Annotated in this window: 51 protein-coding genes and 3 tRNA genes (1 of these 54 only partly in view); 22 read left to right on the forward strand and 32 right to left on the reverse strand. The window is 66.1% G+C overall.

From position 1 onward, the window contains the following. A partial coding sequence (acs, locus tag CTA01S_RS09295) for an acetate--CoA ligase (protein WP_062194858.1) occupies positions 1–1,931 on the reverse strand: 1,931 nt, incomplete at its 3' end. A gap of 217 nt (positions 1,932–2,148) precedes the next feature. Here acs and CTA01S_RS09300 point away from each other — a divergent pair. Together CTA01S_RS09300 and CTA01S_RS09305 are read left to right on the forward strand one after the other, a co-directional pair. After that, a complete protein-coding gene (locus CTA01S_RS09300) occupies positions 2,149–2,754 on the forward strand; it encodes a YqhA family protein (protein WP_019560394.1) in 606 nt (201 codons plus the stop codon). Between the two features lie 7 nt (positions 2,755–2,761). Continuing rightward, entirely contained in the window at positions 2,762–3,283 is a 522-nt protein-coding gene (locus tag CTA01S_RS09305) for a DUF2062 domain-containing protein (RefSeq protein WP_019560395.1), read from the forward strand. Here CTA01S_RS09305 and CTA01S_RS09310 read toward each other — a convergent pair. From CTA01S_RS09310 to CTA01S_RS09335, 6 genes are read right to left on the reverse strand one after another with little or no spacing between them, the layout of a single operon-like run. Beyond that, positions 3,268–3,609 (reverse strand): Na+/H+ antiporter subunit G, encoded by a 342-nt coding sequence (locus CTA01S_RS09310; protein ID WP_019560396.1) that lies wholly within the window; start codon positions 3,607–3,609, stop codon positions 3,268–3,270. The two genes, CTA01S_RS09305 and CTA01S_RS09310, sit on opposite strands and share 16 nt — an antisense overlap. 8 nt (positions 3,610–3,617) lie before the next feature. Beyond that, positions 3,618–3,902, reverse strand: a complete 285-nt coding sequence (locus CTA01S_RS09315) for a K+/H+ antiporter subunit F (RefSeq protein WP_019560397.1) — start codon at positions 3,900–3,902, stop codon at positions 3,618–3,620. Then, positions 3,899–4,420 (reverse strand): Na+/H+ antiporter subunit E, encoded by a 522-nt coding sequence (locus tag CTA01S_RS09320; protein ID WP_019560398.1) that lies wholly within the window; start codon positions 4,418–4,420, stop codon positions 3,899–3,901. Before CTA01S_RS09320 ends, CTA01S_RS09315 begins: the two co-directional genes overlap by 4 nt. Beyond that, positions 4,417–6,024, reverse strand: coding sequence for a monovalent cation/H+ antiporter subunit D (locus CTA01S_RS09325; protein ID WP_084362383.1), 1,608 nt, complete (start codon positions 6,022–6,024; stop codon positions 4,417–4,419). The genes CTA01S_RS09320 and CTA01S_RS09325 overlap by 4 nt, the downstream gene beginning before the upstream one ends. Further along, complete coding sequence (locus CTA01S_RS09330) at positions 6,021–6,359, reverse strand: Na+/H+ antiporter subunit C (protein ID WP_198150852.1); 339 nt, start codon at positions 6,357–6,359, stop codon at positions 6,021–6,023. The genes CTA01S_RS09325 and CTA01S_RS09330 overlap by 4 nt, the downstream gene beginning before the upstream one ends. 2 nt (positions 6,360–6,361) lie before the next feature. Continuing rightward, positions 6,362–9,199, reverse strand: coding sequence for a monovalent cation/H+ antiporter subunit A (locus CTA01S_RS09335; RefSeq protein ID WP_062195069.1), 2,838 nt, complete (start codon positions 9,197–9,199; stop codon positions 6,362–6,364). Positions 9,200–9,463: 264 nt separating this feature from the next. On the opposite strand from CTA01S_RS09335, the gene CTA01S_RS09340 reads away from it, so the two are divergent. Together CTA01S_RS09340 and CTA01S_RS09345 are read left to right on the forward strand one after the other, a co-directional pair. Continuing rightward, on the forward strand, positions 9,464–10,990 hold the full coding sequence (locus CTA01S_RS09340; RefSeq protein WP_062194862.1) for a fumarate hydratase: 1,527 nt from the start codon (positions 9,464–9,466) through the stop codon (positions 10,988–10,990). A 150-nt stretch (positions 10,991–11,140) separates the two neighbouring features. Then, positions 11,141–12,628 carry a potassium/proton antiporter gene (locus CTA01S_RS09345; protein ID WP_019560403.1) on the forward strand — a complete coding sequence of 496 codons (1,488 nt, stop codon included), beginning with the start codon at positions 11,141–11,143 and terminating at the stop codon, positions 12,626–12,628. A gap of 7 nt (positions 12,629–12,635) precedes the next feature. Here the strand turns inward: CTA01S_RS09345 and CTA01S_RS09350 are convergent, their stop codons facing one another. Continuing rightward, entirely contained in the window at positions 12,636–13,937 is a 1,302-nt protein-coding gene (locus tag CTA01S_RS09350; protein WP_019560404.1) for a mechanosensitive ion channel family protein, read from the reverse strand. Positions 13,938–13,999: 62 nt separating this feature from the next. Next, entirely contained in the window at positions 14,000–14,935 is a 936-nt protein-coding gene (locus CTA01S_RS09355; RefSeq protein ID WP_019560405.1) for a histone deacetylase family protein, read from the reverse strand. 50 nt (positions 14,936–14,985) lie between these two features. Here CTA01S_RS09355 and CTA01S_RS09360 point away from each other — a divergent pair, with 50 nt between their 5' ends. Genes CTA01S_RS09360 through mltB form a run of 4 tightly spaced genes read left to right on the forward strand, consistent with a single transcriptional unit; the run spans position 14,986 to position 20,114 of the window. Then, positions 14,986–15,924, forward strand: a complete 939-nt coding sequence (locus CTA01S_RS09360; RefSeq protein ID WP_019560406.1) for an AAA family ATPase — start codon at positions 14,986–14,988, stop codon at positions 15,922–15,924. Positions 15,925–15,929: 5 nt separating this feature from the next. Further along, positions 15,930–16,910: a DUF58 domain-containing protein gene (locus tag CTA01S_RS09365; RefSeq protein ID WP_062194866.1), complete on the forward strand. Its 981-nt coding sequence runs from the start codon at positions 15,930–15,932 to the stop codon at positions 16,908–16,910. 8 nt (positions 16,911–16,918) lie between these two features. After that, positions 16,919–18,994: a transglutaminase TgpA family protein gene (locus CTA01S_RS09370; RefSeq protein WP_062195077.1), complete on the forward strand. Its 2,076-nt coding sequence runs from the start codon at positions 16,919–16,921 to the stop codon at positions 18,992–18,994. Continuing rightward, positions 18,969–20,114, forward strand: coding sequence for a lytic murein transglycosylase B (mltB, locus tag CTA01S_RS09375; protein WP_084362384.1), 1,146 nt, complete (start codon positions 18,969–18,971; stop codon positions 20,112–20,114). The genes CTA01S_RS09370 and mltB overlap by 26 nt, the downstream gene beginning before the upstream one ends. Here mltB and CTA01S_RS09380 read toward each other — a convergent pair. The 4 genes from CTA01S_RS09380 to CTA01S_RS09395 all read right to left on the reverse strand — a co-directional run bounded on the left by CTA01S_RS09380 (position 20,092) and on the right by CTA01S_RS09395 (position 25,361). Continuing rightward, complete coding sequence (locus tag CTA01S_RS09380) at positions 20,092–20,304, reverse strand: hypothetical protein (protein WP_062194872.1); 213 nt, start codon at positions 20,302–20,304, stop codon at positions 20,092–20,094. The two genes, mltB and CTA01S_RS09380, sit on opposite strands and share 23 nt — an antisense overlap. Positions 20,305–20,473: 169 nt before the next feature. After that, positions 20,474–21,430, reverse strand: coding sequence for an alpha-E domain-containing protein (locus CTA01S_RS09385; RefSeq protein ID WP_019560411.1), 957 nt, complete (start codon positions 21,428–21,430; stop codon positions 20,474–20,476). A gap of 2 nt (positions 21,431–21,432) precedes the next feature. After that, complete coding sequence (locus tag CTA01S_RS09390) at positions 21,433–22,869, reverse strand: circularly permuted type 2 ATP-grasp protein (RefSeq protein WP_062194875.1); 1,437 nt, start codon at positions 22,867–22,869, stop codon at positions 21,433–21,435. Continuing rightward, positions 22,869–25,361, reverse strand: a complete 2,493-nt coding sequence (locus CTA01S_RS09395; protein ID WP_232301036.1) for a DNA internalization-related competence protein ComEC/Rec2 — start codon at positions 25,359–25,361, stop codon at positions 22,869–22,871. Before CTA01S_RS09395 ends, CTA01S_RS09390 begins: the two co-directional genes overlap by 1 nt. Positions 25,362–25,458: 97 nt before the next feature. Between CTA01S_RS09395 and CTA01S_RS09400 the strand changes: the two genes are divergently transcribed. Genes CTA01S_RS09400 through CTA01S_RS09410 form a run of 3 tightly spaced genes read left to right on the forward strand, consistent with a single transcriptional unit; the run spans position 25,459 to position 27,597 of the window. After that, on the forward strand, positions 25,459–25,914 hold the full coding sequence (locus CTA01S_RS09400) for a RidA family protein (RefSeq protein WP_062194877.1): 456 nt from the start codon (positions 25,459–25,461) through the stop codon (positions 25,912–25,914). Between the two features lie 10 nt (positions 25,915–25,924). Beyond that, positions 25,925–26,401 carry a disulfide bond formation protein B gene (locus CTA01S_RS09405; protein ID WP_062194879.1) on the forward strand — a complete coding sequence of 159 codons (477 nt, stop codon included), beginning with the start codon at positions 25,925–25,927 and terminating at the stop codon, positions 26,399–26,401. A 23-nt stretch (positions 26,402–26,424) separates the two neighbouring features. After that, complete coding sequence (locus CTA01S_RS09410) at positions 26,425–27,597, forward strand: zinc-binding metallopeptidase family protein (protein WP_062194880.1); 1,173 nt, start codon at positions 26,425–26,427, stop codon at positions 27,595–27,597. Here the strand turns inward: CTA01S_RS09410 and parC are convergent. From parC to CTA01S_RS09425, 3 genes are read right to left on the reverse strand one after another with little or no spacing between them, the layout of a single operon-like run. After that, a complete protein-coding gene (gene parC / locus CTA01S_RS09415; RefSeq protein ID WP_062195081.1) occupies positions 27,586–29,898 on the reverse strand; it encodes a DNA topoisomerase IV subunit A in 2,313 nt (770 codons plus the stop codon). The two genes, CTA01S_RS09410 and parC, sit on opposite strands and share 12 nt — an antisense overlap. Positions 29,899–29,918: 20 nt before the next feature. Then, positions 29,919–30,446 (reverse strand): GNAT family N-acetyltransferase, encoded by a 528-nt coding sequence (locus CTA01S_RS09420; protein ID WP_062194881.1) that lies wholly within the window; start codon positions 30,444–30,446, stop codon positions 29,919–29,921. Between the two features lie 15 nt (positions 30,447–30,461). Beyond that, entirely contained in the window at positions 30,462–32,435 is a 1,974-nt protein-coding gene (locus CTA01S_RS09425) for a DNA topoisomerase IV subunit B (protein ID WP_062194884.1), read from the reverse strand. A 108-nt stretch (positions 32,436–32,543) separates the two neighbouring features. On the opposite strand from CTA01S_RS09425, the gene CTA01S_RS09430 reads away from it, so the two are divergent. The 6 genes from CTA01S_RS09430 (at position 32,544) to bamC (ending at position 37,417) form a co-directional block, all read left to right on the forward strand. Further along, on the forward strand, positions 32,544–33,761 hold the full coding sequence (locus CTA01S_RS09430) for an MFS transporter (RefSeq protein WP_062194886.1): 1,218 nt from the start codon (positions 32,544–32,546) through the stop codon (positions 33,759–33,761). A 7-nt stretch (positions 33,762–33,768) separates the two neighbouring features. Beyond that, entirely contained in the window at positions 33,769–33,912 is a 144-nt protein-coding gene (locus CTA01S_RS16725; protein WP_019560421.1) for a hypothetical protein, read from the forward strand. A gap of 7 nt (positions 33,913–33,919) precedes the next feature. Beyond that, positions 33,920–34,726 (forward strand): SDR family oxidoreductase, encoded by an 807-nt coding sequence (locus CTA01S_RS09435; protein WP_062194888.1) that lies wholly within the window; start codon positions 33,920–33,922, stop codon positions 34,724–34,726. Further along, entirely contained in the window at positions 34,723–35,277 is a 555-nt protein-coding gene (locus tag CTA01S_RS09440; protein WP_062194890.1) for a class I SAM-dependent methyltransferase, read from the forward strand. The genes CTA01S_RS09435 and CTA01S_RS09440 overlap by 4 nt, the downstream gene beginning before the upstream one ends. A 59-nt stretch (positions 35,278–35,336) precedes the next feature. Further along, a complete protein-coding gene (gene dapA / locus CTA01S_RS09445; protein WP_019560424.1) occupies positions 35,337–36,227 on the forward strand; it encodes a 4-hydroxy-tetrahydrodipicolinate synthase in 891 nt (296 codons plus the stop codon). A 68-nt stretch (positions 36,228–36,295) separates the two neighbouring features. Further along, positions 36,296–37,417 (forward strand): NlpB/DapX family lipoprotein, encoded by a 1,122-nt coding sequence (gene bamC / locus CTA01S_RS09450; RefSeq protein WP_062194894.1) that lies wholly within the window; start codon positions 36,296–36,298, stop codon positions 37,415–37,417. A 156-nt stretch (positions 37,418–37,573) separates the two neighbouring features. Here the strand turns inward: bamC and CTA01S_RS09455 are convergent, their stop codons facing one another. The 3 genes from CTA01S_RS09455 to CTA01S_RS09465 form a co-directional block, all read right to left on the reverse strand. Further along, positions 37,574–37,792 carry a hypothetical protein gene (locus CTA01S_RS09455; RefSeq protein WP_062194898.1) on the reverse strand — a complete coding sequence of 73 codons (219 nt, stop codon included), beginning with the start codon at positions 37,790–37,792 and terminating at the stop codon, positions 37,574–37,576. Between the two features lie 150 nt (positions 37,793–37,942). Then, complete coding sequence (locus tag CTA01S_RS09460) at positions 37,943–38,443, reverse strand: hypothetical protein (protein WP_157451340.1); 501 nt, start codon at positions 38,441–38,443, stop codon at positions 37,943–37,945. A gap of 27 nt (positions 38,444–38,470) precedes the next feature. Further along, complete coding sequence (locus CTA01S_RS09465; RefSeq protein ID WP_062195084.1) at positions 38,471–39,604, reverse strand: JmjC domain-containing protein; 1,134 nt, start codon at positions 39,602–39,604, stop codon at positions 38,471–38,473. Between the two features lie 25 nt (positions 39,605–39,629). Between CTA01S_RS09465 and CTA01S_RS09470 the strand changes: the two genes are divergently transcribed. Continuing rightward, a complete protein-coding gene (locus CTA01S_RS09470; protein WP_026329970.1) occupies positions 39,630–40,151 on the forward strand; it encodes an FKBP-type peptidyl-prolyl cis-trans isomerase in 522 nt (173 codons plus the stop codon). Positions 40,152–40,193: 42 nt separating this feature from the next. Here CTA01S_RS09470 and dut read toward each other — a convergent pair whose 3' ends face one another. From dut to CTA01S_RS09490, 4 genes are all read right to left on the reverse strand, one after another. Further along, positions 40,194–40,643, reverse strand: a complete 450-nt coding sequence (gene dut, locus CTA01S_RS09475) for a dUTP diphosphatase (RefSeq protein WP_062194905.1) — start codon at positions 40,641–40,643, stop codon at positions 40,194–40,196. Beyond that, positions 40,640–41,890 (reverse strand): bifunctional phosphopantothenoylcysteine decarboxylase/phosphopantothenate--cysteine ligase CoaBC, encoded by a 1,251-nt coding sequence (gene coaBC, locus CTA01S_RS09480; RefSeq protein WP_232301037.1) that lies wholly within the window; start codon positions 41,888–41,890, stop codon positions 40,640–40,642. Before coaBC ends, dut begins: the two co-directional genes overlap by 4 nt. Further along, positions 41,880–42,974: a transglutaminase-like domain-containing protein gene (locus CTA01S_RS09485; RefSeq protein ID WP_156824515.1), complete on the reverse strand. Its 1,095-nt coding sequence runs from the start codon at positions 42,972–42,974 to the stop codon at positions 41,880–41,882. Before CTA01S_RS09485 ends, coaBC begins: the two co-directional genes overlap by 11 nt. Positions 42,975–43,043: 69 nt before the next feature. Next, on the reverse strand, positions 43,044–43,607 hold the full coding sequence (locus CTA01S_RS09490; protein ID WP_062194909.1) for a TlpA disulfide reductase family protein: 564 nt from the start codon (positions 43,605–43,607) through the stop codon (positions 43,044–43,046). 153 nt (positions 43,608–43,760) lie between these two features. Here CTA01S_RS09490 and CTA01S_RS09495 point away from each other — a divergent pair, with 153 nt between their 5' ends. From CTA01S_RS09495 to CTA01S_RS09505, 3 genes are read left to right on the forward strand one after another with little or no spacing between them, the layout of a single operon-like run. Then, the gene (locus CTA01S_RS09495) at positions 43,761–44,321 is read left to right on the forward strand and encodes a GbsR/MarR family transcriptional regulator (RefSeq protein ID WP_198150846.1); all 561 of its coding nucleotides are present in this window, start codon (positions 43,761–43,763) and stop codon (positions 44,319–44,321) included. A gap of 27 nt (positions 44,322–44,348) precedes the next feature. After that, positions 44,349–45,707 carry a cytochrome ubiquinol oxidase subunit I gene (locus CTA01S_RS09500; RefSeq protein WP_062194912.1) on the forward strand — a complete coding sequence of 453 codons (1,359 nt, stop codon included), beginning with the start codon at positions 44,349–44,351 and terminating at the stop codon, positions 45,705–45,707. Further along, positions 45,707–46,702: a cytochrome d ubiquinol oxidase subunit II gene (locus tag CTA01S_RS09505; RefSeq protein ID WP_019559677.1), complete on the forward strand. Its 996-nt coding sequence runs from the start codon at positions 45,707–45,709 to the stop codon at positions 46,700–46,702. Before CTA01S_RS09500 ends, CTA01S_RS09505 begins: the two co-directional genes overlap by 1 nt. Before the next feature lie 9 nt (positions 46,703–46,711). Here the strand turns inward: CTA01S_RS09505 and CTA01S_RS09510 are convergent, their stop codons facing one another. Both CTA01S_RS09510 and alaS read right to left on the reverse strand, forming a co-directional pair. Beyond that, a complete protein-coding gene (locus CTA01S_RS09510; RefSeq protein ID WP_157451341.1) occupies positions 46,712–47,323 on the reverse strand; it encodes an NMCC_0638 family (lipo)protein in 612 nt (203 codons plus the stop codon). A gap of 26 nt (positions 47,324–47,349) precedes the next feature. Next, positions 47,350–49,977, reverse strand: a complete 2,628-nt coding sequence (gene alaS / locus CTA01S_RS09515) for an alanine--tRNA ligase (protein ID WP_062194918.1) — start codon at positions 49,975–49,977, stop codon at positions 47,350–47,352. Between the two features lie 230 nt (positions 49,978–50,207). Here alaS and CTA01S_RS09520 point away from each other — a divergent pair, with 230 nt between their 5' ends. After that, complete coding sequence (locus CTA01S_RS09520; RefSeq protein ID WP_019559674.1) at positions 50,208–51,686, forward strand: NAD-dependent succinate-semialdehyde dehydrogenase; 1,479 nt, start codon at positions 50,208–50,210, stop codon at positions 51,684–51,686. A 62-nt stretch (positions 51,687–51,748) separates the two neighbouring features. On the opposite strand, the gene CTA01S_RS09525 is transcribed toward CTA01S_RS09520, so the two are convergent. From CTA01S_RS09525 to CTA01S_RS09555, 7 genes are all read right to left on the reverse strand, one after another. Further along, a tRNA-Gly gene (locus CTA01S_RS09525) sits at positions 51,749–51,822 on the reverse strand. Between the two features lie 82 nt (positions 51,823–51,904). Continuing rightward, positions 51,905–51,980: transfer RNA gene (locus CTA01S_RS09530), tRNA-His, on the reverse strand. A gap of 64 nt (positions 51,981–52,044) precedes the next feature. Beyond that, a complete protein-coding gene (locus CTA01S_RS09535) occupies positions 52,045–53,919 on the reverse strand; it encodes a SurA N-terminal domain-containing protein (RefSeq protein WP_062194920.1) in 1,875 nt (624 codons plus the stop codon). A gap of 184 nt (positions 53,920–54,103) precedes the next feature. Next, positions 54,104–54,179: transfer RNA gene (locus tag CTA01S_RS09540), tRNA-Val, on the reverse strand. A gap of 29 nt (positions 54,180–54,208) precedes the next feature. Next, entirely contained in the window at positions 54,209–54,481 is a 273-nt protein-coding gene (locus CTA01S_RS09545; RefSeq protein ID WP_019559672.1) for an HU family DNA-binding protein, read from the reverse strand. Between the two features lie 239 nt (positions 54,482–54,720). Then, positions 54,721–55,833, reverse strand: coding sequence for a tartrate dehydrogenase (locus tag CTA01S_RS09550; RefSeq protein WP_062194923.1), 1,113 nt, complete (start codon positions 55,831–55,833; stop codon positions 54,721–54,723). Then, positions 55,830–56,313 carry the 3' portion of an alpha/beta fold hydrolase gene (locus CTA01S_RS09555; protein ID WP_062194926.1) on the reverse strand. 401 nt of this gene lie beyond the right edge of the window, so 484 of the gene's 885 nt are visible here — the last part of the coding sequence; the start codon falls outside the window, past its right edge — the gene reads right to left on this strand; it ends in the stop codon at positions 55,830–55,832. Before CTA01S_RS09555 ends, CTA01S_RS09550 begins: the two co-directional genes overlap by 4 nt.

Below are 56,313 nucleotides of genomic sequence, written 5' to 3' on the forward strand. Positions count from 1 at the left end.
TTCTCCAAGGTGCTGGTGTCTTGGGTGATGGGTTCACCGCGCGCGATGGAGCGCAACAGGCGACGCATGATCTTGCCCGAACGGGTCTTGGGCAGGTTGTCGCCGAAACGAATGTCCTTGGGCTTGGCGATGGGGCCGATTTCCTTGGCCACCCAGTTGCGCAGCTCATTGGCGATCTTCTTGGCTTCCTCGCCAGTCGGGCGCGGACGCTTGAGCACCACGAAGGCACAGATGGCCTCGCCCGTGGTTTCGTCCGGACGGCCCACCACCGCGGCCTCGGCCACCAGTTCGGTGCAACTGACCAAGGCCGATTCGATTTCCATCGTCCCCATGCGGTGCCCCGAAACATTGAGCACGTCGTCGATGCGGCCGGTGATGGTGAAGTAACCGGTTTGAGGATCTCGGCTGGCGCCGTCGCCCGCCAAGTAGTAGCCCTTGAGCTCAGGCGGGTAGTAGCTCTTCTTGAAGCGTTCCGGATCGCCCCAGATGGTGCGGATCATGCTGGGCCATGGCTTTTTGATGACCAGGATGCCACCTTGGCCATGGGGCACGTCCTGGCCGGTCTCGTCCACGATGGCCGCATCGATGCCCGGGAAGGGCAGCGTGCACGAGCCCGGCACCAGCGGCGTCGCTCCGGGCAGCGGAGTGATCATGTGGCCGCCGGTTTCGGTCTGCCACCAGGTGTCCACGATCGGGCAGCGCCCGCCGCCCACGTTGGCGTGGTACCACTCCCAGGCCGCGGGATTGATGGGTTCGCCCACCGACCCGAGGATGCGCAGACTGGACAGATCGTAGCGCTTGGGGTGCACCGCCTCGTTGCTTTCAGCCGCTTTGATGAGCGAGCGGATGGCCGTGGGCGCGGTATAGAAGATCGTGACCTTGTGGTCCTGGATCATGCGCCAGAATCGGCCGGCATCCGGGAAGGTGGGCACGCCCTCGAAGACCAGTTCAGTGCCGCCGAGCGCCAAGGGGCCGTAAGCGATATAGGTGTGTCCAGTGACCCACCCGATGTCGGCCGTGCACCAGAAGATGTCCTTGTCCTTGAGGTCGAAGGTCCACTTGGTGGTCAGTGCGGCATGCAGCAAGTAGCCGCCGGTGCTGTGCTGCACGCCCTTGGGCTTGCCGGTCGAGCCCGAGGTGTAGAGCAGGAACAGCGGGTGCTCGGCCTCGACCCATTCAGGCTCGCATGTCGTCGGCTGGTTCTGGGTGACCTCGTGCAGCCACAGGTCGCGCGCGGCGTCAAAGGCGACTTGGCCACCGGTGCGACGGTAGACGATGACCTTGCGCACCGTCTCGCACCCTCCCATGCCCAAGGCCTCGTCGACGATGGCCTTCAGCGGCAGCTGCTTGCCTCCGCGCACTTGCTCGTCGGCGGTCAGCACCATCACCGCACCAGCATCCTGGATGCGGTCGCGCAGCGACTGGGCTGAGAAGCCGCCAAAAACCACCGAGTGCGTGGCACCAATGCGCGCGCAAGCTTGCATGGCCACGACGCCCTCGACCGACATGGGCATGTAGATCACCACCCGGTCGCCCTTCTTCACGCCCTGGGCCTTCAACGCATTGGCCAGGCGGCAGGTGCGCTCCAACAGCTCGCGGTAAGTGACCCGGGTGATCTTGCCGTCATCGGTCTCGAAGATGATGGCCACCTTGTCACCCAGGCCACGCTCGACGTTGCGGTCCAGACAGTTGTACGATGCATTGAGCGTGCCGTCTTCGAACCATTTGAAGAACGGCGGGTTGCTGTCGTTCAACACCTTCGTGAACGGCTGCTTCCAGCTCACCATCTCGCGCGCCAGGCGGGCCCAATAGCCAGGATAGTCGGCCTGGGCCTCGGCACAGAGCTTTTCGTAGGCCGCCATGCCGGAGACATGCGCGCCGGCAACGATCTGGGGAGGCGGGGGGTAGAGCTTGCTGTGCGAGTCGGACATGGGTGCGTCTCCTGTGGATGGTCGGTCAATCCGCTGGGTGCCAAACCTTAGGGCGAAGCTCTTACGAAAGGCTGACTCCCCGCCCCTCCGGTTTTACCCTGGCATGCAAAGAGCACAAAGCCCTGGAATACTGCCGCCCGCTTGAGCTCGCGGGCTCGGTTGCAAGTGTCGGCTCGCTCTAGAATTTGCGACATTCCGTAGTATCCCTAGGCCATCGATGAGTGCCATCCCAGATCCCCGCACCACACGGCTGCGTCCGCTGCCCAATCTGATCTTTGCCAGCCGCTGGCTGCAACTGCCCCTGTATCTGGGACTGATCGTCGCCCAGGGCGTGTACGTTTTTCACTTCTGGGTGGAACTGGTCCATCTGCTGGAGGCAGCCTTCGGCAGCCAGGCCGCGCTGGACAAGCTGGTCACCAGCATCGGTTACAAGGCCGACGCTGAGGTCACCGCGCTGAACGAGACCATCATCATGCTCGTGGTGCTGGCGCTGATCGACGTGGTGATGATCTCCAACCTGCTGATCATGGTGATCGTGGGTGGTTACGAGACCTTCGTCTCTCGCCTGCACCTGGAGGGGCACCCGGACCAGCCGGAATGGCTCAGCCACGTGAATGCCTCGGTGCTGAAGGTCAAGCTGGCCACGGCCATCATCGGCATTTCGTCCATCCACCTGCTCAAGACCTTCATCAATGCCGGCAATTACGAAGAGAAAGTGCTGCTGTGGCAAACCGTGATCCACATTGCCTTCCTGTTCTCGGCCCTGGCCATCGCCCTGGCCGACCGGCTGATGAGCCACTCCTCCCCGCGCGACGACCGCTGACTTCCCCATGAAGCGTTGGCTGCCCACGCGTGAGCAACTGCTGGCGTCCAAATGGCTGCGCCCGGTGGCGCACCGCCTGCAGGATGATCACCTTTGGCACCTGGACCGCGGCAGCGTGGCCCGCGCGGTGAGCATCGGCCTGTTTTTCGGCTTCATGCTGCCGGTGGCGCAGTTCCTCTTTGCGGTGGTGACGGCGGTGTTCTTTCGCGCCAACGTGGCGGTGGCCGCCGCCTCGACGCTGGTCACCAACCCCTTCACCTTCCCGCCGGTGTACTGGTTGGCCTATCAGATTGGCAGTTGGGTCCTCGGCCATCGCAGTGGCGAAATCGTCGCACAGGCCCTCGAAAGCCAGATCGAAACCTTGGCTCAACAACAGGGCTGGTGGCAGGGACTGTGGCAGTCCATTCAGTCCACCGGCACCCCCTTGGTGGTGGGGCTGGCCATTCTGGCCGTGGTCAGCTCGACCCTGGGCTACGTGCTCGTTTGGGTCCTGTGGCGCCCCCACGAGCCGCCTCAGGAACGGGGTTGATCCGGCGGCACCGGCGCCTTCGATGGGCTACGCCGGTGCAAGGCCGCTTTGGCCAGCAGATTGGCAGAAACCGGCGCGGTCACGAACAGGAACAGCGTGATCAAGAGCTCATGCAAGCCGAATTGCCCCGCAGCCCATTGACTGACCATGCTGGCGATCAGCACCCCGCCGACGCCGAGGGTGGTGGCTTTGGTCGGCGCATGCAGACGCATGAAAAAGTCGGGAAAGCGCAACATGCCAATGGCACCGATCAAGGCGAACGCCCCACCGACCACCAAAGTCACCGCGATGACGGCCTGCACGGCCCAGTGAATGTCGTTCCACATGGCTCACCTCACTCGATCACATCGCCACGGCTGAGGTAACGAGCCAGCGCCACCGTGGAAGCAAACCCCAGCAAGGCAATGATCAACGCGGCCTCGAAGAGCAGCTCGGTACGAAACCGCATCCCCAACAGGATGACCAGAGCCACGACATTGATGTACATGGTGTCCAGCGCCAGCGCACGATCGGTCAATTCCGGGCCACGCAACAGCCGCCAGACGCACAGCACCAGCGCCATCCCCACGCAAGCCGAGGCGATGTCCAGCGCCCACGGAATCACAGGCCATTCATTCATCCGAAGATCTCCCTCAAGGGTTGCTCGTAGCGCGACTTGATTTGCGCAGCCAAAGCCTCGGGGTCCTGGCAGTCCAAGGCATGGACGAGGATCTCGCCACGTTCTTCATCGACCACACAGGAGACCGTCCCCGGTGTGTTGGTGATGATCGTGGCCAGCAAACTGATCGCACCGGGATGTTGGAGCTGCAAAGGCACCCGCACCCAGGCCGGCTGCGGGTCTGCCCCTGGCCACAGGACGATGCGGGCAACAGTGAGGTTGGAAACCACGATGTCCCACAGCACGATGGCAGCCAGGCGCACAACCGTGCGCATCCGCCGCGGCTGCAGCGCCGGCCCAAGAAAGCCGGCCGTCAGTCGTGGCAGCCCCCAACCGAGCACGGCTGCCGTGATCAGGTGAGGCACGGCCACACTGCCTTGCAACAGCAGCCAAGCCAAGGCCAGCAGCACCGACAACGCCAGGTGGCTTCCTGCAGGCATGCGGGAGCGATCGCGAGGGCCGGAGGATCGATCGTTCATCGTGAGGTCTCCTGCGCGGGGCGATACGGCCGTGTGGTGCGCGCGGCCTCGCCGCCCATTTCGGGCAAGGCCGCCCGCGCATAGGCGGCGCGATCCACGAGCTGCAATGCGGCCGCCTCGGTATAGCGCTGAATGGGCGCAGCCCAAACGCTCAGCGCAACACTGGCGGCCAACAAGGCCAGCGTCGGAACCAGCAGCCTGGGGCTGGCGCCGGAGGCGCCGATGGCCGGGCGATCATCACGCACGTGCCAGAACAGGATGCTGCCGGCCCGCGCCAGACCGACCAGCGTGAGAAAGCCCACTCCCAGCACGACGCTCCACACCATGGCCTGCCAGGCATGATGGCTGGCCGCCTCGAGGATCATCAGCTTGCCGATGAAGCCCGGCAGCGGTGGCAGGCCCGCCGTGGAGGCGGCCGCCAGCAGCAGCATCAGCCCCAGCAGCGTGGGTTGGGCCACCGGCGACGCCGGCACGAGCTGCGTGGCCGCATCGCCCCGCTGGGCGCCGACGAGTTCGGCCAGCAGGAACAGTCCGGCCGTCACCAGCGTGCTGTTGAGCATGTAGTACAGCGCCGCCGACCAGGCCTGGGAGGAAAACAGCCCCAAGCCGGCCAGCACGGTGCCCACCGAAGCCACCGTGAGCCAGGCCACCATGCGCGGCAACGTGCGCGCCGCCAGTGCGCCGATCACGCCCACGACGCTGGTGAGGAGGGCCAGCGGCAGCAGGACCGGCTGCACGGTGAGGGCCGCATCACCTGCCTCGGCGCCGAAGATCACGCCATGCACCCGCACGATGGCATAAACCCCGACCTTGGTCATGATCGCGAACAGGGCGGCCACCGGCGCACTGGACGCGGCATAAGTGGCCGGCAACCACATCGCCAGCGGCATCAAAGCCGCCTTGAAACCGAACACCACCAACAGCACCAAGGCTGCGGCCTGCAGCACCACCGAGTCCGGCGCGGCCACTTGGGGCACGCGCAGCGCCAAATCGGCCATGTTGAGCGTGCCCGTCTTGGCATAGATGAGTGCCACGCCGATGAGGAACAGTGAGGATGCGGCCAGGTTCAACACCACATAGTGCACGCCCACGCGGAAGCGCTCCTTCCCCTGCCCATGCACCATCAAGACGTAGGACGCAATGAGCAGCACCTCGAAGAAGACGAAGAGGTTGAACAGGTCGCCGGTGACGAACGCACCGTTGAGCCCCATGAGCTGAAACTGGAAGATGGCGTGGAAGTAGCGGCCGTGTGCATCCCAACCGCCCGTGGCATACCACAGCACCGGCAGCGCCACGCAGGAGGTCAGCAGCAGCATCAGCGCGCCCAAGCGATCGACCAATACGAGAATGCCGAAGGGAGCCGGCCAGTCGCCCACCCGGTACGCCAGCAGCTCGCCACGACCGACTTCGACGACCAAGCCGGCGGCAATGCACAGGCCCAGCACCGTCGAGGCCAAGCCGATGCGGCGAGCCCACAGCAGTTTGTGGTGTCCATGCCCGCCATGGGAGTCGCCCCCATGATCGCCAAGAAGCAACAAGACGATGGCGGTGAAGGCCGGCAGCAGCACCGGCAAGATGGGCAGGTGGTGGATCAGTCCGCTCATGCCTGCTCCGTCTTGTCTGCGCGCCCATCGACATGGTCGGTGCCGCTTTCGTGCCGACTGCGCAGCGCCATCTCGATCACGAAGCCGGTGGTGGCAAACCCGATCACGATGGCAGTGAGCACCAGTGCCTGGGGCAGCGGGTCGGCCACCTCGGCGCCTCGTGTCAGGATGGGCGGTGCACCGCTCCACAGACGGCCCATCGCGAAGATGAACACGTTGACCGCATAGCCCAACAGACTCAGACCGAGCACCACCGGGAAGGTGCGCCCGCGCAGCATCAGGTAAATGGCGCAGGCCGTCACCCAGCCGATGCCAGTGGCCACGAGGAACTCCATCGTCATGCGCTTGCTCCCTTGTCCTTGGACGTTTCCTTGCTGGCCGCCCCCAGCACCGACAGCATCAGCATGGTCGCGCCCACCACGGTGATGTAGACCCCCAGATCGAACAGGGCGGCGGTGGCCAACGGCAGCTCTCCCAGCACGGGCACGACCGGATGACCATGGGCGCTGGTCAGGAAGGGCTTGCCGAAGAAGAAGGCCCCCACGCCGGTGGCCCAGGCAATGCCCAGGCCGATGCCGATCCAACGCACGAAGCGCCGACCGGCTGCGCTGCGCAGCACGGCCTCGGCACGGGCTTGCCCCATGGCCATGTACTGCAAAACCAAGGCCACGGCCGTGATCAATCCGGCAATGAATCCGCCGCCCGGCAGGTTGTGGCCACGCCAGAAAATGTAGACGCTGACCAGCAAGGCCAAAGGCAAGACCAAACGGGCGACCACCCGCAGCATCAAAGGTTCCTGACCATAGCTCCAGGGGCGCCCCTCGGGATCCAAGCGGAGCCGCCGCACGCGCAGGCCGTCCAGCAGCGCCAAGACGCCCAAGGCCGCAATCCCCAGCACGGTGATTTCGCCAAAAGTGTCGTAGCCACGAAAGTCGACCAGGATCACATTGACCGCATTGGTGCCGCCGCCAGCCGGCACGGACTGCTCGAGGAAGTACCAGGCGATGGACTCGTGGTTGCTGGTCAGCATCAACCACGTGACCCAGGCCACGGCCCCGCCAGCGGCCAGCGCCAGCGTCCCATCGCGCCATCGGCGCCAGCGGCTGGATTCGGCCGGCGTCGTCTGCGGCAGCAAGGCCAAGCCCATCAGCAGCAGCACGGTGGACACCACGTCCACCGACAGTTGCGTCATGGCCAGGTCCGGCGCGGACAGGGCCAGGAAGGTCAGTGAGGCCGCCAGCCCCACGGCCCCGGCCAGTATGGCTGCCACATAGCGCTGGCGGTGATTGAGCAGCAAGGCTGCACCGACGACGAGCAGCACGCCCCACACCGCCACGGCCACGGGCGATGCCGGCAACAACTCCCGATCGCCCGGCCCCAGCGTCGGGGCTGCTGGCGTCCAAAACGGCCAGGCTCCCAGCACAATCGCCAAGCCGATCATCCAGGCCAGGTAGCGCTGCAGCGAGCCGTTCTCGATGGCGGCCGTGATGCGACCGGCAAGCCCGAACAGACCGTCAATGAACGCCGTGAAAACGGCCTTGCCGCTGAAGGCGCGCGGCTCGTGGCGGTGCAGGCGACCGCCTGCCTGCAAAGCAAAGTAGTAGATGGCACCACCACCGACGGCGATCACGCTCATCAGCAACGGCAGGTTGAAACCATGCCACAGAGCCGGGTGGAAGTCCGGCGGCGGCGCGCCCAGCACCGCGGTGGCGGCGGCCACCACCAGCGGCCCGGTGATCAACGCCGGCATCAGGCCCACGGCGATGCAGATCGCCACCAGCAAGGCCACCGGGGCCTTCATGCCCCAGGGGGGTTCGTGCGGATGGACCGGCAGATCGCGGGCTGGGCCGTTGAAGAACACGTCGTGCACCAGGCGCAACGAGTAGGCCATCGAGAACAGCCCGCCGACGGTGGCCAGCGCCGGCACGAGCCAGCTCAGCGCGCCCCAGAACTGCGCGTGCACGGCCTGCTCGAACATCATCTCCTTGGACAAGAAGCCGTTGAACGGCGGCAGTCCAGCCATCGAGGCCGCAGCCAGCATCGCAAAGCTGCCCATCCACGGCATGGCCTTCATCAGCCCGCCCAAGCGGCGCATGTCGCGGGTGCCGGTTTCATGGTCCACGATGCCGGCGGTCATGAACAGCGCCGCCTTGAAGCTGGCATGGTTGAGGATGTGGAAGAGCGCCACCACGGCCGACATCGGCGAGGACAGGCCGATCAAAAAGGCGATGAAGCCCAGGTGGCTGACGGTGGAGTAAGCCAGCAAGCCTTTCAGATCGTGCTTGAACAATGCCACGAAGGCGGCAAACACCATCGTCACCAGGCCCACGGTGGCGACGATGCCCTCGAACAAGGCGTTGCCGCCGACCACCGGGTACAGCCGCGCCAGCAGGAAGAGCCCTGCCTTCACCATGGTGGCTGAGTGCAGGTAGGCCGACACCGGCGTGGGCGCGGCCATGGCCTCGGGCAGCCAGAAGTGGAATGGGAACTGCGCGCTCTTGGTGAAGCAACCCAGCAGGATGAGGACGAGCGCCACCGGGAACATCGGGTGCGATTGGATCTCGGCTCCGCGACCGAGCATCTGCGACAGCTCGTAGGTGCCAGCGATTTGGCCCAGCACCACGAAGCCGGCCAGCATCGCCAGCCCACCACCGCCGGTGACCGCCAGCGCCATGCGGGCCCCGGCGCGCGATTCTTCCTTGTGGCCCCAGTAGCCGATGAGCAGGAAGGACGACAGGCTGGTGAGCTCCCAGAACACCACCAGCAGCAGCAGATTGTCCGACAGCACGATGCCCAGCATCGCCGCCATGAAGAGCATCAGCGTGCTGAAGAACTTGCCGGCTGGATCGTGCTCATGCAGGTAGTGGGCGGCATACAGCACGATGAGAACGCCCATGCCACTGATCAGCGCGGCGAACATCCAGGCCAGGCCGTCCAGCCGCAGACCGACATTCAGGCCGATGGCGCTCACCCAGGGCCAGTGCGCCAGCAAGGTTTGGCCGGCCAACACCGGCGCGGCCGAGACGAGCAACAGCCCCAGCACGGCGATGGCCACCCCGCCGGCCGCCCAAGCGGTGGCCCGGCGTCGCGCCGGCGTCTGACTGCGCCCCAACCAGAAGCACAACCCAGTGCCCAGCACCAGGGGGAGCAAGACGACCGTGGCCAGCAGGTTCATCGTATCCAGGCAAGCGAATGGGTGGCTCAAACCGCCGACATGGCACCCCATGACGGCGCGCAAAAACCGGCAGATTGTAGAAACATGTGCCGCCTCGTTTTCCGTGGTCGTCACTCGGACATTTCGCGGCAGCCGGTCCACCTCGTGCAAGCATGGTCCCGATCGCTCAGGCCAACGGGTGCTTGCCCCTTCGGCCAGCTAAAATCATGGGCTGCCCGGGCTTTCGCCGGTTTGCCCCACTCACACACTCCTCCAGCCAGCCCCATGACCACCACGATCCAGTACGACGATCTCGTCGAAAGCGTGGCTGCTGCCTTGCAGTACATCAGCTACTACCATCCGGCCGACTACATTGCGCATTTGGCCCGCGCCTATGAACGCGAAGAGTCACCGGCGGCCAAGGATGCAATTGCGCAAATCCTCACCAACTCGCGCATGAGTGCCGAGGGCCGCCGCCCGATCTGTCAAGACACCGGCATCGTCAACGTGTTCCTCAAGATCGGCATGGATGTGCGGTTCGCCAATTTCCCCGGCTCCATCGCCGACGCGATCAACGAAGGTGTACGCCGCGGCTACCTGCATCCAGACAACAAGCTGCGCGCCTCGGTGCTGGACGATCCGCAATTCGAGCGCAAGAACACCAAGGACAATACGCCGGCAGTCATCCACATGGAGCTGGTGCCCGGCCACACCGTGGACGTGACCGTGGCGGCCAAGGGCGGCGGCTCGGAGAACAAGACCAAGTTCGTGATGATGAACCCCAGCGACTCGTTGGTGGACTGGGTGCTCAAGACCGTGCCCACCATGGGCGCGGGCTGGTGCCCGCCGGGCATGCTGGGCATCGGCATTGGCGGCACGGCTGAAAAAGCCATGTTGCTGGCCAAGGAAGCCCTGATGGAAGACATCGACATGTACGAGCTCCAGCAGCGCGGCCCGCGCAACAAGCTCGAGGAGCTGCGCCTGGAGCTGTACGAAAAGGTCAATGCGCTGGGCATCGGCGCACAGGGCTTGGGCGGACTGACCACGGTGCTGGACGTCAAGATCAAGATGTACCCGACGCATGCGGCGTCCAAGCCGGTGGCGATGATTCCCAACTGTGCCGCCACGCGGCATGCGCATTTCGTGCTCGATGGCTCCGGGCCGGTCTACCTCGATCCGCCGAGTCTGGATCTGTGGCCCGATGTGCACTGGGCCCCGGATTACAACAAGAGCCGCCGGGTGGACTTGAACACGCTCACGCGTGAGGAAGTCGCTAGCTGGAAGCCCGGGCAAACGCTATTGCTGTCTGGCCGGATGCTCACCGGCCGCGATGCGGCCCACAAGCGTATCCAAGACATGCTCTCACGCGGCGAGAAGCTTCCGGTGGATTTCACCAACCGGGTGATCTATTACGTGGGCCCGGTCGATCCGGTGCGCGACGAGGTGGTGGGCCCGGCAGGCCCGACCACGGCCACGCGCATGGACAAGTTCACCGAGATGATGCTCAGCCAAACCGGGCTGATCGCCATGATCGGCAAGGCCGAACGCGGCCCTGCAGCCATCGAGGCCATCAAGAAGCACAAGAGTGCTTACCTGATGGCCGTGGGCGGGGCGGCCTATCTGGTCAGCAAGGCGATCAAGGCCGCCAGGGTCGTGGCCTTCGAAGACCTGGGCATGGAGGCCATCTACGAGTTCGACGTGGTGGACATGCCCGTGACGGTGGCCGTGGATGCCGGCGGCACCAGCGCCCACATCACCGGCCCGCGAGAATGGCAAGCCCGCATCGGCAAGATCCCGGTGGCAGCCGTCTGAGGCCAGCCACCGCCCCCGCCTGAGCGGCGGCGGCACGCGCATCACCCGCGGGGCGGCAACCATGACCTTGCATGCCGCAGCCCTTCATGCACGCGGCCCATCGGCCGCGTGGACTTGCTGTTACGCTGGAGCCTGACCGCAGGTCCGTGCATGGATTTCAATTTCATCAATGTCCCCCTCCTCATTGCCTCCGCCTTGCTGCTGGGCAGCGTGTTGGCCGGCATGTTGTCGGCCCGGGCGGGTTTTTCCTTTTTGCTGATCTTTCTGATCGCCGGCGGCCTGGCCGGAGAGGACGGACCGGGAGGATTGAAGTTCTCGGACTTCACGCTCAGCTTCTGGGTGGGCAACGTGGCGCTGGCCGTCATCCTGCTCGACGGCGGGTTGCGCACCGCGTTGTCGACCTTCCGAACCGGGCTCAAACCATCGCTGCTGCTGGCGACCGTCGGGGTCTTGATCACCGCGGTGCTCACGGGGGTGGGCGCCATGCTGCTGCTGGGCTTGCCGTGGCAGCACGGCTTGTTGCTGGGGGCGATCGTCGGCTCCACCGATGCGGCTGCGGTGTTTGCCCTGCTCAAGAGCTCGGGGGTGCAGCTCAATGAACGCGTGGCCGCCACGCTGGAGATCGAATCGGGCATGAACGACCCGATGGCCGTCTTCTTGACGATGGCCTTCATCGCACTCATCACCGCCGCACCCACGGCCGACACGGGCATGGCCATGATGCTGTGGTCTTTTCTGCAACAGTTCGGACTGGGCACGCTCGTCGGCGTGGGCGCGGGCTTTCTGATGAGCGAAGTCGTGCACCGCCTGCCTCGTCAGCAAGCCGGCGGCGGCATCATGGGTTTGCTGCTGGTGGCCTCGGGTTTGCTGGTGTTCTCGCTCACCGGTTGGAGCGGGGGCTCGGGCTTTCTGGCGATTTATCTGTTCGGCATGGTCCTGGGCAACCGCGGTGGCCGACGGGTGCGGGCGGCCTTTTCCGCGATGGACGGCTACGCGTGGTTGTCGCAGGCGGTGATGTTCTTGTTGCTCGGCCTGCTGGTGACGCCCTCACGGCTGCTGGACAGTGGCTTGGCGGCCTTGGGAGTCTCGGCCGTCTTGATGTTTCTGGCACGCCCCTTGGCCGTCTGGATGTGTCTGGCGCCTTTTCGCTTTGCCGCCCGCGAGGTGTGGTTCATCTCTTGGGTGGGCTTGCGCGGGGCGGTGCCGATCGTGCTGGCCATCTTCCCGCTGATGGCCGGAGTGGGCGATGCGATGCTGCTGTTCGAGGTGGCCTTCGTGGTCGTGCTGGTGTCCTTGGTCTTGCAAGGCACGACCATCGGGTGGGCCGGCCGGCGCTTCGGTGTGGCCCTGCCCGAACGGGATGATGAAGAACTCAGCCGCGCCGTCTTTGGCGACTTCGTGCTCGACGGTCACCAACCCATCGGCTTGTTGTGCGAGTTCTACGGGCTGCCAGCCGTGCCCGATGCCCACCTCCCGCTGGCCGAATGGGTCGCCCAGCATCTGGGTCGCCCCGCTGTCGTGGGCGATCGGGTCACGCTGGGCGAGGCCATCCTGAGCGTGCGCGAGATGGACGGCCCTCGCATCCGTCGCCTGGGGCTGTCGATTCCGCTGCGCACGGCCGAGGGCGACGCGCCGTGAGCACGGTTCAGCGCGCGGGGTCGGCTGCGCCCTCGGCCGGCGCCGGTGCGCGCCAATGCACCACCCGTTGGGGGAAGGGAATCTCCACCCCGCGTTCTTGGAACAGCGCCAGGATGGCGAGATTGACACTGGAGCGCACATTGGCCTGACCGTTCTCCGGATCGGCGATCCAGAAGTAGACCGTCAGCTCCAACCCGTCGCTGGCGAAAGCGGTCAAGTGCGCCGACGGGCCCGGCTCCGACAGCACCCGGGGCACCTGTTTGACCCGCTCGACGATGTGCTCCCGCAGGGTTTGGACATCCGTGCCATAAGCCACCTGCACCACGGTGGACAGCAGCACGTTACGGTCGGCCAGCGAGAGGTTTTCGACCCGCGTGGTGATGAGCGTTTCGTTGGGCACGATGGACTCCCGACCATTGGGTGCGCGAATCACCGTGTAGCGCGTGGTGATGTCGGTGACATAGCCCTCGAAGTTGTCTACCCGCACATAGTCGCCGATGCGCAAAGACCGTTCGGCCAGGATCACGAAACCGCTGACATAGTTGGCCGCCAACTTCTGCAGGCCAAAGCCGATGCCCACGCCCAGTGCCCCGCCCAACACCGACAGCGCCGTCAGGTCGATGCCCACCGAGGACAATGCCACCAGCAAGCCGACGAACAGCAGCAGCGCGCGCACCGCATTGGATGCGGCTTTGCGCAGCGACAGGCGCTCGCCCACCGCCCCCTTGAGCAATTTCGATTCGATCGCCGCCGAGATCCACAGGGCCACCATCATCACGAAGCCGGCGGACAAGGTTCCTTCGAGCACCTGTCGCAGCGACAGGGTCGTGCTGCCCAAGGTCCAACGGATGCCGTCGAGCTCGTCCAACAACACCGGCAAAGCGCCTGTGATCCACAACACCACGGCCAGCCAAGCGAGCCATGAAATCGTGCGTTCGGCCGCCCGCATCAAGGCCGAAGCCGGAAACGCCGCAGACAACACCCGCACGCTCATGCGGATGATCACCAACGACATGAGCACCGGCACGGCCACGCGGAACACGGCAATCGGCACCCGGCCGTCCACGATCACGCGCGCCAGGTACACCAAGGCCAAGGCGGCCACCGGAAAGAGCACGCCATCGACGATGCGTCGGCCAAACCAGATGGACGACTCCGGGATGCGTGGGCCTCGCAGCAAACGCACCAGCAGCCAAGCCAATGCAAGGCAGACCGCAATGACGCCGATTTCGATCAATGCAGAGGGCTGGACGATGGCCTCCAGCAAATCTTGCAAATCCTTCGGAGCCGCAGCAGGAGAAAACGCCATGAGTCAGGATGTCGTGAGTGGTTGCGGCGCAAAGCATAGCGCCCGCGCCCAGAGGCTGCCGCTCACACGCCGGCCAGCACGCGCAGATGGGCTGCAACGCTGCGTGCCAGCGCGCCGAGGTGATAGCCCCCCTCCAGGCTGGACACCACCCGCCCTTTGGCGTAGCGCTCGGCCACGTCCATCACCCGCCGAGTGATCCATTCGTAGTCGGCTTCGACCAAGCCAAGCTGTCCCAGGTCGTCGTCGCGGTGGGCATCGAAGCCGGCGGAGATGAAGATCATCTGCGGTCGGAAGCGCTCCAGACGCGGAATCCAGATCATCTCGATCAGCTCGCGCACGTCCATGCCTTTGGTGTAGGCAGGCACCGGCACGTTGCACATGTTGTCCGCCGCGGGCTGGTCTCCGCTGTAGGGGTACAGCGGGTGCTGAAAGAAGCTCACCATCAACGCGCGGTCGTCGCCGGCGAAGATGTCTTCGGTACCGTTGCCATGGTGCACGTCGAAGTCCACCACCGCCACGCGCTGCAAGCCGCGCACATCCAACGCATGGCGGGCGGCCACCGCGATGTTGTTGAAAAAACAAAATCCCATCGCCTGGGCGCGTGTGGCATGGTGGCCCGGCGGACGCACGGCGCAGAACGCATTGTCCAGCTCACCATCGAGCACGGCGTCGGTGGCGGCCACCGCCGCCCCGGCAGCACGCAGAGCAGCCTGCCAGGTGTGCGGCCCCACCACCGTGTCCAAGTCGATGGCCCGGCGCTCGCCCGAGGCCGCCACTTGTTCCATGACGTCCTTCAGATGCGCGACATAGCCCGCGTGATGAGCCCGCTGGACGTCGCGCAAATCCACCAGTGGCGCTTCCCGCCGGTCCAGGGCCACGTCCAAGCCCGTGGCGATCAGGTGGTCTTCGATGGCCGCCAGGCGCTCTGGACACTCGGGATGACCGGGCCCCATGTCATGGCGCCTGCAGTCGGGATGACTGAAATAGCCGGTGGCCATCGTGAACTTGTCCCCTTGGGGTCTTTCTGTTTTCGGGTAAGGTCCGCGCCATGAATGCGCCGGCCTTTCCCCACTTGCACAGCCAACTCCAGCGGCTGCGTGATCAGATTAACACGATCATCGTCGGTAAGCCGACCCAGGTGGAAGACGCCCTGGCCTGCTTGTTGGCCGGCGGTCACCTGCTGATCGAAGACGTGCCGGGCGTGGGCAAGACCACGCTGGCCCATGCCTTGGCCGTGTCTCTGGGGCTGCGCTTTGCCCGGGTGCAGTTCACGGCCGACCTGATGCCCACCGACCTGGTGGGGGTGAGCATCTACGATCGCGGCAAAGAAGCCTTCGTGTTCCACCCCGGCCCCGTATTTGCCCAAGTGTTGCTGGCCGACGAAATCAACCGGGCCGGGCCTAAAACGCAAAGCGCGCTGCTCGAAGCGATGGAGGAGCACCAGGTCAGTGTGGAAGGCGAGACCCGCCCTCTGCCCTCGCCGTTTTTCGTCATCGCCACGCAAAATCCGAATGACCAGCTCGGAACCTACGCCCTGCCGGAGTCCCAACTCGACCGCTTCATGATGTGCATCACCCTGGGCTACCCGGACCGGGCGGCCGAGCGGCAGCTGTTGGCCGGGCAGGATCGTCGCGAGGCGGTGGCTCGGCTGCAGCCGGTGATGAGTCCGGCCGAGCTGTTGGCCGCCCAGCAAGCCGTCGGCGCCGTGCATGCGGCCCCTGCGCTGCTGGACTATCTGCAAGATCTGCTGGCCGCCACGCGCGACGGCCGCTGGTTCGTCGAGGGTCTGAGCCCGCGCGCGGGCTTGGCCGTGCTGCGCGCCGCGCGGGCGCGGGCCTTGCTGGCGCAGCGCGACTATGTGGCCCCCGACGACATCCAAGCCATCTTGCCGCAGACCATCGCGCACCGGCTTCAGCCCGTGCCTGGCAGCGGGCGCGGGCGTGTGGAGCAGGTGCGTGCCCTGCTCGAGGCCGTGCCCCTGCCCTGACGCGAATGAGCGCCCTGTCCCTGCCCCGCCGGATCTGGCGCGAGCGATGGCAGCGCTGGTGGGCCTTGCGTCATCCGCGCAGTGACACCCTGCAGCTCACCCACCGCAATGTCTACATCCTGCCGACTCGACCCGGCGCATTGTTCGCCCTGACCTTGCTGGTGCTGCTGCTGGCCTCGATCAACTACCAGCTCAATCTGGGCTACCTGCTGACCTTCCTGCTGGCCGGGGCTGCGGCCGTGAGCATGCCCCTGACCCATGGCACCCTGCGCGGCCTGCATCTGTCACTGCGTCCGGGCCCGCCATGCTTCGCTGGCGAAGACGCCCACCTCGAAATCACGCTGCAGCACAGCCAGCCTCGCGCTCGTCATGGCATTGGGCTGAGGGTGGCGCGGCCCAAACGCCACCGTCCCCATTGGGCTTGGACGGACGTCCCGCCTGCCGGCATGGCCCGGGTGCATCTGGGCGTGCCGGCCCCACGGCGCGGCTGGTTGGACCTGCCACCGCTGCGCATCGAGACGCGCTTTCCGCTGGGCATTTTCAAGGCCTGGGCCCCCTGGCATCCGGCAGCCCGCGTGCTGGTCTATCCCCGCCCCGACCCGAGCGCAACCGCGCTGCCACCGGCCGAAGCTGAGGGCGAAGGTCCAAGCCTGCGGGCCGACCCACGCGGCCTGGAACCCGACGGCGTGCGCGCCTACCGACGGGGAGACTCGCCCCGGCGAGTGGTGTGGAAGAAGGTCGCCAAGACCGACCAGCTCGTCAGCCGAGAAAGCACGAGCCATGCCCAGCACGAACTCTGGCTGGACTGGCAGGCCGCCGGCGCAGCAGACACCGAGCAGCGCCTGTCCCGCCTGTGCGCCTGGGTCTTGGCCGCCGAACAACGCGGCCTGCGGTACGGCCTGCGACTGCCGGGCCTGGAACTGCCCCCTGACCGAGGCTTGGCACACCAGCGTGCCTGCCTGCAAGCCCTGGCCTTGTGGTCATGACCCGTTCGATGTCTCGCCCTGCCGCCTTCGGGTCGCGTCTGCGCGCCATGCCGCGCGAGGTCCGCGACACCTTGTTCTTGCTGGCCGTGATCGCCTGGGTGGTGGCGCCTCACGCAGCTCACCTGCCGCTGTGGTGCACGGGTCTGGCCGCGGTCATGCTGGCCTGGCGCGCCCGCTTGGCCGTGCTCGGCCGCGCATTGCCGGGGCGCTGGGTGTTGGGCGGACTGCTGCTATTGACCTTGGCTGCCACCGCCTGGACCCACCGAACCCTGCTGGGCAAGGAGGCCGGCGTGACCCTGCTGGTGGTGTTGGTGGCCTTGAAGACCTTGGAGCTGCGCGCCCGACGCGATGCGTTCGTGATCTTCTTCCTGGGCTTCTTCCTGGTGCTGACCCATTTTCTGTACTCACAGGCCCTGCCGGTGGCCATCGCGATGGTGGTGGCGGTTTGGGGCTTGCTGACCGCCTTGGTGTTGGCCCACATGCCGGTGGGCCAGCCCAGCCTGCGCCAAGCGGCAGGCTTGGCCGCTGGCCTGTGCGGGCTGGGAGCACCGATCATGGTGGTGCTCTTTTTGCTGTTCCCCCGTATCGCCCCGCTGTGGGGCGTGCCCGGTGACGGCCTGGATGCCCGCACCGGCTTGTCCAACCGCCTGAGCCTGGGCAGTGTGGCCGAGCTGGCCCTGGACGATAGCGTGGCGATGAGCTTGCGCTTCTTCGGTGCGCCGCCGCCGGCCGAGCAGCTGTACTTCCGTGGGCCGGTGCTCAGCGAGTTCGACGGTCGGCAGTGGCGCCCGCTGTCACCCAGCATCGCGTTGCCGGGGCTGCTGCGCCCGCACACCCGCCCGGATCTGGCCAGCGGGATCGACTACGAGATCACGCTGGAGCCCACCAAGGTGGCCGTGCTGCCTCTGCTGGAACTCACGCCCGCAGTGCCCACCGGCTTGCCCGAGGCGTGGCCGCTGCGTCAGCGAGCCGACCTGCAATGGGCCACGGACCGTCCGCTGGACGAGCGGTTGCGCCTGCGCTCCACCGCCTATACACGCTTCGAGCACGGCCCTGCGGAGCCGGTGGCCGGCTTGCGGCACTATGTGGAGCTGCCCGCGGGCTACAACCCGCGCACCCTGGCCTGGGCGGCCCAGATGCGCCGCGATCCGCGCTGGGCCCAAGCCAGCGCCGACACCCTGGCCCAAGCCCTGCTCGATCACATCCGCCGCGCAGGCTACACCTACACCCTGAGCCCTGGGGTCTACGGCGACGCACAGGGCCGTCACGCGATCGATGAGTTCTGGCTCGATCGCCGCGAAGGCTTCTGCGAGCATTTCGCCGCAGCCGTCACCGTGGTGCTGCGCGCCATGGACGTGCCGGCCCGCATCGTGACCGGCTACCAGGGGGCCGAGCGCAATCCGGTGGATGGCTACTACCTGGTGCGCAACAGCTTCGCCCACGCCTGGGTGGAATATTGGCAGCCGGAACGAGGCTGGGTGCGCCTGGACCCCACGGCAGCCGTCGCGCCGGAGCGCATCATGCGGCATGCCGCGCTGCGCCCGCCCCCCGGGCTGCTGGCCACCGCCCTGGACACCGTCACCCCAGGCCTGCTGACGCAATGGCGCCACCAGTGGCAAGCCCTGAACACCGCTTGGAACCAATGGGTGCTGAACCACTCGCGCAGCCGTCAGCTCGAGCTGTTGCGCCATTTGGGCCTGCGTTCGCCCGGCTGGCAGGACTTGGTGCTGGTGCTACTGGGGTTGATGGTGGCCGCCAGTGCAGCCGTGGTCGCCTGGGCCTGGTGGAACGGACGCCAAGTCGACCCTTGGCTGGCCACATGGCGGCGCATGCGCGCCGTGCTGGGGCGGCGCGGACTGGCCAGCAGCGATGCCAGCACACCGCGCGAACTCGCCCGGCAGGCCCGCCAGCGCTGGGGCCCCGCAGCGCGTGCGGTCGAAGGCGTTTTGCTGGAGATGGAGGCCCTGCGTTACGCCCCGGGAGCCTGGTCAGCCCTGCGCGCTGCCACTACACTGAGACGCAATCCTTCACGGACCCTGTTGCGCCGTTTGCGCCAGCATGTCCGACACCTGCCCGATGCCTGACACCCTGTTGCGCCCCCCACGCTCGTCCCTGGCCTTGACGCTGGCGAGCCTCGTCTTGGCCAGCCTGGTGGCGTGGACTGCCCCTGCTGCGGCCCGCGCCCCTTCCAAACGGCCTGTGGCCGACAACACCGAGCTCACCTATGCAGGCCGCGCCGAGGCCATGGCGCTGGCCGACGAGATTGCCCAACGCCATGGGCTGGACGCCGCATGGGTGCGCGGCCATTTGGCCCAGGCGCGCGTGCTGCCGGCCGTGCAGCGCCTGGTCATGCCCGCGCCGGCCGGCACGGCCAAGGATTGGGCGGCCTACCGCGCCCGCTTCATCGAGCCGCGGCGGGTGCGCCTGGGCGCCCAATTCTGGCGCGAGCATGCGGCTTGGCTGCGCAAGGCCGAGCAGCTGTACGGGGTGCCGGCGGAAATCGTCGTGGGCATCATCGGCGTGGAAACCTTCTACGGACGCCACATGGGCGGCTTTCGGGTGCTGGACGCCCTGGCCACCCTCAGCCTGGACTTTCCCTCCGGCCGACGCGACCGCAGTGCGTTCTTCCGGGAAGAGCTGGGCCAGCTCTTCGTGCTGGCCGCCAGCGAGGGCCTGGATCCGGCCTCGCTGCGGGGCTCCTACGCAGGGGCACTGGGCCTGCCGCAGTTCATGCCCAGCAGCTGGAACCGCTATGCCGTGGATTTCGATGGCGACGGTCGGGTGGACCTGCACAACAACGTCCCGGACGTGATCGGCAGCATCGCTCACTACCTGGCCGAGTTCGGCTGGACCCGCGGGTTGCCCACCCATTTCGAAGTGCGCCCTCCCGAGGACGCGACTCGGCGGGCCGAGCTGTTGGCCCCGGACATCGTCCCCAGCTTCACGGTGCAAGAATTCCTCGACCGCCAAGCCTGGCTGCCCGAAGCGGCCACCGAGCACACCGGCCTGCTGGCCTTGGTGGAACTGCAAAACGGCAAGCAAGCACCCAGCTATGTGGCCGGCACCTCGAACTTCTACACCCTCACGCGCTACAACTGGTCGAGCTACTACGCCATGGCCGTCATCGAACTCGGTGCCGCCGTGGCGCAGGCGGTGCAGTCGCAGGCCGCCACCGCCCCGCTCAGCGCGGGCCGGACGCACTGAACAGCTCGTCGGGCGGCTCGGTGATTTCGGTCACCTCCAAGCCCTGCTCGAGCTCGTGTGCCGAATCCATCCACCAAGCCTTCTCGGTGGCCGACTCGGTCGGCCGAACGATGCCCTGTTCCAACGACGCCCGAAGTGCCTGCGAGGCCCGGGCGGCCGCCTTGCCGGACTTGCTCGTGAAGGGAAACATGGGACACCTCGGGACGGCTGAACGATGTCACCCATGATGCGCCTGTGGGGGCGCTCGGCATACCCCGCATTCACGTGGGACGCTGTCCCAGCCCTTGCCGCCCGTGCCAGATCTCACGGCCCGCGGCCCGCCCCGTTGGACTGGCTGCCGTGCCGAGCCAAGCGGCGACTCAGGCCGTGGGCACCAAAAAGTCGCGACTGATGCCACGGCCCAGATCGCCGATGCGATCGAGAAACTGCGTCAAGTAGGCATGCAGCCCGGTGGACAGGATCTCGTCGATGCGGGCGTACTGCAGATCGGCATGCAGCCGTCCGGCCCGCCTTCGGGTTTCCGCGGACTGATCGTTGGCCACGTGCGCGAGGTTGGACACCACCTCGGCCACGCAGGCCGCCAGTGAACGCGGCATGTCCGGGCGCAGGATCAGCAGCTCGGCCACCTTCTCGGGCCGGATCACGTCGCGATAGACCTTGCGGTAGACCTCGAAGCCCGACACCGACCGCAGAATGGCCGACCAGTGGTAGAAGTCATATTCCTGCTCCCGCGCCGCGAACGTGCCGAAGTAGTCGCCCTCCATGCCTTGGAACTTCACGTCCAGCAGCCGCGCCGTGTTGTCCGCACGTTCCAGGAAGGTGCCCAAGCGCAAGAAATGGAAGGCCTCGTCCTGCAACATCGTGCCCAGGGTCACGCCGCGCGACAGGTGGGAGCGGAACTTCACCCATTCGAACACTTCGCCCGGCTCACGTTCGAAATGCCCTTCGGCGATCAGCCGCCGAAACTCCAGCCAGGTCTGGTTCTGTGTTTCCCAGACTTCGGTGGTGAGTGCCCCGCGCACCGCGCGGGCATTCTCGCGGGCCGCGCGCAGGCACGACAGGATGCTCGAAGGATTGCGCTCGTCGCACACCATGTAGTGCATCACCTGGCGGGAGTGGATCGCGCCATAACGCTCGCTGTAGTCACCGGCCAGCTCGCAAATGCCCAGCAAGCCTCGCCACAGCTGCTCGGCCGACGCTGCGCCGCGAGGCATCAACAGCGTCTGGTAGTTCACGTCGAGCATGCGCGCGGTGTTTTCCGCGCGCTCCATGTAGCGTGCCATCCAAAAAAGGTGGTCTGCCGTGCGCGACAGCATGTTCAGGCCTCCAATACCCAGGTGTCCTTGGTGCCACCGCCCTGCGAAGAATTGACCACGAGCGAGCCTTCGGCCAGCGCCACGCGAGTCAAGCCCCCCGGCACCATCTGGACGGTCTTACCGGTCAGCACGAACGGACGCAGGTCGATGTGACGCGGTGCAATGCCGCTGTCGACGAAGGTCGGGCAAGTCGACAGGCTCAGCGTGGGCTGGGCGATGTAGCGGGCCGGATCGGCCAAAAGCCGGGCTCGGAAGTCCTCGATCTCGGCCCGAGTGGCCGCCGGCCCCACGAGCATGCCGTAGCCACCGGCGCCGTGCACTTCCTTGACCACCAGATCGGCCAGATGGTCCAGCACGTACTGCAAATCCTGCGGCTCTCGACACAGATAGGTCGGCACGTTGTCCAGCAGCGGCTTTTCGCCGAGGTAGAACTCCACCATCTTCGGCACGTAGGGATAGATGGACTTGTCGTCGGCAATCCCGGTGCCGATGGCATTGGCCACCGTCAGGTTGCCTGCGCGATAGACGTCGAGCAGACCCGCGCAGCCCAGCACGGACTCGGGTCGGAACGCCAGCGGATCGAGGAAGTCGTCATCCACCCGGCGATAGATCACATCCACCCGACGCGGGCCGCGCGTGGTGCGCATGTAGAGAAAGCCGTCCTTGACGAACAAGTCTTGCCCTTCCACCAGCTCGACCCCCATTTGCTGGGCCAAGAAGGCATGTTCGAAATAAGCCGAGTTGTACATGCCCGGCGTGAGCACCACCACCGTGGGCTCGCTCACGCCCGAGGGGGCCACCGCGCGCAGCGTCTCCAACAGCAAATCCGGGTAATGCGCCACCGGCGCCACCGCGTGCTCGCTGAACAGCTCGGGAAACAGCCGCATCATCATCTTGCGGTTTTCGAGCATGTAGCTCACCCCGCTGGGCACGCGCAGGTTGTCCTCCAGCACGTAATACCGGCCACTGCCATCGGGCTGGGCGGCGCGCACGATGTCGATGCCCGCGATATGCGCATACACCCCAGCGCTGACATCCACGCCCTGCATCTCGGGGCGGTATTGACTGTTGCGCAACACCTGCTCGGCCGGCACGATGCCGGCACGCAGGATGTCCTGGCCGTGGTAGATGTCGTGAATGAAACGATTGAGCGCCGAGGCCCGCTGCACCAGCCCACGCTCCAGCACCCGCCATTCGGCCGCCGGAATGATGCGCGGGATCAGGTCGAAGGGAATGAGCCGCTCGGTGCCCGAGCCGTCCTCGTCCTTGTCCCCATACACGGCAAAGGTGATGCCCACGCGACGGAAGATCATCTCCGCTTCGCGACGCCTGGCCTGCATCAAATCGCGGGGCTGACGGGCAAGCCAGCGGTCATAGGCTTTGTAATGATCACGCACCGTGGTGCTGGTGGCGTGCATCTCGTCGAAGCTCGGTCTCATCACTCGATTCCCTTGGCCGCACTTGAAGCAATTTCCGGGCCCAGTTCAACTCCAAACTGGGGAGGCCCTCCTGTGCGATGGTGCCAGTATCGCCGGCGCAGGTCACGCTCGCAGCGCCCGCGGCCGGCCATCCAGCGATACGCCCCGCAGGTCGGGGTGGCGATGCGCTCGATGCCCTGCTGCCCGTAGCGGGCCCACACCGAAGGGGCCGGATGGCCAAAGCGGCTGCGATGCGCCACCTGAAACACGGCCACCCGCGGTTGGACGGCCAGCAAGAACTCCTCGCTGCTGGAGCTACGGCTGCCATGGTGCGGCACGAGCAGCCAGTCGGCAGCCAGTCGCTCGGCCTGGGTCTGGACGAGCCGCAACTCCTCGCGGCGGCCGATGTCCCCGGTCAGCAAGGCGCGGTGCCGTGGGGTCGAAACCCTGAGCACGCACGACACCTGGTTGGGCTGAAGCGGTGGCGAACGGTCTTCGGGCCCCGGATGCAGGATCTCGAAATCCACCCCGTCCCAGCGCCAGGCTTGGCCGGCCGTGCAGGGCGTGTGCGAAGCCACCGCGCCAAGCAACTCATGCGTCGGCTCCAGCGAACTCATCACGGGGGTGTCCGGGTAAGCACGCAAGAAGGCCCGTGCCCCGCCCACGTGGTCCGCATCGCGGTGCGACAGCACGAGCCGGTGCACCTGCCGCTCGCCCAGCGACTGCAGCACCGGCACCAACACACGCTGCCCCGCGTCATCGTCGGCCGTGTATGCCGGGCCGGTGTCGTACACCAGCGTATGGCGCTCGGTGCGCACCACCACCGCGGTGCCCTGCCCCACGTCCAGCGCGATCACCTCGAACTGCCCTGGCGCCGGACGCGGCACCGGGGGCCATAGCAGCGGCAACATCAAGGCCAGCCCGAGCAGACGCAAGGTCAGCGGCCAAGGCAACACCGCCAGCGCCCCGCCGGCCAGGCCGACGGCCACGGCCCACATCGGCGCAGCCGCTGTCACCCACTGCGCCTGCGGCCAAGCCGCCAGCCAGGTCAAGCCGGCCGTCAACGCGGCCAACACCGCAGCCGCCCCGTCCCACAGCGCGGGCCACATCACACCGAGCAGGGCCAGCGGGGTCACCACCAGGGTCACGACCGGCACGGCCACCAGATTGGCCAGAAAGCCCACGAGCGAGACCTGCTGGAAGCACACCAGCGTCAACGGGGCCAGACCCACGGTGGCGATCGCCTGGGTGCGTAACCCCGCGCCCACTGAGCGTTGCAACCAGTCCCGCCAGCGGGCCCGGCTGCCGGGGTCGGCCGCCAAAGTGGCTTGCACCCAGTCGTGGTCTGCACTGGCCAACAGCAGCGCCACTGCCACGAAGGACAGCCAAAACCCCGCTTGCAGCAAGGCCCAGGGATCGACCGCGGCCACCACCGTGGCCACCACCAGCAGCATCAGGCCCCAGGGCCAGCGCCGCCCCAGCTGCGCCAGCACCGCCACGGTGGCCAACATCCACACGGTGCGCTGGGCCGGCACGCCCCAGCCCGAGAACACCGCATATCCCGTGGCCAGCGCCAAGCCCCCCCAGCGTGCTGCCACCGGCGCGGGCAGGGCCAGCGTCCAGGCCGGCTGCATGCGCCACAGCCGGCGCAACGCGGCCGCGGCAAGCCATGCGAACATCGTGATGTGCAAGCCGCTGATGGCCATCAAATGAGCCACGCCGGTGATGCGAAAGAGATCCCAATCGGCCCGGTCGATGGCCGATTGCTCGCCCACCACCAGCGCGGCCAGCACCCCTGCCAGACGCGCATCGCTCACCCGCTCGGCGATACGCACCGCCACGGCCTGGCGCCAGCGGTCCACCAGATGTCCGTCGGCCTCGTCGAGCTTGCGATGGCGCTGGCTGCGCAGCGCACGCACATGGCCGGTGGCGCCGAACCCGTTGTCGAACAACCACAGCTCGGCGTCGAACCCATTCGGGTTGAAACGGCCGTGCACCTGCCGCAGCCGCACCACGAGCTGCCAACGCTGGCCAGCGGTCAAATCGTGCGGCGGCCGCTGCTGCAACCGCCCCTCCTGGAGCCCCCCGCGCCAGCTCAGCAGAACCCGCCGCGGCACCCCGAGCTCCTGCGGAGCTCGCGCGCCCTGCGCCGGGTCGGCCCAGGCCGGCCGCACCGCCTCCACCTCGAAGGCAAAGCGCACAGCGCCCTCGCGCCACAGCGGCACACCGGCCACGCGCCCCACCAGTTCGAGATCTTCCCCCTCGCGCGCCGGGTCGAGCCGATCGGCCAAACGCCCATGGGCACGCAGCTCCGTCAGACTGAAGCCCAGCAGGGCCGCCACGAGCGCCACCGCGAGATACCACCCCCGGTGTTGGCATGTGCGGCACCGCCACAGCGCGGCTGCGCCCAGCCCCGCCAGCGCCAAGACCGCCGCATCCAGCCACCCAGGCCACAGGGCCGCCTGCTGCAACTGCCACAGCGTGCCCAAGCCATAGCCTGCCAGGGCCCACACCAGGCCCCACCTGCCCCTCGTCGCCATCCGACGTCCTCCCTGAACGCCTCGTGATGTGAAGTGTAGGATTGCTGGCTGTCCTGCAAGGAGCCATGACATGTCCGTTTACAACCAGCTCAAAGCCCTGAACATCGAACTGCCGCCGGTGGCCACCCCGGCGGCCGCCTACGTGCCTTTCGTGCGCTCGGGCAACCTCGTCTTCCTCTCCGGCCAAATCGCCCGCAAAGACGGCAAACCCTGGGTGGGGCAGCTCGGCAAGGATTTGGGCACCGAAGAAGGCAAGGCGGCCGCGCGTGCGGTGGCCATCGACCTGTTGGGGACCTTGCAGGCGGCAGTGGGTGACTTGAACAAAGTCAAGCGCATCGTCAAGCTGATGAGCCTGGTCAACAGCACCCCCAGCTTCACCGAGCAGCACCTGGTGACCAATGGCGCCTCCGAGCTGCTCGGGCAAGTGTTTGGGGACAAAGGCGCCCACGCGCGTAGCGCCTTCGGTGTGGCCCAGATTCCGATGGGCGCCTGCGTCGAAATCGAATTGATCGCCGAAGTGGAATGAGGGCCGCGCCTTGAACCGCTGGAACCTCAAGACGGCCTGCGCGGCCGTCATCGTGCTGTGCCTGGGCGGTGTGTCCGCCGCCTTGGTATCACAGTACGTTTTCGACATGCAGCCTTGCCCATGGTGCATCCTGCAGCGCGTGATCTTCCTGCTCATCGCCTTGCTGGCCGCGCTGGCCCTGCTGCTGCCCGTGCGGGGCCTGCAGCGGGGCTTGGCTGGTGTGGGCCTGGCCCTGGCCGCCTCAGGCATTGCCGCGGCGGTCTATCAGAATCGGGTGGCGGCCCAGGAGTTTTCCTGCAACCTCACGCTGGCCGACCGCATCATCGGCGCCCTGGGTCTGGAAAGCGCCGTGCCGTTTCTGTTTCGCATCTCGGCCTCGTGCATGGACGCTGCGGTCAACCTCTTGGGCCTGCCGTATGAAGCCTGGAGCGGCTTGCTTTTCCTGATGGTGGGGCTGGTGCTGTGGGCCGGCTTGCGTGCGCGCTGAGATGACCGTCTCCAGGGGCTGCCATGGCGGGTTTTTTCGACACTCTGTCCGACCGGCTCGGCCAAGACTGGAAACCCCAGCGCCAGCCGCGGGCTTGGCGGGCCTACCGTTGCGTGTGCCAGCGCCCGGTGTTCTTTCGCAACAGCCAATGCCTGGCCTGCCATGCCCCTTTGGGTTACGAACCCACGCGCGCTCAGGTGCTCGCGCTGCAAGCGGACCCACAGGCGCCCGGGCTGTGGGCATTGGCCGACGGCAGCGCCTCGCCGCGCTACCGCCGCTGCGCGAACTTCGACTCACCGGCGGGCTGTAACTGGCTCGTGCCCGAGCACGACCCCAATCCGCTGTGCCGATCCTGCCGCCTGAACCGAACCATCCCCGACTTGAGCCAGCCCGACAACGCGCAGCTGTGGCAGCGCATCGAAGCGGCCAAGGCCCGGCTCGTGTCGTCCCTGCTGGCGCTGCAACTCCCCGTGCGCTCACGTCTCGGTGAAGACCCGCAGCACGGCCTGGCCTTCGACTTTTTGCGCGCCGTGCCGGGCGGCCCTGCCGTGGTGACCGGGCATGCGCAGGGCATCATCACCCTGGACATCGCCGAGGCCGACGACGCTCACCGCGAGCGCGTGCGCCGACAACTGCATGAGCCCTATCGCACCCTGCTGGGCCACTTGCGCCACGAGGTCGGCCACTATTACTGGGCTCGGCTGGTGGCCCAAAGCGCTTGGCTGAATGAATTTCGCGCCGTCTTCGGTGACGAGCGGCGCGATTACGCCGCGGCCTTGCAACGTCACTATGCCGAGGGGCCGCCCGCGCAGTGGTCGCTGCACCATGTCAGCGCCTATGCCAGCGCCCATCCTTGGGAAGACTGGGCCGAAACCTGGGCCCATTACCTGCACATGGTGGACACCCTGGACACGGCTTTGAGTTTCGGGCTGGAAGCCGATGAACTCGAAACCGGCTATGAACCCTTCACCACCGACTGCCTGTACCGCCCGCAAGACCCTGATGCACAGCGCTTTCTGTCCGTGGTCAACGCCTGGACCGAACTGACCGGCGTGCTCAACGAACTGTCGCGCAGCATGGGCCAGCCCGATTTCTACCCCTTCGTGCTGTCGCGCACGGCCGTGGCCAAGCTGCAGTTCGTGCACTTGGTGGTGACGCAAGCGGCCAGCACCGCCGGGCAGGACTCAGCCGGGTAGCACACGGGTGGCCTTGAAACCCAGGGCCTTGCCTTTGCGAGAGCGCCGACCGGTGAATTCGGCCAAGGCAGCGCCGCGAAAGTCCTCTTCCTTGGCCTTGCCCCCGCGGCCGGTGCCCAGCACCTTCACGGTCCCGGCAAAGACCGCCACCGACACCAGCGGATCCTTCGCATCCACGTCCATCAAAGTCAGCCCACGCCCGCCCTTGGGCTGAAGCTTCAGCTCGCTCAACGGAAAGACCAACATCCGCCCGCTCAGCGACAAGCAGGCCACCTGATCGGCCCCGGGAGCCACCGGCGCTGGCGGCAGCAGGCGGGCAGCTTCATCCAGGTCGAGGAAACTCTTGCCGCCTTTCTGACGCGACACCATGTCACCGATGCGTGCCAACAAGCCATGACCGGCCGTGTTGGCCAACAGGAACGTCGCATCCAGCGATCCGGCCACGAAATGCGCCAGCTGGGTGCCCGGCTCCAGCTCGATCATCGTGGTCACCGGCTGCCCATCGCCGCGGGCGCCCGGCAAGGCACTGACTGCCACGGTATAGACGCGCCCATTGCTGCCAAAGACCAGCAGCGTATCGACCGTGCGGCACTCGAAAGTGCCGTACAAGCCATCGCCAGCCTTGAACGCAAAACTCGCCGGGTCGTGGCCGTGACCTTGGCGGGCACGCACCCAGCCCTTTTGACTGACCACCACCGTGACTGGCTCGTCGATCACCTTGACCTCGGCCACCGCCTTTTTGTCCTCCTGGATCAAGGTGCGTCGTTCGTCGCCGTATTGCTTGGCATCCGCCTCGATTTCCTTGACCACGGTGCGCTTGAGCGCGGCCGGGCTGCCCAGGATCTCCTCCAGCTTGGTCTGTTCGCTGCGCAGCTCCTTGAGCTCCTGCTCGATCTTGATCGCCTCCAGGCGCGCCAGCTGACGCAGCCGGATCTCGAGAATGTCCTCGGCCTGGCGCTCGCTCAAGGCAAAGCGCTCGATCAGCGCCGGTTTGGGCTCATCGGCGTGGCGGATGATGCGAATCACTTCATCGATGTTCAGCAGCACCAGCTGCCGGCCCTCCAGCACATGGATGCGGTCAAGCACCTTGTCGAGCCGATGGCGCGTGCGACGCGCCACGGTGGCCAAACGGAAGCCGATCCACTCGGTCAACACCTGGCGCATGGACTTCTGCGTGGGCCGGCCGTCGCTGCCGACCATGGTCAGGTTGACGGGCACCGAGCTTTCCAAACTGGTGTGCGCCAACAGCGTGTTGATGAGCTCTTGCTGATCGATGCGGCTGGTCTTGGGCTCGAACACCAGGCGCACCGGTGCCTCCTTGCTCGATTCGTCGCGCACGGCATCGAGCACGGCCAGCACGGTGGTCTTGAGCTGGATCTGCTCGGTGCTCAGCGCCTTCTTGCCGGCCTTGACCTTGGGATTGGTCAGCTCCTCGATTTCCTCCAGCACCTTCTGCGCGCTGGTGCCCGGCGGCAGCTCGGTCACCACCAGCTGCCACTGGCCGCGCGCCAGATCCTCGATCTTCCAGCGAGCCCGCACTTTGAGGCTGCCGCGTCCGCTGCTGTAGGCCTCGCGGATGTCGGCCGCGCTGCTGATCACCTGGCCACCTCCGGGAAAATCCGGGCCGGGCAGCAGCGCGAAGAGCTCCTCATCGGTGAGCTTCTCGTTCTTGATCAAAGCCACCACTGCGGCGGCGACCTCGCGCAGATTGTGCGAGGGAATCTCGGTGGCCAGGCCCACCGCGATGCCGCTGGCGCCGTTGAGCAGCACGAAAGGCAGCCGTGCGGGCAGCTGACGCGGCTCCTGCGTGGAGCCATCGTAGTTCGGAACGAAATCGACCGTGCCCTCGTCGATCTCATCGAGCAGCAGCCGGGCGATCGGCGCCAGACGCGCCTCGGTGTAGCGCATCGCCGCCGCACCGTCGCCATCGCGCGAGCCGAAATTCCCCTGCCCATCGATCAACGGATAGCGCTGGCTGAAGTCCTGCGCCATGCGCACCAACGCATCATAGGCCGCGGTGTCTCCGTGCGGGTGGTAGCGGCCCAGCACATCGCCCACCACGCGCGCGCTCTTGACCGGCTTGGCCCCGCCGCTGCCGGTAAAGCTCAGCCCCATGCGCTCCATCGCATACAGGATGCGACGCTGCACCGGCTTTTGGCCATCACACACATCCGGCAAGGCGCGGCCTTTGACCACGCTCAGCGCGTACTCCAAGTAAGCCCGTTCGGCATAACGGGCCAGGGTCAGGCTGTCGCCGCCTTGGCCACCCATCGAAAAATCCAAGCTCGTCTGATCCATCATGACTTGTGTGGTGCCGCCCATCAGTCGGCCGTTTCCAGGCCCCTGTCCACGCGGGCACGATATTCGTCTTCCAGCATCGACATCACGATCAGCGACTCGAAGCCATGGTCGGTGAGCACGCTTTCGCGCAGCCGGCCTTCCTCCACGAAGCCCTCGGTGTCGTACAGCGCCTTGGCACGGGTGTTATAGGGCCGCACATCGAGCCAAAAGCGATGCGCGCCCAGGTCATTGAAGGCAATGCGCTTGAGCAGCCGCAAGCAGGCGCGCCCCAGACCCTGCCCCTTGGGCTGGATCACCATGCGCTTGAGTTCGATTGAGCGGTGACGGTTGCGACAGCCCACCAAAATCACGAACCCCACCGGCACATGCGAATCCCCGGTCTCCACGATGAAATGCCGGAAATCCGGGAAGCGCACCGCTGCCTCGTGCTGCGTGCGGTCCCAGGGGGTGATGGTCGGCCGGTTGACCGGGTCGTTCTCCATCGCCACGACCTCGTCCAGGTCGTCGATCAGGGTGGGCCGCAAGCGGACCCGGGTATTGCCCAGCACGGTTGGCGCCCCTCGTCAGATGTCCACCTCGACCGCGTGGCCGTGCAACTCCATCAGTTCGCGCCGGGCCTGCGCCTCGCCCTTGCCCATGAGCTTGTTCATGAGCTGCTCGGTGTCGGTAAAGCCGAGGTCCCCATAGGCCACGCGCAACAGGCGCCGGGTGTCGGGGTTGAGCGTGGTCTCCCACAGTTGCTCGGCACTCATCTCCCCCAAGCCCTTGAAACGGCTGATCGTCCACGCCCCTTCCCGGCACCCTTCCTTGCGCAGTTTGTCCAGGATGGCGGCCAGTTCGCCCTCGTCCAGCGCATAGAGCTTGGCCGCGGGCTTCTTGCCGCGCGCCGGGGCATCCACGCGAAACAGCGGCGGCTTGGCCACGTACACATGGCCACGCTCGATCAGCTTGGGGAAATGGCGGAAGAACAGCGTGAGCAACAGCACCTGGATGTGGGAGCCGTCCACATCCGCATCCGACAAGATGCAAATCTTGCCGTAACGCAGCCCCGACAAATCGGGATCGTCCGTCGGCCCATGCGGGTCCACGCCGATGGCCACGGCAATGTCGTGGATCTCATTGTTCTTGAACAGCAGATCGCGCTCGACCTCCCAGGCGTTGAGCACCTTGCCGCGCAACGGCAAGATGGCCTGGGTCTCCTTGTCGCGCCCCATCTTGGCACTGCCGCCGGCGGAATCTCCTTCGACCAAAAAGACTTCATTGACCGACAGGTCACGGCTTTCACAGTCGGTGAGCTTGCCCGGCAGCACGGCCACGCCCGAACCCTTTTTCTTCTCGACCTTCTGCCCGGCGCGTTGGCGTGCCTGGGCCTGTCGAATCACCAACTCGGCCAGGCGCTTGCCCTGGTCCACATGCTGGTTCAGCCACAATTCCATCGCCGGCTTCACATACGCCGACACCAAGCGCAGCGCATCGCGGCTGTTGAGCCGCTCCTTGGTCTGCCCCTGGAACTGCGGGTCCAGCACCTTGGCCGACAGCACGAAACTCGCCCGTGAGAACACATCCTCGGGCATCAGCTTCACCCCTTTGGGCAGCAGGCCATGCAGCTCGATGAAGCCCTTGACCGCGGCGAACAAGCCGTCCTTCAGCCCAGCCTCGTGCGTGCCCCCGGCCACCGTGGGAATGAGGTTGACATAGCTCTCACGCACGGGCGCTCCCTCCTCGGTGAATGCCACACACCAGGCTGCGCCCTCGCCTTCGGCGAAGTTTTCCGTCTCCCCTTCCTCGGCGTAGTGCTCGCCCTCGAAGAGCGAGATCAGCGGATCGGCCGGCAAGGTTTGCAACAAATAGTCTCGCAAGCCCCCTTGGTACAGCCAGGTCTGGGTCTCGCCGGTTTTCTCCTCGGTGAGGGTAACCGTCACCCCGGGCATCAACACTGCCTTGCTGCGCAGCAAGTGCACCAGCTCGGGCCGAGGCAGTTGGGCGCTGTCGAAATACTTTGGATCAGGCCATACCCGCACCGTCGTGCCGTGACGACGCGCCCCGGGCTCGGCTTTTCGAACGGCCAGGGGCTCGATCACCTCGCCACTGCCAAACGCCAGACTGGCCACCTGGCCGTCGCGCCAGACCTGCACCTGCAGGCGCTTGGACAGCGCATTGGTCACGCTCACGCCAACCCCGTGCAACCCGCCGGAGAAGCTGTAGGCCCCGCCGCTGACCTTGTCGAACTTGCCGCCGGCATGCAATCGCGTGAAGACGATCTCCACCACCGGCACCTTTTCCTCGGGGTGCAGCCCGAAGGGAATGCCTCGACCATCGTCTTCGACACTGACCGACCCATCGGTGTGCAAGGTGACCGAAATCCGCCGCCCGAAGCCAGCCAAGGCCTCGTCGGCCGCGTTGTCGATGACCTCTTGAATGATGTGCAGCGGGTTGTCGGTGCGCGTATACATGCCCGGACGCTGCTTGACGGGCTCCAAGCCCTTGAGCACCCGGATCGACGCCTCGCCGTAGGAATGTTGCGCTTTGCTCGCCATGGCGGCGCATTCTAGGCCGACCGCGCCGCCGACCGCCAAGCTGAATGCCAGCTGAACCCAAAGTGCGCAGCGCCAGCAGACTGGCGGCGGCTTGGCTACAGTTCAGCCATGAACTCCACCGCCACCCCGAAGCTGTCCATGACGCAGGTGCTCATCTGTGGCGCCTTGATCGTGACCCTGTCCATGGGCATCCGCCACGGCTTCGGGATGTGGCTGCAGCCGATCACGATGGAACGTGGCTGGAGCCGCGAGACCTTCGCGTTTGCCATTGCGGTCCAAAACCTCATGTGGGGAGCCACCGGCCCCTTCGCCGGCATGCTGGCCGACCGCTTCGGCGCCTTTCGCGTGCTGCTGGCCGGCGCCGCGCTGTACGCCGTCGGTCTGGTGCTGATGGCCCTGGCCACGTCGGGTCTGGCCTTCACCGGCAGCGCCGGCCTGTTGTTGGGCATGGCCCAGGCAGGCACCACGTATGCCGTCGTCTACGGCGTGATCGGCCGCAATGTGGCCCCCGAGAAGCGCTCCTGGGCCATGGGCGTGGCCGCCGCGGCCGGCTCCTTTGGCCAATTCCTGATGGTGCCGGTGGAGAACTGGCTGATCGGCGGCTTCGGCTGGCAAAACGCCCTCTTCATCCTGGGCTGCCTGGCGCTGGCCATCATGCCGCTGGCCCAGGGCCTGAAGGAGCCCCGGCGGGCCGCCTCGGCCGCGGGCTTCGAGCAAAGCATCGGCCAAGCCATACGAGAAGCCCTCGGCTACCGCAGCTTTCAATTGCTGATGGCCGGCTACTTCGTCTGCGGCTTCCAAGTGGTGTTCATCGGCGTGCACATGCCCAGCCACCTCAAGGACCAAGGCCTGTCGCCCGAAGTGGCCACCTATGCGCTGGCGCTCATCGGTCTGTTCAATGTCTTCGGCACCTATGCCGCTGGCGTCCTGGGCCAACACCTGGCCAAACGCCACATCCTGGCGGCGATCTACTTCCTGCGCTCGGTGGCCATCGTGGCCTTCCTGTGGGCGCCGCTCACGCCGATGAGCGTCTACGTCTTCTCGGCCGTCATGGGCCTGCTGTGGCTGTCGACCGTGCCGCCCACCAATGCCGTGGTGGCCCAGATCTTCGGCGTGCAATACCTGTCGATGCTGGGCGGCTTCGTCTTCTTCAGTCACCAAATCGGCTCTTTCCTGGGTGTGTGGCTGGGGGGCCGGCTCTACGACAGCACGGGCAGCTACGACATCGTCTGGTGGATTGCCGTGGCCCTGGGCGTCTTTGCGGCCTTGGTCAACCTGCCCGTGCGGGAAACCGCCATTCGACGGAGCGCCCCGGCTGCGGCATGATGTGACCATGATCCCGAAGCGCCCCCTCTTGCGCCCACTCCAGGTCTTGGCCTGGACGCTGGGCCTGCTCGTGCTGCTGGCAGTGTTCGCCTGGTATGCCCAGCCGGCCATGGTGTTCGAGCTGGCCCAGCAGTTCTGGAATTGCTTCTAGGCGTCCCATGCAAGTGATCGTCTTGACCGGTGCCTCCGAAGGCATCGGCGCCGAAATGGCGCGTCAGCTCGCGCAGCGTCACGGCCCGCAGGCCGCCTTGGTGCTGGCCGCACGCCAACGGCAACGCTTGGACGCGGTGGCCGCCCAGTGCCGTGCACACGGCGCCGAGGTGCTGGTGCAGCCGACCGATGTGAGCGTGCAGGCCGAGTGCCGCGCCCTGATGCAGGCCGCCGTTCAGACCTATGGTCGCATCGACACCCTCATCAACAATGCCGGCATGTCCGCCCATGCCTTGCTGCGCGAGGTCCAAGACCTTGGCTGGTACGAACAGCTCATGCGCATCAACCTGTGGGGCGCGGTCTGGTGCACCCATGCAGCCTTGCCGCATCTGCTGGCCAGCCGAGGGCGCTTGTGCGCCGTCAGCAGCCTGGCCGGCCTGGTGGGCGTGCCCGGCCGCACGGCCTACAGCGCCACCAAGTTTGCGATGACGGGCTTTTTCGAGGCGCTGCGCGTCGAACTCATCGGCACCGGCGTCAGCGTGACCATCGCCTATCCCGGCGTGGTGGCCACCGAAATCCGCCGGCGCGGCTTCAATGCCGCCGGCCAGCCGGCCGGCGTCAGTGGCCTGGACGAGCGCGGCGCCATGCCGGTAGACACCTGCGCCCGCCTCATCCTGCAAGGCCTGGAACGTCGCCGCCGTGACGTGGTGATGACGGCGCAAGGCCGACTCGGGCGCTGGCTCAAGCTCATCGCGCCGGCCATCGTCGACCGCATGGCCCTGGCGGCCCTCCGTCGGGAGGCCCGGCCCCGATGAGCGAGCCCAGCACCCACGGGAACACGCACGTCTCGGACTGGGTGCGGCGCTGGGCCGCGCTGATCCCGGCCGGCGGCACCGTGCTCGACGTGGCCTGCGGCAGTGGGCGTCACCTGCGCTGGCTGGCCGCGCGCGGGCACCCGGTCACCGGCGTGGACCGCGACGCACAGGCGGTCGAGCCGCTGCGCCCACTGGGCGAGATCGTCGTGGCCGACATCGAAAACGGCCCCTGGCCCTTCGAAGGCCGGCACTTCGACGCCGTGGTGGTCACCAATTACCTCTGGCGCCCCCTGCTGCCCATCCTCGTTGACACCGTGGCTCCCGGCGGTGTGCTGATTTACGAGACCTTCGCGCTCGGTCACGAGACGGTGGGCCGGCCGCGCCATCCCGACTTCCTGTTACGTCCGGGCGAACTGCTGGAGGCTGCGCGCCCCCACTTGCGCGTGGTGGCTTACGAAGAAGGATGGCTGCGGGCCCCGGAGCGCCTCGTGCAGCGCCTGGCAGCCGTGCGGGAAGCCGCCTCCTGCGTGGCGCGGCACCGCTTGGACTGAACCCGCCCCAAGCCGCCAGTGTGCGGATCGGCCGTGGGTAGAATCGATGAATTCATAGGATGACCCGCATGAAACCCATCACTGGCAGCATCGTGGCCCTGGTCACGCCCATGCATGACGACGGCAGCATCGATTACGACGGTCTGCGCAAGCTCATCGACTGGCACATTGCCGAAGGCACCGACTGCATCGGCGTGGTCGGCACCACCGGTGAGTCTCCCACCGTCACCGTGGAAGAACAGGCCGAAATCATCCGAGTGGCCGTCGAACATGCCAAGGGCCGCGTGCCCATCATGGCCGGGGCTGGTGCCAACTCCACACGCGAGGCCATCGAGCTGTCGAAGTTCGCCAAACAGGCCGGGGCCGACTGCACCCTGCAAGTGGTGCCGTACTACAACAAACCCACCCAGGAAGGCATGTATCGCCACTTCCGGGCCATCGCCGAGGCGGTGGACATCCCGATGGTGCTGTACAACGTGCCCGGTCGCACAGTGGCCGATATGCAGCACGAGACCGTGCTGCGCTTGGCCCAGGTGCCTGGCATCATCGGCATCAAAGAAGCCACCGGCAACATCGATCGGGCTGCCTGGTTGATCAAACATGCTCCGCGCGGCTTTTCGATCTACTCGGGCGACGATCCCACGGCCGTGGCCCTGATGCTCCTGGGCGGCCATGGCAACGTGAGCGTCACCGCCAACGTCGCTCCGCGGGCCATGCACGAGCTGTGCATGGCGGCCATCGCCGGCGATGCGCGCCGCGCCGCCGAAATCCATCTGCGCCTGCTGTCGCTGCACAAACTGCTTTTCGTCGAACCCAACCCCATCCCCGTGAAGTGGGCCTTGCAACGCATGGGACGCATCCGCGGGGGCCTGCGCCTGCCGCTCAGCCCCTTGAGCGAAGCCCACCACGGCGCCTTGGAACAAGCCCTGCGTGAGGCGGGTCTGATTTGAGCCTGCCGCCGCCCCGGCCCGACGAGGCCGGCGGCATTCCACGGTCTCGTCTTCAGCGCTTACGGAGAATGCCTTTGCAGAAACTGCCCCTGTCCCGGCCCATCGTGGCTGCCTGCGCCTTGGCCCTGGCCGGCTGCTCGTCGGTGTCCAATGTCCTGTCGGGAGACAAGGTTGATTACCGCAGTGGCAGCACCATGCGTGAAAGCACGCTGGATGTGCCCCCGGATCTGACCCAGCTCTCGAGAGATTCACGCTACCTGCCCTCTGGCGGCAGCATCAGTGCGGCCAGTTACCAAAGCGCGCGCGCATCGTCCGGTGCCACGGTCACGGTGGCTCCGAACCAGCTGGGGACGGCCCGCATCGAGCGCGCCGGCAATCAACGCTGGCTCGTGGTGGACATGCCGCCGGAACAACTCTGGCCCAAGCTGCGCAGCTTCTGGCAAGAGCTGGGCCTGACGCTCACGCTGGACTCGCCCGAAGCCGGCGTGATGGAAACCGAGTGGGCCGAAAACCGCGCCAAGCTGCCCAACGACATCATCCGACGCACGCTGGGTCGCGTGCTGGACTCTCTGTACTCCACCGGCGAAGTCGATCGCTACCGCACCCGCGTGGAACGCACCGCGCAAGGCGGCAGCGAAATCTACATCAGCCACCGGGGCATGGAAGAAGTGTATGTCGACCAGCGCCAAGAAATCACGCGCTGGCAGCCTCGTCCAGCCGACCCCGAGCTGGAAGCCGTGATGCTGACGCGGTTGCTCACCCACTTGGGCCAATCCCCCGAGCAGGCACGAACCCTCCACGAGCAGGCCCGCCAAGCGCCCGCCCGTGCCCGCGTGGTCGAACAAGGCGGCACCATCGGTGTGCAAATCGACGATGGCTTCGATCGCGCCTGGCGCCGCCTGGGCCTGTCGCTGGACCGCAGCGGCTTCACCGTCGAAGACCGCGACCGCGCCCGTGGCCTGTATTTCGTGCGCTATGTGCCGCCCCGCCCCCCGCAACCCGAGCCCGGTTTGCTGGGACGGATGTTCGGGCGCGGCAACGACGAGACGCCCTCGCCTCAGCGTTACCGCATCGCCCTGCAATCCGAGGGCGATCGCAGCTTGGTACTCGTGCAAAACGAGCAAGGTGAGCCCGATCGCAGCCAGACGGCCCGGCGCATCGTGAACCTGCTGGCCGAAGACCTCCGATAACCCCGCCAGCCTGAAAAACCCTTGAAATATTTGTCACCAATATATTCAAGGGTTTGTTGGTTTGTGACTTGGCATCCCGATTTACCGATCGAGAATCGCCCCACCAGTAAAAAGGCCGCCCGCAGGCGGCCTTTTTGTTTGCAGGCGTCGAAACGCTCACTGCGAAGCAGCGGGCGAAGCAGCGTCGGCCGCCGGCGCAGCCGCGTCGGACGCGGCTTCGGCCACCGGCGAAGCGGCTTCGGCAGGAGCGGGAGCGGGAGCCGGAGCGGGCGCGGCAGCAGGGGCCTCGGCAGCAGGCGCCGGCTCTTCCTTCTTGCCGCAAGCGGCCAGGGCGACGGCAGCGACGATGGAAGCCAACACGAGCGACTTGTTCATTGCACTTTCCTCGAAAGGTTCAGGTGATGAGTGATCTGGGCTGGTTGCAACCGCCGGGTTTCAACTTGTAAAAGAGTTTGAATCCAAGCCTGACCCTGCGGCGGTTTGATTAGAGCAAACCATCAAACATTATATAGGGTTTGCACTTAATCACAAACCCAGGGTGGTCACCGGAAAGTCTGGGATGCCCCAGCGGGCCAGTTCGCGCACGCGGTCTTGCATGCGCAGCAGCTCGGCCGGGGTGGTGTCCACGAAGCCCCGGTAGCGCCGAGGATCGACCAGGCGCACGGCCTGCAAGCCGGGGGCAAACCAAAAGCATGGCACTTGCGAGGGCTCGACCTGCGGCAACGCCAGGCAGTCCACCACATGCCCCCAATGACGCCGCCAAGCGACCCATCGCGCATGGCGCCGAGGCACTTCGTCGAAGCGGCTGGCCAGCAGGGTCAGTCGCCGATGGGCGCAGGCCCAGCGCGTGAGGGACTGCACCACGGCGCGCTCGCCCAGCGGCCAGTCCGCGTAGTCCACATCGCACAGCCAGATCTCGCGGCACCCCACGTCGGCGGCCCGCTCGAATGCCTCGGCGATCGCCCGATGGAAATCGGCACGGCTGGCCATGGGTGCCACGGGGGTGGCGGTGCGGGGAGTCTCCATGGATCGGTCCTCGCCTCAGCTCAGCGCTCAGGTCGACGCTGGGCCCAGCGGATGCAGCCAACCATCCTCGGCCCACTGCATGAGCAGCGCCTTGGCCTCATCGCTGGCCAAGCGCCAGGCCGCAGCATCCAGTTCGCGACGATCGGCCAAGCGACGCATCAACCGCGCGTCGGCCCCTGCGGCGCGAAAAGCCTCGCCATTGATGAAGACATGGTGCCGGTCATACAGCATCCGGGTGCGCCGGTCCAGCCTCAGCCCCTGAGAGAGATCGCCCCCCGGGCCCGGCTCGAACCACACGCCTTGCTTGGGTTCACTCAAGTATTCACCCAAGGCGCATTCCAGCGCCCGGCGATCGCGCAACAGCGATTGCACCGCCTGCACCGCGAAGTCTTGCAGAGCTTGCGGCATGCGTGCCGGGGTGGCCGTGGCCGGCTGCTGCGGATCACGATAGAGCACGCCGTCGGACTCCGTCTCACGGCCTTCCAGTTCGCGCACGAGCACCTCACGCAGCAATTCCTCACGGCGGGGGGCCCGAAAGCCGATCGACGCGGTCATGCACTCGCCCTCGGCCACACCATCGTGCGCCCAGCGTGGCGGCAGGTAGAGCATGTCGCCCGGCTCCAGCACATGTTCCTCCTCGGCACGAAAGTTCGCCAGGATCCGCAGCGGCACGCCCTCCAGCAAGCGGTCATCGGCCAGTCGGCCGATGCGCCAACGCCGGCGTCCATGCACCTGCAGCAAGAACACGTCGTACGAATCGAAATGCGGCCCGACCCCGCCGCCATCGCTGGCATACGAGATCATCAAATCGTCCAAGCGCGCATCCGGCACGAAGCGAAACGCCTGCAGCAGCCGGTGGGCGCCCTCATGGTGCAAATCGACCCCCTGCACCAGCAAGGTCCAGTCAGACCGCGACAGCGGCGGCAGCGCCCGGCGTGACATCGGGCCCTGCCGCAGCTGCCAGCCGCGCTCGGTGCGGCGCACCAGGCGGGACTCGACATCGGGGCGCGCGGCCAATGCGAAGAGTTGATCGCGCGTGGGCAAATCGGGACGATGATGCAAGGCCTGGCGCACCAGCAAAGGTCGCTTGTGCCAGTATCGGCGCATGAAGGTCTCGGGGCTGAGGCCAGCGAGCAAAGAGTGGGGGCGAGAAATCTGCATGGCCGCCATTGTGCGATCATTACGCATGCGCATCACCTCTCCCTGCGTCGTCAGCCTGACCTGGCGACTCGAAGACACTCTGGGCCATCTCATCGACGAGCTGTCCGAGCCCGTGGAGTTTTTCTACGGCGGCGACGATCTCTTGGCCAAGGTCGAAGAAGTGCTCGAAGGGCAGGAAGTCGGCTTCGAGACCAAGTTGCATCTGGAGCCGGAGCATGCCTTCGGAGAATACGACGCCTCGTTGGTGTTCTTCGAAGATCGCAAGCTCTTTTCCGAGCACATCGAGCCGGGCATGCAGTTCGACGGCCTGCCCGAAGGCATCACCACCCGCGACATGCCTGCCGACCGCATCTACACGGTCACCGAGGTTTATGACAGCCATGTGGTGCTGGACGGCAACCATCCCTTGGCCGGGATGGCGCTGCGCTTGGCACTGAAGGTGCGTGGCGTGCGCGAAGCCACCGAGGCGGAAATCGAAAACCGCAGCGTCGGCCAGCCGGTGCTCAGCGTGCTGAGCAGCCCGCCCAGCGGTTCCACCTTGCACTGACGGTCAGCGCGGTGCTGCCTTCGGCGGCCTGCTCGGGTCGCCTCAATGCCGGCCCGTCGAGCCAAAACCGCCCTTGCCGCGGTGCGAGGCCTCGAAATCCTCGACCCGCTCGAAGCGGGCCTGCACCACCGGCACGATGACCAATTGCGCAATGCGCTCCATCGGCTGCACCGTGAAGGTCTCGTGTCCGCGGTTCCAGCAGCTCACCATGAGCTGCCCCTGGTAGTCCGAATCGATCAAGCCCACCAGATTGCCCAGCACGATGCCGTGCTTGTGACCCAATCCCGAGCGTGGCAGGATCAGCGCGGCCAAGCCCGGATCCCCGAGATGGATGGCCAAACCCGTGGGGATGAGCTCGGTCTGCCCCGGCTCCAGGACCAGCGGGCCCTCCAGACAGGCCCGCAGATCCAGCCCGGCACTGCCGGGCGTGGCGTAGCTGGGCAGGTGCTCGGCCATGCGGGCGTCGAGCACTTTCAAAGCAATGGTCGTCATGAGTGATGCTTGGACAATCGTTGGGCGATTTCGCGCACCAGCAGGCGCGCCAACACGAGCTTGTCGACGCGACGGCCGTCCTCGGGCAAAGGCCGCTCACCCTGCGCATCGACCAACAACACGGCATTGTCATCGCAGCCGAACGTGCTCGGGCCAAGATTGGCCACGAGCAACGGCACTGCCTTGCGCTGACGCTTGGTGCGGGCATGCTCGGCCAGTTTCTCGCTTTCGGCCGCAAAGCCCACACAGTACGGGGCATGAGGCAGGCGCGCGACGCTGGCCAAAATGTCAGGGTTTTCGACGAAGCTCAACACCGGGCACTGGCCCGAACCGTCTTTCTTGAGCTTGTGTTCGGCCGCGGTGGCTGGCCGCCAGTCGGCCACCGCCGCGGTGGCGATGAACACGTCCTGCGCGGCCACCACCGACATCACGGCCTCGAACATCTGCACGGCGCTGCGCACATCGATACGGCGCACGCCACGCGGAGTGCCCAAGGCCACGGGGCCAGCCACCAGGGTGACCTCGGCGCCGGCCTCGCGGGCCGCCCTGGCCAGCGCGAACCCCATCTTGCCACTGGACAAATTGGTGACGCCGCGCACCGGGTCGATGGCCTCGAAGGTCGGCCCGGCCGTGATCAGCACCCGCTGGCCCTGCAGCACCTTGGGCTCGAAGAAGGCGACGATCTCCTCGAACAGCTCCTCGGCCTCCAGCATGCGGCCATCGCCGATCTCTCCGCAGGCTTGATCGCCATGCCCCGGCCCCAACAAGACGGCGCCGTCGGCCACCACTTGGGCCACGTTGCGCTGCGTGGCCGGGTGCGACCACATCTCGCGGTTCATCGCCGGGGCCAGCAGCAGCGGACAAGGCCGCTCGCCCACGGCCCAGGGCCGCGCCAAGCACATCAGACTGATGAGATCATCGGCCCGGCCCTGCGCCAGCGCGGCGATGCAGTCGGCGCTGGCCGGAGCGATCACGATGGCATCCACCCCTCGGGTCAGGTTGATGTGCGCCATGTGGTTGGGCTCGCGCGCATCCCAAGGACTGGTCACCACCGGCTGACCCGACAATGCCTGCATCGTCATCGCCGTGATGAAGCGCTCGGCCGCCTCGCTCATCACGACCTGCACCGAGGCGCCTGCCTTGACCAGCAGGCGCACGAGCTCGGCGCTCTTGTAGCAGGCCACTCCGCCGGACAAGGCCAGCACCAGCTTGCGGCCCTGCAGGGCCAACCAAGGATCAGAGTTCACGGGCAAAGATGCTGTACTTGAAGCGATCGGGATCGAGCGGATCGTAACGCCCCGAAGCATGTTCGGCCTGCGGATACATCAGAAAGGCCAGGCGCGGGCCCTGCGAGCCGGGCAAAGCCAGGTCATGCGCCATGTTGTATGCCATCCAGTTGCCCTCCCAGCCTCCGAACAGACCCGCGTAAACCGGCGCAACGAGCGGATCACGCGGGTCGCGGATCCAGCGCGACGACTCCTGCCGCATGACCTTGCCCACGTCGGCCGGATCCATCGCCACCCAGCCATGCTCGCGCAGGAACACCTCGGCGCGGCAGTGCTGAGCCGACTTCAACTGGGCGGAGTTGGCACCGAGCTCCCGGTAACCAAATGCCGAGGGCGCCAGCCGGATGCCGTACACATCGCGCGCCGGCACCCCGACGGCACGGCACAACCCCACGAACAAGGCATTGATGTCGCCACACTTGCCACCGAAGTTGCCCGTCTCCAGCATGGCCTTGATGTCGCCGACGCCGCAGCCGCGCACCTGCGGCTCGCGATAAGTGGAATGCACCACCCAATCGTAGATGCGTCGCACCTTGTCGACATCCCCACGCGCGCTGCCAATGATGCGCCGCGCGGTGTCACGCACGATGCCATCGGTCGGCAACAAATCGGTCGGTTGCAGCCAAAACCGCAATGTGGCCGGGTCTACGGCCACCGACACGGGACGCTGCCAGTCCACGGCCCGATCCCGCGTGAGCACCACGCTGCTGACCTCGATCGACGGTGCGGACGCCGATGCCTCGAAGCGGGCCATGAGCATGCGCGCACCGTAGCGCTCGTCGGCCACGATGCGCGCCTCGGCCGCTGTGCCACGCCACTGATGGCCCAACACTTGTTGATAGTCCGACTGCACCGATGGCAGCGGCACCCACACCTGCGCCGCCCCCACGGGCTGCTGAAGTTCCACCCGCGTGGTGACTTCGAAGCGGCGCCAATCCCCCGGCACCGGCTCGAAGCGACGTGCCTGCGCATGAGGCGCACGCAGCAGGCCCAAACCGAGCGCCGATGCCCCCAAGCCTTGCAACACGCGACGGCGATGCCACACCCCACCTTGCTTCACAGCCGACCTCTCCCAAAGAAACGCTGACAAAACCCAATTTGCGACGATGCCGAATTATCGGCCGGACCTCAGCAAGGGCTCGATCAATTCGCGCGCCTGAGGCCCCGTCCAGTTCCACTCGCCCATGACGCTCCAACGCGGCTGGCCCGAACGGTCCACGATCACCGTGGTGGGCAGCACACGGGCCGTCCAGGCTTTGGCCGCTTGGCCATCACGGTCCATCAAGACCGGCAAGGCCTGCGGAATCTCGCCGAAAACCAGGTCCAAAAAGGATCGCACCTTGGCTTCGCTTTCCTGGTAGTTCACGGCCAGCACCACCAGGCCCTGATCGGCCCGACTTTCGGCCAGGCGCAACAAGGCCGGCATCTCCGAGACGCAAGGCTCGCACCAACTGGCCCAAAAGTTCAGCAGCACGACCTGGCCGCGCCAATCGGCCAAGCGGCGCACGCCTCCCTCCAAAGCAGGCAAAGCCAGCGGCGGCGTGGAAGGCCGCCCCGTCCAAGGACGCACCCAGGCCCGCGGCGCCGCCCATGCCGCCGGACTCAGCAGCCCCCAGGCCGCAGCCGCCCGCAGGCACGTGCGGCGAGACATCGGGACCAACCCGTCGGCAACCGTCATCGCAGACATCCAGCCAAGACACAGACCGGCCCGGATTATCCGCAGCCTCGCCCATACCCGATGCCGGGCCTCGGAATTTTCTAGATTTCAGAAATTTCTGAAATTTCAGGCTACACTCGCTTGACCTGCATCAACCCTCGGGCCCGCTTTGCCATGAACAGCATGACTCCATTGGTGCGCAGCTTCGTTGCTCATTTCGGCGAGATGGGCAGCCGCTGGGGCATCAACCGTACCGTGGGGCAGATCTACGCGTTGCTGTTCGTCTCGCCGCGACCGCTCAACGCGGAGGAAATCGCCGAGCGCTTGGAGTTCTCGCGCTCGAATGTCAGCATGGGCTTGAAGGAACTACAAGCCTGGCGACTGGTCAAGCTCAAGCACTTCGCCGGCGATCGACGCGACTACTACGAAGCGCCCACGGACGCCTGGGAGATCTTCCGCACGCTGGCCGAGGAACGTCGGCGCCGTGAAATCGAGCCCACGCTGTCCATGCTGCGCAACGCCTTGCTGGAACACCCCACACAGGAGGAAGACCGCATCGCCCAAGAACGCATGAAAGGCATGCACGACTTGATCGAACTGATCACCACCTGGTTCGACGACGTGCAACGCCTGGACGCCCAGACCCTGGCCCAGCTGATGAAGATGGGCTCGCGCGTGGGCAAACTGCTCGAGTACACCGGCAAGCTGCGTGCGCAAGGCGCCTTGCCCCGCTGATCGTCGACCTTCAGTCCCCCCACCACCATGGATGCCCTGCTTCTGGCCCGACTGCAATTCGCAGCCAACATCACCTTCCATATCCTGTTTCCCACCATCACCATCGCCTTGTGCTGGGTGCTGCTGTTTTTCCGCTGGCGCTGGCTGCGCACGCAGGATGCAGCCTGGCTCGGTGCCTACCGTTTCTGGACCAAAGTGTTCGCGCTGAGCTTCGCGCTCGGGGTGGTCTCGGGCATCACGATGAGCTTCCAGTTTGGCACCAACTGGCCGGGCTTCATGGAACGCGTGGGCAACATTGCCGGCCCGTTGCTGGGCTATGAGGTGCTCACAGCGTTCTTTCTCGAAGCCACGTTTCTGGGCGTGATGCTCTTCGGTCACGGCAAGGTGAGCGAACGAGTGCATTTGCTGGCCACGTTCCTGGTGGCGCTGGGCACGACGATGAGCGCTTTCTGGATCCTCAGCCTCAACTCGTGGATGCAGACCCCCGCGGGCTACCAAATCATCGACGGCGAATTCCACGCGGTCGATTGGGCGCGCGTGGTCTTCAACCCGTCTTTCCCCTATCGCCTGACCCACATGCTGCTGGCCTCCGGGCTGACGGTGGCCTTCTTGCTGGCCGGCTTGAGCGCCTGGCAAGTGCTCAAGGGCAAAACCAATGTCTCGACCCCGAAAGTGATGCGCACCGGTCTGACGCTTGGAGCCGTGCTCATTCCACTGCAAATCCTCGTGGGCGACTTGCATGGCCTCAACACGCTGCAACACCAGCCACAGAAGATCGCCGCCATCGAAGGGGTGTGGAACACCGAACGCGGCGCGCCCCTGCTGCTGTTTGCCTGGCCCGACGAGGCCACCCGCAGCAACCGCTACGAACTGGGCATTCCCAAGGGCGCCAGCCTCATCCTCACGCATGAGCTCGACGGTGAGATCCGTGGCCTCAACGAGTTCGTCGACTCGCATCCGCCGGTGGCACCGCTGTTTTTCGGCTTTCGCATCATGGTGGGCACGGGGATGCTGATGCTGCTGGCCAGTTGGGTGGGCTGGTGGATGCTGCGCCGGCGCGGCTGGGCGCCGGAGCGACTGCCGCGTGGCCTGCTGTGGGGTCTGACGGCGATGAGCTTTTCTGGCTGGGTGGCCACCGTGGCCGGTTGGTACGTCACCGAGATCGGCCGTCAGCCCTACATCGTGCAAGGCCTGCTGCGCACGGCCGACGTGGCCTCCGCCACGCCCGCGCCGATGATCGCACTGACCCTGGCTGCTTACATCACGGTCTACTTGGCCTTGATCGTGGCCTATGTCGGCGTGATCGCCCACATGGCCAGCAAACCCATCGACGCCCCGGTGCGCTACGCCAGCACCGGCCCTGCTCAACCCGTGGAGGCCCGCTGATGAGCTTCGACGCGACTTTGCCCCTGATTTTCATGGCCGTGATGGGCTTGGCCATGCTCGCCTATGTCGTGCTGGACGGATTCGACCTCGGCGTGGGCATGTTGATGCATCGGGCCACGCCCGAGCAAAAGGATGTGATGGTGTCGTCCATCGGCCCGTTCTGGGACGCCAACGAAACCTGGCTGGTGCTGGGCGTGGGCATTTTGCTGATCGCCTTTCCCAAGGCGCATGGCATCGTGCTGACGGCCCTGTACTTGCCGGTGGCCGTGATGCTCATCGGCCTGATCCTGCGCGGCGTGGCCTTCGACTTCCGCGTCAAAGCCCAGGACGAGCACAAACCGCTGTGGAACCGAGCCTTTTTCGTCGGCTCGATGATGGCCTCGCTGGCCCAAGGCTGGATGCTGGGTCGCTACATCACCGGCTTTGCCCAAGGCTGGCAGTACACGGTGTTTGCCGCAGCCATCGCGGTGGCGCTGGCCACGGCTTACGTGCTGCTGGGGGCCACTTGGCTGGTGATGAAAACCGACGGAGCGCTGCAAGCCCGCGCCGCCGGCTGGGCCCGGCTGGCCTGGCTGCCAGTGGTGCTGGGCATGGGGCTGATCTCTTTGGCCACGCCCATCGTGAGCGAAACCGTACGCGCGCGCTGGTTCACGATGCCCGGATTCATCGCGCTGCTGCCCATTCCCTTGGTGACCGCCGCCGCGCTGGTCACGCTGCGCGTCTTGTTGAACTCCCCCCGCATCCTGGGCCGCCTGTGCTGGGTGCCGTTCGCGTTGGTGGTGGCCGTCTTCGTGCTGGGATTCTTCGGCCTGGCCTACAGCCTCTATCCCTATGTGGTGATGGACCGCCTCACGATCTGGGAGGCCGCCAGCGCCCCAGCTTCGCTCAAGGTCATTCTCTTGGGCACGGCACTCACCGTGCCCGCCATCATCGGCTACACGGTGTTCGCCTACCGGGTGTTTTGGGGCAAAGCGCGCGAGTTGACCTACGCCTGAGCCCCGCCCTCAGTGCCGCGGCCAACCGTCGGGGTCGGTCGCGGACTCGACGGCGGGCCGCCGCCACAGTTGGAACACCTGCGCCGCAGGCCCATCGGTCAGGGTGGCGACCAAGCCCAGGCCCAGCTCCTGCGTGCCGCCCACACGGCGATATCGAGCCTGCCATTGCCGCCGCCACACCCCGGCACGCTCGACGTAACGCTCGAACTGCACCTGCACGCGCGCACCGCTGCCACTGAGCCGGGTGACGGCCTGCTGCCAGGCCAGGTACACCGCCGGCCCGATGCTGCGCTCAGCCCACACGGTGCAGGCCCCATCCATCGTGGTGGCCAGCATCACCGTGGCATCCGGGCTGCGCAGCACGGCACCCGCGCGGCCGCCCAACAAGACGCCCACTTCGGGAATGCTGGGATCAAGCGGGTCGAAGCCTTGGGTGAGGGCCCAGTCCATCACGGCCACGGGCTCACCTTCATGGACCACACAGGCCTCGACGAACCAGCGCACCACCTCGGCGGGCTGGGCCTCGCGCAAGCCCAGCATGTCGCGGGCCCACCCGATCGCGGGCATCCACACGGCAAACACCACCGCGGCCATCGCCGCACGTGGCATCCACAGAGCCATGGCACAACGCCCACTGCTGGGGCCGCTCAGACCCGCTCGGCCACCCAGGCAGGCACCGAGGCCAAGGCTTGCGGCAGCTTGCTCACATCGCTGCCACCGGCCATGGCCAAATCGGGCTTGCCCCCGCCTTTGCCCCCCACCTGCTGAGCCACGAAGTTGACCAAGTCGCCGGCTTTGAGCTTGGCCGTGTTGTCGCTCGTCACCCCTGCGGCCAGCTGCACCTTGCCACCATCGACGGCGGCCAGCACGATCGCGGCGGTCTTGAGCTTGTCCTTGAGCTTGTCCATGGTCTCGCGCAGGGTCTTGGCGTCTGCGCCGTCCAAGGTGGCTGCCAACACGCGGATGCCTTTGACGTCCACGGCCTTGGCCATCAGCTCATCGCCTTGCACCGAGGCCAGCTTGCCCTTGAGTGCGGCCAGCTCTTTTTCGAGCGAACGCACCTGCTCCAGCACCTGGGCCACCCGCTGCGGCACATCCGATGGCGTGGCTTTGAGCACGCCGGCCAGTTGACCGACCGTGGACTCCAAGCCTTGCACGTAAGCCAGCGCGTTCTCACCGGTCACCGCTTCCACACGGCGCACCCCAGCGGCCACACCGCTTTCGGACACGATCTTGAACAAGCCGATGTCGCCGGTGCGCGCCACATGGGTGCCCCCACACAGCTCGCGACTGCTGCCGATGTCCAGCACGCGCACCTGAGCGCCGTACTTTTCACCGAACAGCATCACCGCCCCGAGCTTTTGCGCTTCTTCGATCGGCATGATGCGCGCCTGGGTGTCGGCATTGGCGAGGATCTCGGCATTGACCAGCGCTTCGATGCGCTGGATCTGCTCAGGCGTCAGCGGCGCATGGTGGGAAAAGTCGAAGCGCGTGCGCTCGGCATTGACCAACGAGCCCTTTTGCTGCACATGCTCGCCCAGCACCTCGCGCAAAGCTTTGTGCATCAAGTGGGTGGCGCTGTGGTTGCGCATCGTGCGAGCGCGGCGCTCGGCATCCACCCGGGCATCGATCATGTCGCCCACCCGGATCTCGCCTTCCACCACACGGCCGTGATGGCCAAAGACATCGGCCTGGATTTTCTGCGTGTCTTCCACGAGGAAACGCGCCGTCTTGTTGCGCAGCTCCCCCGTGTCGCCCACCTGCCCCCCCGATTCGGCATAGAACGGCGTGTGATCGAGCACGATCACCGCATCGTCACCGGCACGGGCGCTGTCCACCGAGGTGCCATCCACATAGACCGCCGTGACCCGAGCCCCCTCGTGCACCAACCGCTCGTAGCCGTGAAACGTGGTCGGCGCGCCGCGGTATTCCAGGCCGGCGGCCATCTTGAACTTGCCCGCCGCGCGGGCCTGTTCGCGCTGGCGCGCCATGGCCGCCTCGAAGCCGGCCGCATCCACCGTCACCCCCCGCTCTCGGCACACGTCGGCCGTCAGATCGAGCGGAAAGCCGTAGGTGTCGTGCAGCTTGAACGCCAGTTCGCCATCGACTTGCCGGGCACCGCCGGCCAGCGCCGCCTCGAGGATCTCCATCCCGTGCGCAATGGTTTGGAAGAAGCGCTCCTCCTCCTGCTTGAGCACCTCGGTGATGCGAGCCTGGTGCTGACGCAGCTCGGGGTAGGCGTCGCCCATTTGCTGCACCACGGCGGCAACGATCCGGTGAAAGAATGGCACCCGCGCGCCAAGCTTGTAGCCATGCCGGATGGCCCGCCGGGCGATACGGCGCAGCACGTAGCCACGGCCTTCGTTGCCGGGAATCACGCCATCGGCCACCATGAAGGCGCAGGCGCGGATGTGGTCGGCGATCACCTTCAGCGACGGGCTGCCTTTGTCGCAATCGCCCGCGCCGGCCGCATCCACCGCCTGCTTGGCCGCCGCCAGCAGGGCCACGAAGAGATCGATCTCGTAATTCGAGTGCACCCCCTGCAGCACCGCCGCGATGCGCTCCAGCCCCATGCCGGTATCCACGCTGGGCTTGGGCAGCGGGTGCATCTGACCGTCTTCCGTGCGATTGAACTGCATGAAGACGTTGTTCCATATTTCGATGTAGCGGTCGCCGTCCTCGTCAGGGCTGCCCGGCGGGCCGCCCGGGATGCCTTCGCCGTGGTCGTAAAAAATCTCGGTGCAGGGACCGCAAGGCCCCGTGTCGCCCATCATCCAGAAGTTGTCCGAGGCGTAGCGCGCGCCCTTGTTGTCGCCGATGCGCACGATGCGCTCGGCCGGCACGCCCACGTCCTTGTGCCAGATGTCATAGGCCTCGTCATCTTCGGCGTAGACGGTGACCCACAGCTTGGACGGCGGCAATTTGAAGTGCTCGGTCAGCAGCTCCCAGGCGTACCTGATCGCATCGCGCTTGAAATAGTCCCCAAAGCTGAAATTGCCCAACATCTCGAAGAAGGTGTGGTGGCGCGCGGTGTAGCCCACGTTCTCGAGATCGTTGTGCTTGCCGCCGGCGCGGATGCACTTTTGCGCCGTGGCCGCTCGGGAATACGGCCGCTTGTCGAAGCCCAGGAACACGTCCTTGAACTGGTTCATCCCGGCGTTGGTGAACAGCAGCGTCGGGTCGTCTGCGGGCACCACGGGACTGGACGGCACCACGGTGTGTCCTTTGGACTCGAAAAACTTCAAGAAGGTTCGGCGGATCTCGGCGGCTTTCATCCGGGGCTTTCTGGGCAGGCTGCTAGGACGGCTCCTCAAGCGCAAGGTCAGCCAGGCGACCCTGTAAATGCTTGATTTGGCGAAGTTTTCGATTATAGAAAGGCCGCTGCCGACTTGCGCCGCCGCGCCGCAGCGCCACTGGGGCCGTCACGGTCACGCAGGTGTCAGCAGGCCCGCCGCCGCCCGCCTATGATGAACCCCAGCCTTTATTGACGTGAGGACATGCCTTCATGGAGACCACCCGCTCGCCGCTTGCCGCGCTCAAAGACCCTCGCTTGCTCAAGACCGATGCCTTGATCGACGGCCAATGGGTGCCCGGCACCGCTCGCTTTGCCGTGCATGATCCGGCCACCGGCCAGCCACTGGCCGAGGTCGCCAACTTGGGCGCCTCCGACGCCGCAGCGGCCATCGCCGCGGCCCATGCCGCCTGGCCGGCTTGGCGCGCCCAGACCGCCAAACAGCGCGCCGCCGTGCTGATGAAATGGTTCCAGCTGCTCCACGAGCATGCCGAGGACTTGGCCCGCATCATGACGGCCGAACAGGGCAAGCCCTTGGCCGAAGCCCGCGGTGAGGTGCTCTATGCCGCCAGTTTCGTGGAATGGTTCGCCGAGGAAGCCCGACGCGTCTACGGCGAGACCATCCCCACCACCGACCCCACCAAGCGCTATTGGGTGCTCAAACAGCCCATCGGCGTGTGCGCGGCCATCACGCCTTGGAACTTCCCCATCGCGATGATCACCCGCAAGGTGGCCCCGGCCCTGGCCGCGGGCTGTCCGGTGGTCATCAAGCCGGCCGAACAAACGCCGCTGTCGGCGCTGGCCGCAGCCGAACTGGCCCAGCGCGCCGGCATGCCGCCGGGCGTGCTCAATGTCGTCACTGGCGACAGCGCCCAGTCCATCGAGATCGGCAAGGTGCTGTGCACCAGCGAAGTCGTGCGCCACCTGTCCTTCACCGGCTCGACCGAGGTGGGACGCATCCTGATGCAGCAATGCGCGTCGACGGTCAAGAAGCTATCGCTGGAGCTGGGCGGCAATGCACCGTTCATCGTCTTCGACGATGCCGACCTGGACAGCGCCGTCGAAGGCGCCGTGGCCAGCAAATACCGCAACGCAGGCCAAACCTGCGTGTGCGCCAACCGGCTGTATGTGCAGGATGGCGTGTATGAAAGCTTCGTCGCCAAGCTGGCCGACAAGGTGCGCGGCCTCAAACTGGGCTCGGGCTTCGAGCCGGGGGTGCACATCGGCCCGCTGATCGACGAGTCGGCGTTGGCCAAGGTGGAAGCCCATGTGGCCGACGCCTGCGCCAAAGGCGCGCGCGTGCTCACCGGCGGCCAGCGTGTGGGCCAACGCTTCTTTGCCCCCACCGTGCTGGCCGATGTGACACCCGAGATGCGCTGCTCGCAAGAAGAAACGTTTGGCCCGGTGGCACCGGTGCTTCGCTTCAAGACCGAAGACGAGGTCGTCGCGCTGGCCAACGCCACGGAATATGGTTTGGCGAGCTACTTCTACAGCCGCGACATCGGCCGCATCGTCCGGGTGGCCGAGGCATTGGAATATGGCATGGTGGGCATCAACACCGGGCTGATCTCGGTGGCCGAAGTCCCCTTCGGCGGCGTCAAGCAGTCGGGCCTGGGCCGTGAGGGCTCGCACCATGGCATCGACGAATACCTGGAGGTCAAGTACTTGTGCCTGGGCGACCTGCACCGGTGAGGTCGCGACCGAACCGATGGGCTACAAAGGAAAAGGGCCGCTGAGGCGGCCCTTGAATCCGGTGGAGCGGGTGAAGGGAATCGAACCCTCGTATCAAGCTTGGGAAGCTGGCGTTCTACCATTGAACTACACCCGCCTCGAACGCTGCGTATTATGACAGCGCATGGCTCCAAGGACAAAGGCCCCCGATTCCTCGAAGGCCTTTGACTCTCAGAACTTGGGGTGGCTGATGGGACTCGAACCCACGACGACCAGAATCACAATCTGGGACTCTACCAACTGAGCTACAGCCACCAAAGAGTCTGAAATTATAAGCTCGAAATCGCGGCCCCGTCCAGCCGCCTCGGCTTGAACGTTCTCAACGCGAGACCGTCTGGACTTTGACCTTGAAACGTTCCTTGAGCGAGGCGTAGTAAGCCTGCGCTTCGGCAGCCCCCCAGGCATCGATGTACTGTGCCTTGAGCGGTTCACCCGCTGGCGATGGATCGCGCCCCAGCACCTTGTTGACCCGAACGACGGCATAGCCCTCGTCGCCCAGATCCACGCCGACCCAGGCCGGCAACGCATCGGCCGCAGCGGCCAAGGCCGCACGCAGCACCCGCGAGGGCAAGCCAGCGGCGTTCAGCCGAGAGACGGTCTTGGGTGCCTCCAAGCTGGCCGACTCGGGAGATGCCTTCCAAGCCGCCAATTTGGCCTGGCCTTCTTGATGCGCCAGCTCGGCGGCCTTGCGGGCCACCACGCGCTCGCGCACCCGGTCGCGCACCTCCTCCAGCGGCAAGGTGCGCGCCGGCGAGTGTTCGACGATGCGGGCCGAGACCAGCTGGCCTGGGCCCACCTCGATGGCCTGGGTGTTGCGTTTGCTGGCAATGCTGTCTGCGCTGAACAAGGCCTCGAGCAGGCGCGCGTTGCTCAGAGGACCTTCGGTGCCGCTGGCCGGCTGACGCTGGACACGCTCGGCCTTGCGCACCTGCAACCCCAAGGCAGTGGCCGCGGGCTGGAGGCTGTCGGGCTGTTCGTACACCAGATTGCTGAACTGCTCGGCCACCTCGGCAAAGCGGGTCTGCGCGAGCTGGCTGCGCACGGCATCCTCGATCTCGGCGCGCACCGCTTCGAAGGGCTTGCGCTGACCGCCGCGCACTTCGGTCAGGCGGATGATGTGGAAGCCGAAATCGGTCTCCACCAGCTCACTGAGCTGACCCGGCTTGAGTGCATAGACCGCGTCTTCGAAAGGCTTGACCATCGCACCGCGGCCGAAAAAGCCCAGATCCCCCCCTTGTGCCGCAGAGCCCGGGTCCTGCGAGTGCTGGCGCGCCATATCGGCGAAGGCTTCGGGGCGGGCCTTGAGCTGGTCCAACAACTCCTGGGCCTGAGCACGGGCCTGCTCGCGCGAGACACCTTCGGTCTTGATGAGAATGTGGCTCGCGCGACGTTCTTCGGGAGTGGAGTAGCGCGAGATGTTTTCCTCGTAGTACTTGCGCAGGTCCTCGTCGGAGACGGTCAGCCCGCGCTTGACGGCCTCGAGGTCGAGCACGAGGTATTCCACCGTGGCGAATTCAGGCGATTGGAATTGGGAGGCGTGGGCCGGGTCTTCGTAGTACGCCTGCAACTCCTCGTCGGTGGGTTGGACGCGTGCGCTGAAGTCCTTGGCGGCAAACAGCTTCCACTGCACTTCGCGCGCTTGCAAGAAGGCGTCCAGGGCCTGATCGCGCGCGGTCGTCCCGGCGACGGCGCTGACCGCCACCGGGCCGATCACCTGCCGCAGCGACAGGTCGCGGCGCAAGGTCTCGGCGAATTGCTCGGAACTCATGCCCTGGGCACTCAGGATGTCTTGGTTGACCGTGCCATCGGACCGACGCAGGAATTCGAACTGCGGATCGGTGCGGAAAATGCGGCGCACCCGCTCGTCGCCCGTGACCAGGTGCTGCTGATCGGCCGCCAAGGCCAGCACCCGCTCACGCACCAGGGACTCCAGCGTGCTTTGCTTCATGGCCGGGGTGTCGAACATCGCGATGTCCACGCCGGGCATTTGCTGACGCACGCGCTCGATCGAGCGGCGATGCGCTTCATCGAGCTCGGACTGGGTGATTTCCAGCCGACCCACTTGCGCGACGACTTGGCGACCTTCGCGAAATCGGGTGTAGCCGTCTAGCCCGAAGAAGACAAAGGACGGGATGATCAGCAGCAACAACACCAGAAACAAGACGCGAGAGTTGTTGCGGATGGCATCGAACATCGGACAGACCTCGTGAGTGGGCGGCCAGCGCGCCGCCAAAGGATGAACCGCCCGCAAAGACGACAAAGGCGAACCTCGGTTCGCCTTGGGAGTCCTGTCGGTGGATCCGGAGCCGCGCGCCGTGGGCTTCACGGCACGGGAAGCCTCATTTTAGCGCAGCCCCGGGATGAAACCGGATGAACCGTGGTGGGTGCTGAGGGGTTCGAACCCCCGACCTACGCCTTGTAAGGGCGCCGCTCTACCAACTGAGCTAAGCACCCGGGGTGAAAAAGAAGAAACGCCGCCGGTGTCAGTTCAGAGCGTCTTTCAAAGCCTTGCCAGGACGGAACTTCGGCACTTTGGCCGCCTTGATTTTGATGGTAGCCCCGGTGCGCGGATTGCGCCCGGTGCGAGCGGCACGCTTGGTCACGGCAAAAGTGCCGAATCCGACCAGCGAGACGGTCCCGCCCTTTTTCAGGGTGGTCCGCACACCACCGATCATGGCTTCCAGGGCACGGCTGGCCGCGGCCTTGGAGATGTCGGCTTGCTTGGCGATGTGCTCGATGAGTTCAGTCTTGTTCACGAAAACCCCCTCTCAAGGTGTCTCACACGAAAGATATGGATCCCGGCGCCGCGATTGCGCATGACGCTGTGATGGTGGATTGGGCGACTGCAAACGCTGCGCGTTCATTACAGCGACGGCCCTCCAGCGTGTCAAGCGCGGAAGCGGATTCTATGCGCTTTGCCGTTGCTTCACGAATGAAAGATCCGCGTGAAATCTCGTCTTGACAAGGGGTTGTGCGCCTAACGCCCACGTCGGGCTCAGACCTCGCGCAAGGCTTGCTCCACGGCTCGGCCGAGGTCCTCGGTGCGGGCCGTTCCTCCGAGGTCTGGGGTGCGGGGCGCGCCGCTGGAGGGCTCGAGCACGCGCTCGATGGCCCTCAGGATCGCATCGTGCGCCCCGCGGTGACCGAGGAAATCGAGCATCATCGCCGCCGACCAGATCTGCCCGATGGGGTTGGCGATACGACGCCCAGCGATGTCTGGCGCCGAGCCATGCACCGGCTCGAACAGTGAGGGAAAGCGCCGCTCGGGATTGAGGTTGGCCGAAGGCGCGATGCCGATCGTGCCGGTGCAGGCGGGCCCCAGGTCGCTGAGGATGTCGCCGAACAGGTTGCTGGCCACCACCACGTCGAACTGCTCGGGCCGCTGAACGAAATGGGCCGTCAGGATGTCGATGTGGAACTTGTCCACGCTCACATCGGGATACCGACGGCTCATGGCCTCGACCCGTTCGTCCCAATAGGGCATCGTGATGGCGATGCCGTTGGACTTGGTGGCCGAGGTCAGTTTGCGACGCGGACGCGACTGCGCCAGCTCGAACGCAAATTTCAGCACACGATCCACACCGATGCGGCTCATGACGGTTTCCTGGATCACGATCTCGCGCTCGGTGCCTTCGTACATGCGCCCCCCCACCGACGAGTATTCGCCCTCGGTGTTTTCGCGCACGATCATCATGTCGATCTCGCCGGCGGCCCGCGGGCTGCCATCGCGGCGCACCAGCGGTGAGCGGATGCCGGGCATCAGCCGAGCCGGTCGCAGATTGATGTACTGATCGAACTCCCGACGGAATTTCAGCAACGAACCCCACAGAGAGACATGGTCGGGGATTTTCTGGGGCCAGCCCACCGCACCGAAGAAGATCGCGTCGTGCCCGCCGATGCGGTCCTTCCAATCGTCGGGCAGCATCTTGCCGTGGCGCTCGTAGTAGTCCCAGCTCGAAAAATCAAACTCATCGACTTCCAAGGCAATGCCAAAACGCCGTGCGGCCGCATCCAGCACGCGCAGCCCTTCGGGCATGACTTCCTTGCCGATACCATCGCCGGCGATCACGGCGATGCGGGCTTTGCTCGCGGTCGATGGGGGTGTCATTCGTTCTCCTTGAAAAAATGCAGGGCCTCGCGCAGCACCTCGTCCGGGCATTCTTCGGCCAGGTAGTGTCCGGCCTCCAACGCCCGCCCATCGACGTGCTCGGCCACCTCGCGCCACAAGCGCAACACGTCGAAGCATCGCCCCACGGTGCCGTGGCGCCCCCACAGCACTCGCAGCGGCTGGGCCAAGCGCCGCCCCGCCGCACGGTCTTGGCGGTCATGCTCCAGGTCGATGCTGGCCGAGGCGCGATAGTCCTCGCACACATTGGCCGCCGAGCCCGGGCGCTGCATGGCACGTTCGTAAGCCGCCAAAGCTTGCGGCGCAAACAACGACAAGCCGCCAGTGCGCTGCCCCATCACTTGACGCACATAAAAACCCGGGTCGGCCTCGATCATGCGTTCGGGCAGCGGCGCAGGCTGGATCAAGAAAAACCAGTGCCAATACGCTTGGGCAAAGGCACGCGTCGTGCCCTCATACATC

It is taken from the genome of Caldimonas taiwanensis NBRC 104434, from assembly GCF_001592165.1.
Taxonomy (GTDB): domain Bacteria; phylum Pseudomonadota; class Gammaproteobacteria; order Burkholderiales; family Burkholderiaceae_C; genus Caldimonas; species Caldimonas manganoxidans.

What these genes read in the sequence shown, in the direction of transcription:
- CTA01S_RS09300 (WP_019560394.1), top strand. Translation starts at nt 2,149, where the DNA reads ATGAGTGCCATCCCAGATCCCCGCACCACACGGCTGCGTCCGCTGCCC.
- CTA01S_RS09305 (WP_019560395.1), top strand. Translation starts at nt 2,762, where the DNA reads ATGAAGCGTTGGCTGCCCACGCGTGAGCAACTGCTGGCGTCCAAATGG.
- CTA01S_RS09310 (WP_019560396.1), bottom strand. Translation starts at nt 3,609, where the DNA reads ATGTGGAACGACATTCACTGGGCCGTGCAGGCCGTCATCGCGGTGACT.
- CTA01S_RS09315 (WP_019560397.1), bottom strand. Translation starts at nt 3,902, where the DNA reads ATGAATGAATGGCCTGTGATTCCGTGGGCGCTGGACATCGCCTCGGCT.
- CTA01S_RS09320 (WP_019560398.1), bottom strand. Translation starts at nt 4,420, where the DNA reads ATGAACGATCGATCCTCCGGCCCTCGCGATCGCTCCCGCATGCCTGCA.
- CTA01S_RS09325 (WP_084362383.1), bottom strand. Translation starts at nt 6,024, where the DNA reads ATGAGCGGACTGATCCACCACCTGCCCATCTTGCCGGTGCTGCTGCCG.
- CTA01S_RS09330 (WP_198150852.1), bottom strand. Translation starts at nt 6,359, where the DNA reads ATGGAGTTCCTCGTGGCCACTGGCATCGGCTGGGTGACGGCCTGCGCC.
- CTA01S_RS09335 (WP_062195069.1), bottom strand. Translation starts at nt 9,199, where the DNA reads ATGAACCTGCTGGCCACGGTCGTCTTGCTCCCCCTGGTGCTGGGCACT.
- CTA01S_RS09340 (WP_062194862.1), top strand. Translation starts at nt 9,464, where the DNA reads ATGACCACCACGATCCAGTACGACGATCTCGTCGAAAGCGTGGCTGCT.
- CTA01S_RS09345 (WP_019560403.1), top strand. Translation starts at nt 11,141, where the DNA reads ATGGATTTCAATTTCATCAATGTCCCCCTCCTCATTGCCTCCGCCTTG.
- CTA01S_RS09350 (WP_019560404.1), bottom strand. Translation starts at nt 13,937, where the DNA reads ATGGCGTTTTCTCCTGCTGCGGCTCCGAAGGATTTGCAAGATTTGCTG.
- CTA01S_RS09355 (WP_019560405.1), bottom strand. Translation starts at nt 14,935, where the DNA reads ATGGCCACCGGCTATTTCAGTCATCCCGACTGCAGGCGCCATGACATG.
- CTA01S_RS09360 (WP_019560406.1), top strand. Translation starts at nt 14,986, where the DNA reads ATGAATGCGCCGGCCTTTCCCCACTTGCACAGCCAACTCCAGCGGCTG.
- CTA01S_RS09365 (WP_062194866.1), top strand. Translation starts at nt 15,930, where the DNA reads ATGAGCGCCCTGTCCCTGCCCCGCCGGATCTGGCGCGAGCGATGGCAG.
- CTA01S_RS09370 (WP_062195077.1), top strand. Translation starts at nt 16,919, where the DNA reads ATGTCTCGCCCTGCCGCCTTCGGGTCGCGTCTGCGCGCCATGCCGCGC.
- mltB (WP_084362384.1), top strand. Translation starts at nt 18,969, where the DNA reads ATGTCCGACACCTGCCCGATGCCTGACACCCTGTTGCGCCCCCCACGC.
- CTA01S_RS09380 (WP_062194872.1), bottom strand. Translation starts at nt 20,304, where the DNA reads ATGTTTCCCTTCACGAGCAAGTCCGGCAAGGCGGCCGCCCGGGCCTCG.
- CTA01S_RS09385 (WP_019560411.1), bottom strand. Translation starts at nt 21,430, where the DNA reads ATGCTGTCGCGCACGGCAGACCACCTTTTTTGGATGGCACGCTACATG.
- CTA01S_RS09390 (WP_062194875.1), bottom strand. Translation starts at nt 22,869, where the DNA reads ATGAGACCGAGCTTCGACGAGATGCACGCCACCAGCACCACGGTGCGT.
- CTA01S_RS09400 (WP_062194877.1), top strand. Translation starts at nt 25,459, where the DNA reads ATGTCCGTTTACAACCAGCTCAAAGCCCTGAACATCGAACTGCCGCCG.
- CTA01S_RS09410 (WP_062194880.1), top strand. Translation starts at nt 26,425, where the DNA reads ATGGCGGGTTTTTTCGACACTCTGTCCGACCGGCTCGGCCAAGACTGG.
- parC (WP_062195081.1), bottom strand. Translation starts at nt 29,898, where the DNA reads ATGATGGATCAGACGAGCTTGGATTTTTCGATGGGTGGCCAAGGCGGC.
- CTA01S_RS09425 (WP_062194884.1), bottom strand. Translation starts at nt 32,435, where the DNA reads ATGGCGAGCAAAGCGCAACATTCCTACGGCGAGGCGTCGATCCGGGTG.
- CTA01S_RS09430 (WP_062194886.1), top strand. Translation starts at nt 32,544, where the DNA reads ATGAACTCCACCGCCACCCCGAAGCTGTCCATGACGCAGGTGCTCATC.
- CTA01S_RS16725 (WP_019560421.1), top strand. Translation starts at nt 33,769, where the DNA reads ATGATCCCGAAGCGCCCCCTCTTGCGCCCACTCCAGGTCTTGGCCTGG.
- CTA01S_RS09435 (WP_062194888.1), top strand. Translation starts at nt 33,920, where the DNA reads ATGCAAGTGATCGTCTTGACCGGTGCCTCCGAAGGCATCGGCGCCGAA.
- CTA01S_RS09440 (WP_062194890.1), top strand. Translation starts at nt 34,723, where the DNA reads ATGAGCGAGCCCAGCACCCACGGGAACACGCACGTCTCGGACTGGGTG.
- dapA (WP_019560424.1), top strand. Translation starts at nt 35,337, where the DNA reads ATGACCCGCATGAAACCCATCACTGGCAGCATCGTGGCCCTGGTCACG.
- bamC (WP_062194894.1), top strand. Translation starts at nt 36,296, where the DNA reads ATGCCTTTGCAGAAACTGCCCCTGTCCCGGCCCATCGTGGCTGCCTGC.
- CTA01S_RS09455 (WP_062194898.1), bottom strand. Translation starts at nt 37,792, where the DNA reads ATGAACAAGTCGCTCGTGTTGGCTTCCATCGTCGCTGCCGTCGCCCTG.
- CTA01S_RS09460 (WP_157451340.1), bottom strand. Translation starts at nt 38,443, where the DNA reads ATGGAGACTCCCCGCACCGCCACCCCCGTGGCACCCATGGCCAGCCGT.
- CTA01S_RS09465 (WP_062195084.1), bottom strand. Translation starts at nt 39,604, where the DNA reads ATGCAGATTTCTCGCCCCCACTCTTTGCTCGCTGGCCTCAGCCCCGAG.
- CTA01S_RS09470 (WP_026329970.1), top strand. Translation starts at nt 39,630, where the DNA reads ATGCGCATCACCTCTCCCTGCGTCGTCAGCCTGACCTGGCGACTCGAA.
- dut (WP_062194905.1), bottom strand. Translation starts at nt 40,643, where the DNA reads ATGACGACCATTGCTTTGAAAGTGCTCGACGCCCGCATGGCCGAGCAC.
- CTA01S_RS09490 (WP_062194909.1), bottom strand. Translation starts at nt 43,607, where the DNA reads ATGACGGTTGCCGACGGGTTGGTCCCGATGTCTCGCCGCACGTGCCTG.
- CTA01S_RS09495 (WP_198150846.1), top strand. Translation starts at nt 43,761, where the DNA reads ATGAACAGCATGACTCCATTGGTGCGCAGCTTCGTTGCTCATTTCGGC.
- CTA01S_RS09500 (WP_062194912.1), top strand. Translation starts at nt 44,349, where the DNA reads ATGGATGCCCTGCTTCTGGCCCGACTGCAATTCGCAGCCAACATCACC.
- CTA01S_RS09505 (WP_019559677.1), top strand. Translation starts at nt 45,707, where the DNA reads ATGAGCTTCGACGCGACTTTGCCCCTGATTTTCATGGCCGTGATGGGC.
- CTA01S_RS09510 (WP_157451341.1), bottom strand. Translation starts at nt 47,323, where the DNA reads ATGGCTCTGTGGATGCCACGTGCGGCGATGGCCGCGGTGGTGTTTGCC.
- alaS (WP_062194918.1), bottom strand. Translation starts at nt 49,977, where the DNA reads ATGAAAGCCGCCGAGATCCGCCGAACCTTCTTGAAGTTTTTCGAGTCC.
- CTA01S_RS09520 (WP_019559674.1), top strand. Translation starts at nt 50,208, where the DNA reads ATGGAGACCACCCGCTCGCCGCTTGCCGCGCTCAAAGACCCTCGCTTG.
- CTA01S_RS09535 (WP_062194920.1), bottom strand. Translation starts at nt 53,919, where the DNA reads ATGTTCGATGCCATCCGCAACAACTCTCGCGTCTTGTTTCTGGTGTTG.
- CTA01S_RS09550 (WP_062194923.1), bottom strand. Translation starts at nt 55,833, where the DNA reads ATGACACCCCCATCGACCGCGAGCAAAGCCCGCATCGCCGTGATCGCC.